The organism is Massilia sp. UYP32 (assembly GCF_050434365.1).
GTDB lineage: Bacteria > Pseudomonadota > Gammaproteobacteria > Burkholderiales > Burkholderiaceae_D > Telluria > Telluria timonae.
The window spans coordinates 1-57,414 of sequence record NZ_JBNDIK010000009.1 but is presented as its reverse complement, the minus strand read 5'-3'; the positions used below and the strand labels follow the sequence as shown (position 1 = coordinate 57,414).

Below are 57,414 nucleotides of genomic sequence, written 5' to 3'. Positions count from 1 at the left end.
AGATGCCTGAATGGAAGAAAACGTATCCGGGCGTGGAGGCGATGAACGTGGCCGTGATGGGCTGCATCGTCAACGGTCCGGGCGAATCGAAGCACGCGAACATCGGCATCAGCCTGCCGGGCACCGGCGAATCGCCGGCCGCCCCGGTGTTCGTCGACGGCCAGAAATTCGCGACCCTGCGCGGCGAGCGCATCGTCGATGAGTTCAAGACCATCGTGCTCGATTATGTGAAGAAGAATTACGGGCGAGCCGGGGTTTCGAGCGACATGTCGCTCGCCGGCGCAGCGACCCAGGCGTAAGCCTGGGGCTGGGAGAGCTGGCCGACCTGCGCCCACGAGCAGCGCCAAGAATTGAGAAAGAAAACCATGTCCAAACCAGAAAAAATCGTCGCCATCAAAGGCATGAACGACATCCTGCCGCAAGACGCGCCGCTGTGGGAGCTGTTCGAGAACACCACCGAAACGATCCTGAAGAGCTACGGCTACCAGAAGATCGTGACCCCGATCGTCGAGCAGACCGCTTTGTTCTCGCGCGCCATCGGCGCCGTCACCGACATCGTCGAGAAGGAGATGTATTCCTTCGAAGACTCGATGAACGGCGACCAGCTGACCCTGCGTCCGGAAGGCACGGCCAGCGTCGTGCGCGCCGTGCTCGAGCACAACCTGGTCTACGACGGCCCGCGCCGCCTGTGGTACAAGGGCCCGATGTTCCGCCACGAGCGCCCGCAGCGCGGCCGCTACCGCCAGTTCTTCCAGTTCGGCGCCGAAGCGATCGGCTTCTCGGGCCCGGACATCGACGCCGAGATGATCATGATGTCGCGCCGCCTGTGGGATGACCTGGGCCTGCAGAACGTGCGCCTCGAGCTGAACTCGATCGGCAACGCCGAAGAGCGCAACCGCCACCGCGCCGACCTGATCGCCTATCTCGAAAAACACGAAGACATCCTCGACGCCGAGGCCAAGCGCCGCCTGCACAGCAATCCGCTGCGCATCCTGGACACCAAGAACCCGGCGATGCAGGAGATGGTCAATGCCGCCCCGCGCCTGCTGGACTACCTGGGCGAAGAGTCGCTGGCCCACTTCAACGGCGTCAAGGCGCTGCTGGACAAGAACGCGGTGCAGTACACCGTCAACCCGCGCCTGGTGCGCGGCCTGGACTACTACAACCGCACCGTGTTCGAATGGGTCACCGACGAGCTGGGCGCCCAGGGCACGATCTGCGCCGGCGGCCGCTACGATCCGCTGATCGAAACCTTCGGCGGCAAGCCGACCCCGGCGGTCGGTTTCGCGATGGGCATGGAACGCATCATCGAGCTCATGAAAGGGTTGGGCGAACCGGCCGAGCCGAACGTGTGCGACGTGTACATGGTCCACCAGGGAGAAGAGGCCCAGCTGCAGTCCTTCATCCTGGCCGAGCGGATTCGGGATGCCGGCCTGGATGTTGTGTTACATTGCGCAACGCCAACAGGTGCTGGCAGCTTCAAGAGCCAGATGAAGAAGGCCGATGGCAGCGGCGCCGCCTTTGCCGTCATCATCGGCCAGGACGAGATCGCGAACAATGCCGCGCAAGTGAAGACCATGCGCGGCGAAGTGGGCGAGCAGCAGCAGGCCGCCGTGCCGTTCGAGGAAGTGGTCGACTACCTGGTCGACCAGATCGTCGGCAGTCACGACCACGACCACGGCCACGACCACGATCACGTGCACTACCACCCGTAACCGGCGTTCGGCACCACCAATCAACCATTTAATACAAGAATACGCACATGGCATACGATCACCAGGAACAGGAACAGCTTGATTCCTTCAAGGCGTTCTGGTCGCAGTACGGCAACATCATCATCTGGGTCCTGATTCTCGCGCTCGGCTCCTACGCCGGCTGGAATTACTGGAAAACCCACCAGCGCAACAAGTCGGTCGAGGCGTCGGCGCTGTATGACGAGCTGCAGACCTCGCTGCTGGCGAACGACAATGCCAAGGTGCAGCGCGTGGCGGGCGATATCCGCGCCAAGTACGAATCGTCGGCCTATGCCCCGATGGCGGCGCTGGCGGCGGCCAAGACCGCCTTCGAAGCGAACGACCTCAAGACCGCCAAGGAGCAGCTGCAGTGGGCGGCCGAGCACGGCAACGACGAATACAAGTCGATCGCCAACCTGCGCCTGGCCGGCGTGCTGCTCGACGAAAAGGCATTCGACGAAGCGCTGAAGGTCTTGAATGGCAAATTCCTGCCGCAGTTCACCTCGGAAGTGAACGACCGCAAGGGCGACGTGCTGGTCGCGCAGAACAAGCTGAACGAAGCGCGCGCGGCCTATGTCGCGGCGATCGCCGCGATGGATCCGAACGCGCCGGGCCGCCAGTTGGTGCAGATCAAGCTCGAAGCGATCGGCGGCACGGTGCCGGCCGACAAGAAATCGGAACAAGAAAAAGCTGCCGAGCAAAAGGCAGCCGCGTAATCCTCCCCCATGAGAGGGCCCGCGCACGCCTGACGGCGGCGCGGGCCTTGCGTCCTCTATAGTCCAGGAACAAGGTAGAACAAAATGCGTATTTGCAGCAAGCTTGTTGGTGTCGGCGTACTGGCCCTGATGACGGGTTGCTCGACCCTCAATTCGCTCAATCCATTCGCGTCGGATAAGAAGGGCGACCAGCCGGCCAAGCTGGTCGAGCTGAAAGGCAGCATGGCCGTGCGCACCGCATGGAAACTTGATATCGGCAAGGCGCGCGGCTACACCTTCTCGCCTGCGCTGACCGGCAACACGGTGGTCGTGGCCGGCGCCGACGGCGCCATCGCGCGCGTCGAAGCCGAGAGCGGCAAGCAACTGTGGCGCATCAAGGCCGACACCGAACTGTCGGCCGGCGTCGGCACCGACGGCAACCTGATCGTGGTCGGCGGCGACAAGGGCCAGCTGCTGGCCTTCGACATGGACGGCAAGGCGCTGTGGAAGACCCAGCTGTCGAGCGAGATCCTGTCGGCGCCGGTGGTGTCGCAAGGCATCGTGGTGGCGCGCTCGATCGACAACCGCATCGTCGGCATCGATGCCGCCAACGGCAACAAGAAGTGGACCGTGCAAAAAGTCGCGCCGCCGCTCACCCTGCGCAATGCGCCGGGCATGATCGTGGCCGGGACCGACGTCATCGTGGCCCAGCCGGGCGGCAAGCTGTCGTCGATGATCCTGGCCACCGGCGCGCCGCGCTGGGACGTCGAGGTCGGCGTCTCGCGCGGCGCCACCGAACTGGAACGCGTGACCGACATCGGCGGCGCGCCGGTGCTGTTCGAGAACGAGGTGTGCGCCGCGTCCTACCAGGGCCGCGTAGGCTGCTTCGACCTGGTCACCGGTTCGGCGAAGTGGACGCGCGACCTGTCGTCCGATGCCGGCGTCGCCGTCGACCAGCTGTACGTGTTCGCACCGGACGACAAGGGCGCCCTGCATGCCTTCACCCGCGACACGGGTTCTTCCAGCTGGAAGAACGACAAGCTGGCCTTCCGCCGCCTGTCGACCCCGCTGTCGTATGGCCGCGCCGTCGCGGTCGGCGACTTCGAAGGCTATGTGCACTTCCTGTCGCGCGAGGACGGATCTTTCCTGGCGCGCGCAGCGACCGATGGCAGCCCGATCATGGGCACGCCGCTGGTGGCCGGCACGAACCTGATTTTTCAAACACAAAATGGAACTGTGACCGCGATCGCGGTCGAATAGAATAAAACATGAAGCCGGTAATCGCACTCGTAGGTCGTCCCAACGTCGGGAAATCGACCTTATTTAACCGCCTGACCCGTTCGCGTGACGCGCTGGTGGCCGACCTCCCTGGCCTGACGCGCGACCGCCACTATGGCGAAGGCCGGATTGGCGAACGGCCATTCCTGGTCATCGACACGGGCGGTTTCGAGCCGGTCGCCAAAGAAGGCATCATGCATGAAATGGCGCTGCAGACGCGCCAGGCCGTGGCCGAGGCCGACGTGGTCGTGTTCATCGTGGACGGCCGCCAGGGCCTGACCCCGCACGACAAGACCATCACCGATTACCTGCGCAAGAGTGGCCGCAAGGTCATGCTGGTGGTGAACAAGTCGGAAGGCATGAAGTACACCTCCGTCACCGCCGACTTCTATGAACTCGGCATGGGCGACCCGTACGTGATCTCCGCCGCCCATGGCGACGGCGTGCACGACCTGGTCAACGAGGCGCTCGACATCGCCTTCGCCCAGCGCCCCGACGAACCGGAAGAGCTGGAACCGGCCGATCACGGCTTCAAGATCGCCATCGTCGGCCGCCCGAACGTCGGCAAGTCGACCCTGATCAATACCCTGGTCGGCGAGCAGCGCGTAATCGCCTTCGACATGCCGGGTACCACCCGCGATGCGATCGAAGTGCCGTTCGAGCGCGACGGCAAGAAGTACACGCTGATCGACACCGCCGGCATCCGCCGCCGCGGCAAGATTTTCGAGGCTATCGAGAAATTCTCCGTGGTCAAGACCATGCAGTCGATCTCGGATGCCAACGTCGTCATCCTGCTGCTCGACGCCCAGCAAGATATTTCCGAGCAAGATGCCCACATCGCCGGCTTCATCCTGGAATCGGGCAGGGCGCTGGTGGTGGCCGTCAACAAGTGGGACGGCCTGCAAACCGACCAGCGCGACCAGGTCAAGAACGACCTCGACCGTAAGCTGGACTTCCTGGGCTTCGCCAAGACCCACTTCGTCTCGGCGCTGCGCGGCACCGGCATCAGCCAGCTGCTCAAGTCGGTGGAGTCGGCGTATGCCGCCGCGACGGCCAACCTGTCGACGCCGCGCCTGACGCGCGCGCTGCAGGAGGCGGTCGAGAAGCAGGAGCCGAAGCGCAAGGGCACCTCGCGTCCGAAGATGCGCTATGCCCACCAGGGCGGTCAGAATCCGCCGATCATCGTCATCCACGGCAATGCGCTGGAGGGGATCACCGAGCCTTATAAGCGCTATCTGGAAAAGCATTTCCGTGACACGTTCAACCTGGTCGGCACCCCGCTCAGGATCGAGCTGCGCAGCGGGAAAAATCCGTTCGCAAAAGACTGAATTGTTTAGGCTGAAAGTCGTAGCAGTACGACAAAAAGCGGCAAAACAGGTTACAGTAGGCTTAGGGCTGCATTCGCTCACGCAGAATATGGCTCTAACTACTTGAAAACCGGCAAATCGCCTCAAACTTTTAACTACAACAACATTACGGAGCTGTTATGAGCAACAAAGGGCAACTGTTACAAGACCCATTCCTCAACGCCTTGCGCAAGGAACACGTCCCTGTCTCGATCTACCTCGTCAACGGTATCAAACTCCAGGGTCATATCGAATCCTTCGACCAATACGTCGTTTTGCTTCGTAATACCGTGACCCAGATGGTCTACAAGCATGCCATTTCCACTGTCGTGCCGGCCCGTGCCGTCAACCTTAACCTCGACTCCAACGAAGCCGAGTAAGGCCGATGGCTGACGCCCCCGGCACTCCAACCCTGCGCGCAGCGCTGGTCGGCATCGACTTCGGGACTGGCGACTTCGCCGCCAGTCTCGATGAGCTGTCGCTGCTTGCGCGCTCCGCCGGCGCCGATCCGATCACCACGATCACGGCGAAGCGCAGCAGCCCGGACCCCGCGCATTTCGTCGGCAGCGGCAAGGCCGACGAAATCGCCCTCGACGCCAAGGCCCTTGGCGCCGAGATCGTCATCTTCAACCACGCTCTCTCTCCCGCCCAGCAGCGCAACCTGGAGCGTCGCCTCCAGCTGCGCGTGATCGACCGCACCAGCCTGATCCTCGATATCTTCGCCCAGCGCGCCAAGAGCCACGAGGGTAAGCTCCAGGTCGAGCTCGCTCAACTGCAGCACCTGGCCACGCGCCTGATCCGCGGCTGGACCCACCTGGAACGTCAAAAGGGCGGTATCGGCCTGCGCGGTCCGGGTGAAACCCAGCTCGAGACCGACCGCCGCCTGATCGGCGAGCGGGTCAAGATGCTGCGCGCGCGCCTCGGCAAATTGCGCAAGCAGCACGAGACCCAGCGCCGCCAGCGCGGACGCAACAAGACCTTCTCGGTGTCGCTCGTCGGTTATACCAATGCCGGCAAGTCGACCCTGTTCAACACGCTGACGAAAGCCGGCGTGTATGTGGCGAACCAGCTGTTCGCGACCCTCGACACCACCAGCCGCCGCATGTACCTGGGCGACGAGGTGGGCAGCGTCGTGATCTCGGACACCGTCGGTTTCGTGCGCGAGCTGCCGCACCAGCTGGTGGCGGCGTTTCGCGCCACGCTGGAAGAAACCATCCATGCCGACCTCTTGCTGCATGTGGTCGACAGCGCCTCCCCGACGCGCATGGAGCAGGTCGAACAGGTCAATGAAGTCTTGCGCGAGATTGGCGCAGATCATGTTCCGCAAATTTTGGTGTGGAACAAGATCGATGCCGCCGGGCTGGAACCTGGGGTCGAGCGTGATGAGTATGATAAGATCAACCGGGTTTTCATCAGCGCCCACAGTGGCGCCGGCCTGGATCTGCTGCGTTCGGCAATCGCCGAGGCGGCCAAGTCCGCGCCGGGCCCAGGCGGGTACAGCAACCCAGAAAACGAAGAGCACGACGAAGCCTTCGGGCTCGCCGAGGAAGACGCGTCGGTGGACGCGCACCCCGGCGGTCTTGCCGACAATATGCCAACTTCCACCCATGTCAGGCCCAACTAGCCTATGCTTGTTTCTCTACTAAAAAGATTCGGCGTCAAATTGTCGCTGAACGACCCACGCTGGGGACGCAACCCCGAAGACGACCGCAAGGCCCAGGATGGTCGCCGCCCCGGTGACGGTCCTCCCGACCTCGACCAGATGTGGCGCGATTTCAATGCGCGCCTGAACCGCATGTTCGGCGGCCGCGGCAACAATAACGGCGGCGGCGACAACGGCGGCCCGCGCGGCGAAATGCGCGGCGCCGGCATCGGCGCCGGCGTGATCGCCATCATCGTCGGCTTCATCTGGCTTGCCAGCGGCGCCTTCATCGTGCAAGAGGGCCAGGTCGGCGTCGTGACCACCTTCGGCAAGTACAGCCACTCGACCACGCCGGGTTTCAACTGGCGCTGGCCGTATCCGTTCCAGGCCCACGAGACCGTCAACACCTCGCAGATCCGTACCGCCGAGATCGGCTACCGGGCGAACGTGCGCAACAAGCAGCCGCAAGAATCGCTGATGCTGACCGATGACGAAAACATCATCGACATCCAGTTCGCGGTGCAGTACACGCTGAAAGACCCGGTCGCCTGGCTGTTCAACAACCGCGACCAGGACGACAGCGTGCGCCAGATCGCCGAGACGGCGATCCGCGAAGTGGTCGGCCGCAACAAGATGGACTTCGTCCTGTACGAAGGCCGCGAGAAGGTCGCCGCCGACGTGCATTCGATGATGCAGGCGATCGGCGACCGCTACGCGCTCGGCGCCCTGATCACCAACGTGACGATGCAGGGCGTGCAGCCGCCGGAGCAGGTGCAGAGCGCCTTCGACGACGCCGTGCGCGCAGGCCAGGACCGCGCCCGCGCCCGCAACGAGGGCGAGGCGTATGCCAACCAGATCATCCCGCAGGCGCGCGGCCAGGCCTTCCGCCTGCAGCAGGACGCCGAAGCCTACCGTTCGATGGTGGTCGAGAACGCGACCGGTAACGCCGCCCGCTTCGACCAGGTGGTGGCCGCCTATTCGCGCGCCCCGGCCGTGACCCGCGACCGCATGTACATCGACACCATGCAGCAGATCTTCACCAGCACCACCAAGGTGATGGTCGACTCGCGCGCCAACAACAATATGCTGTACCTGCCGCTCGACAAGCTGATGCAGCAGCAGGCAGCCAACGATGCCCAGATCGGCAGCAAATCGGGTCCGGTGCAATTGCCGCAGTCCGGCCAACCTGCCGAAGTGAGCCAGGCCATGGAAGCGGTGCGCCAGCGAGACGAGCGCAGCCGCGATTCCTCACGTGACAGGGAGACCCGCTGATGAACCGCCTCGTAACTCTTTTCGTCGCGGGCTTCATCGCACTGATGCTGCTGTCGTCCACGATCTTCGTCGTCGACCAGCGTCGCTTCGCGATCGTGTTCGCGCTCGGCCAGGTCAAGGAAGTGATTTCGACGCCGGGCCTGCACTTCAAGCTGCCGCCGCCGTTCCAGAACGTGATCTACCTGGACAAGCGCATCCTGACGCTGGACACGCCCGACGCCGACCGCTTCATCACGGCCGAGAAGAAGAACATCCTGGTGGATGCCTTCATGAAATGGCGTATCGAAGATCCGCGCCTGTACTACGTCAGCTTCGGTGGTGACGAAAGCCGTGCGCGCGACCGCATGTCGCAGATCATCAAGGCGGCCCTGAACGATGAGATCACCAAGCGCACCGTGCGCGAAGTGATTTCCGGCGAGCGTGCCGCGGTGATGGCGGCGGTGCAGGCCAAGGTCGTGGCCGAGGCAAAGGAAATTGGCGTCGGCATCGTCGACGTGCGCCTCAAGCGCGTGGATTACATCGAGCAGATCAACAACTCGGTGTACGAACGCATGCGCGCCGAGCGCGTCCGCGTCGCCAACGAGCTGCGTTCGACCGGCGCCGCCGAGTCCGAGCAGATCCGCGCCGATGCTGACCGCCAGCGCACCGTGATCATCGCCGAAGCCTTCCGCGACGCCGAGAAGGTCAAGGGTGACGGCGACGCGAAGGCCTCGGCCATCTACGCCGAAGCTTTCGGCAAGAACCCGGAATTCGCCCGCTACTACCGTTCGCTCGAAGCCTACCGCGCCAGCTTCAAGGACCGCAGCGACGTGCTGGTGGTGGATCCGAACTCGGAGTTCTTCAAGTACTTCAAGCAGCCGGCGGCGTCGGGGCGTTAAGCAGTCTGGCAAGCGGCCTTGCTTGAGGGTAGGGCTGTTCTGCTGAAATTGGGTTCCCGCCTGCGCGGGAACGACGGTTTTGAGGCCGGGTGAGAAGCGTATAGCGCCTCTGTTCACCTGCTATCAAAGAACGTCGTTCCCGCGCAGGCGGGAACCCAAGTTTTTTTGCAAAGCACCACCCGGACAGCACCTCAATCCGTGGCAGATTGTCAACCTGCCACCATGTCTAGACAGCATTCCCTGCCTCTCCCTCTTCATTTTCGGGTAAAATCACCGATTCGGCGTTCGCGCCATGCGTTGGCACGTCTATCGTCGTCCCTGCCAGTCGCAGCTAATTATCCCAACTCCCATCTGTTGCCCATGCCGAACTGGCTATTGCCTGAGAATATTGCCGATGTCTTGCCGTCCGAAGCGCGCAAGATCGAGGAGCTGCGCCGCCTGATGCTCGATAACTTCCGGCTCTACGGCTACGAGCTCGTGATGCCGCCGCTGCTCGAATATACCGAGTCGCTGCTGGCAGGCGCCGGCGAAGATACCGACCTCAAGACCTTCAAGGTCATCGATCCGCTGTCGGGCCGCCTGCTCGGCCTGCGCGCCGACATGACCACGCAGGTGGCGCGCATCGACGCGCACCTGCTGAACCGTGAATCGATCACCCGCCTGTGCTACGCCGGCAGCGTGCTGCACACCCGTCCGTCGGGCCTGCACGCCACCCGCGAGCCGGTGCAGATCGGCGCCGAGATCTACGGCCATGCCGGCCTGGAAGCCGACGCCGAGATCCAGGAACTGGCCCTCGGCTCGCTGGCCCTGGCCGGCTTCGCCAACGTGCGCCTGGACCTGGCCCACGTCGGCGTGCTGCGCGCGCTGCTGAACGAAGACCCGGCCGCCAAGCGTGACGAAACCCAGATCTACTGCCTGCTGCGCGCCAAGGATGCGCCGGGTTTGGACGCCATCTCGACGAACTACTATCCGCAGACCCGCCAGGCGCTGCTGGCGCTGCCGCACCTGTACGGCGACGTCGAGGTGCTGGCCAAGGCGCGCGAACAGCTGCCGGCGCTGCCGGGCATACAGCGTGCGCTGGCCGAACTGGCCGCGCTGGCCGCCGGCGCCATCGGCCGCGCCGAGGTGGCGATCGACCTGGCCGACCTGCGCGGCTACCAGTACGAAAGCGGCGCCATGTTCGCACTGTACGTGCCGGGCCTGCCGAATGCGGTCGCCAGGGGCGGGCGCTACGATCACGTGGGCGAGGCCTTTGGACGCGCGCGTCCGGCGACCGGCTTCTCGCTCGACCTGCGCGAACTGGCCCGGCTGCTGCCGACGGCCGAGCGCAAGCATTCCATCCGCGCGCCGTGGGGCAATGCCCCCGAGCTGAAGGAAAAAATCGCTGACCTGCGCAAGGCAGGCGAAGTCGTGATCCAGAGCATGCCTGGTCACGACAATGTTCAGGACGAGTTCGAGTGCGACCGCGTGCTCGTCCTCGAAAACGGAAATTGGATTCTCAAAAACTTAGGTTAAGTGATGTCAAATACTAACGTGGCAAAGAACGTCGTTGTCATCGGCACCCAGTGGGGCGATGAAGGCAAAGGGAAGATCGTCGACTGGCTCACCGACCACGCCGCCGGCGTGGTGCGTTTCCAGGGCGGCCATAACGCTGGTCACACCCTGGTCATCAAGGGCCAGAAGACCGCGCTGCAACTGATCCCTTCGGGCATCATGCGCGAAGGCGTGGCCTGCTACATCGGCAACGGCGTCGTGGTCTCGGTGCCGGACGTGATGCGCGAGATCGACAAGCTGCAGGCCGCCGGCATCGAAGTGGTGTCGCGCCTGAAGATCTCCGAGGCGTGCCCGATCATCCTGCCTTACCACGTCGCCATCGACAAGGCGCGCGAAGCCAAGCGCGGCGAGAACAAGATCGGCACCACCTGCAAGGGCATCGGCCCGGCCTACGAAGACAAGGTCGCGCGCCGCGCGATCCGTATCGCCGACCTGCTCAACGCCGAGCGCTTCGCCGAGAAGCTCAAGGAAAACCTGGACTACCACAACCACGTGCTGGTCAACTACCTGGGCGGCGAAGCGATCGACTTCCAGACCACCTATGATGACGCGATGGCCCTGGTGCCGCGCCTGCGTCCGATGGTCGCCGACGTGTCGTCGCTGCTGTACGCGGCCCACAAGCAAGGCGGCAAGCTGCTGTTCGAAGGCGCGCAGGGTTCGCTGCTCGACGTCGACCACGGCACCTATCCGTTCGTCACCTCGTCGAACTGCGTGGCGGGCAATGCCGCCGCCGGCGCCGGCGTCGGCCCGAACATGCTGCACTACATCCTGGGCATCACCAAGGCCTACACCACCCGCGTCGGTTCGGGCCCGTTCCCGGCCGAGCTGCCGACCGAAGAAGGCGTGGGCGAGCACCTGTCGCGCGTCGGCCATGAATTCGGCACCGTGACCGGCCGCGCCCGCCGCTGCGGCTGGTTCGACGCCGCCCTGCTGCGCCGCTCGGTCCAGATTAACGGCGTGTCGGGCATGTGCCTGACCAAGCTGGACGTGCTGGATGGTATTGAATCCCTCAAACTCTGCACCGGCTACAGGATCGACGGCCGTGACGTCGACATCTTCCCGGTCGGCGCCGAAGAAGCCGCCCTGTGCGAGCCGGTGTACGAAGAAATGCCGGGCTGGACCGAATCAACCGTCGGCGCCAAGTCGATGGAAGAGCTGCCGGCCAATGCCCGCGCCTACATCAAGCGCATCGAAGAGCTGGTTGGCGTGCCGATCGACATGGTGTCGACTGGCCCGGACCGTGAAGAAACCATCGTCCTGCGTCACCCGTTCGCAGCGTAAACCAAGAAGAATCTGGAGTAGAAGATGAATACCCCCGTATCGACCGACAAGGACCTGTGGGTCTCCTGGGATGAATACCACCGCCTGATCGAGCGCCTGGCGCTGCAGGTCTATGAATCGGGCTGGAAGTTCGATCAAGTGCTGTGCCTGGCGCGCGGCGGCGTGCGTCCTGGCGACGTGTTCTCGCGCATCTTCGACGTGCCGCTGGCGATCCTGTCGACCAGCTCGTACCGCGAAGAAGCCGGCACCAAGCAGGGCGACCTGGACATCTCGAAGTACATGACCATGACCAAGGGCCCGCTGGCCGGCCGCGTGCTGCTGGTCGACGACCTGGCCGATTCGGGCGTCACCCTGCGCAAGGTCAGCGAGCACCTGACCGAGAACTACAAGGATGTCACCGAAGTGAAATCGGCCGTCATCTGGGTCAAGGGCACGTCTTCGATCCGTCCTGATTACTACCTGGACGACCTGCCGCACAATCCGTGGATCCACCAGCCGTTCGAAGAATATGACGGCCTGCGTCCGCATCAGCTGGCGGCGTGGTTGAAGAAGTTCGAGAAGTAATACCGGTCCGCGCGATCGAATCGAAGCAGGGAAGGGTACAAGCCTTTCCCTGTTTTTTTTCGTCGGCCGAGGTGGCGGCTGCTAATATTGCGCTGTTAACATTTCTGGCAACCCAACAATAACAAGCCATGACCCAAAGCTTCTTCCAGACCTTCATTCTCCTCATCCTCGTCACCGACCCTTTTGGTAACGTCCCCCTGTTTGCTGCCGCCCTGAAAGACACCCCGATCGAGCGTCGCAACAAGATCGTAATCCGCGAATGCGGCATCGCCTTCCTGCTGTTGCTGGTGTTCATGTTCTTCGGCAAGCACTTCCTCGAGGCGCTGCACCTGAGCCCGGTCGCGCTGCGCATCGGCGGCGCCGTCATCCTCCTGATGATCGCGATCCGCATGATCTTCCCGCACCCCGACGGCGTGCTGGGCAAGAGCGAAGGCGGCGAGCCCTTCATCGTGCCGCTGGCGATTCCCGCGCTGGCCGGGCCGTCGGCGCTGGCCACCGTGCTGCTGTTCTCGTCGACCAGCTTCACCGACACGATGGTGCACGTCGCCGCGCTGGCGGCGGTGGGCGTGGTCTGGCTGGCAGTGTTCCTGAGCGCCGAAAAGCTGCAGCAGAAACTCGGCCCGCAAGTCATGACCGCCTTCGAGCGCCTGATGGGCCTGATCCTGACGGCGATGTCCATCGAGATGCTGCTGGGTGGTATCCGGGAGTTCGTACAGAGCCTGTAAGCGGACGGCGGGCGGCAATGGATCCCCTGCCGCATTGACTCCCATCAGATCGTCCTTGCGGCAATCAATCATCGTTTACTCTGGTCTGCTCAGAGGAGGTCTCGATGAACGCTGTAATGCGCCTTGCCGCCGCAATCCTGCTTGCGGTGGCAGTCGCCGTGCCGGCAAGCGCCAATATTGTCCGCGACGGCGATTTTGAACTGAACGATGGCAGTTGGGAACTCACCGAAGGCTGGTTTCTGGGAGACGCCGGCCGCGGCGCGAGCAGCGGCGTCAACTCGCTCAGTACCGGCTGCTTCGGTCCCGAGTTTTCCTGCTTTGCTACCCAAGCCCTGCCGACGACGACCGGCCAGCGCTACGACCTGAGCTTCTGGCTGTATGCGGACGGCGTGATCGGCCCGGATGGCTTTCCGATATTTCAGTTTGACAATGGAATCAGGGTGATGTTCGGAGACGCGATCGCGACGACCATCTACAATTTCCCGACCACGAACACGTCCACCGATATCGGGACGGGCGGCCCGTCCACGCAAATCATCGTCCGCAACCTGCTGGCGACATCGGCATCGACCATCCTGCAATTGTCCGGCTACCACGACCCTTCGGGGATCTTCTTCGACGACATCTCGGTCGAGCTGGCGGTCAGCCAGATCCCCGAGCCCGGAACCTTGTCGCTGTTCGGCATGGCGCTCGGCTGTCTTGGCCTGAGCAGGTGGCGGCGCGCACGCGCTGCCTGAGCCGCAAGCAGCCTGTTCCGGGCATCCGTGCGGGAGTCGTTGCCCCAAATCTGGCACACTGCAGTCGCGCAGATTGCGCGCGACTCCCGGACCATGAATGAAACAGGAACCAGCGACACCCTCCGAATGGCTGCCTTTCCTCAGCGGTGGCGGCATGATGGGCGCCATGATGCGCGCCCACGACTGGAGTGCGTCGCCCCTGGGTTCACCGCGCCAGTGGCCGCAGGCGCTGCGCACCGTGGTCGGCCTGATGCTCAACTCGAAGTTCCCGATGTTCGTCGCCTGGGGCGGCGAACTCGGGTTTCTCTATAACGACTCGTATATCTCGATCCTGGGCGACAAGCATCCGACCTCGCTCGGCAAGCGCTTCCACGACGTCTGGGCCGAGATCTGGCACGACATCCACCCGCTGATCGTACGCGCGCTCAGGGGCGAGGCCAGTTATATGGACCGCCTGCCGCTGCGCATGCGCCGTCACGGCTACGATGAGGACACCTGGTTCCGCTTCTCGTATTCGCCGGTGCGCGACGAAGACGGCACCGTGGCCGGCATGTTCTGCGCCTGCGTCGAGATGACGGGCGAGGTGCTGGCCCAGCGCTACCGCGAGGAGGAGAACGAGCGCCTGGTGACCCTGTTCGAGCAGGCGCCCGGCATCATCGCCGTGCTGCGCGGCCCGGACCACGTATTCGAGATCACCAACCGCTCCTACCTGCAGCTGGTCGGCCACCGCGCGCTGGTCGGCAAGGCCGTGCGCGACGCGCTGCCCGAGGTGCAGGGGCAGGGCTTCTTCGAGCTGCTCGACCACGTGTACCAGAGCGGCCAGCCTTTCGTGGGCCACGCGGTGCCGCTGCGCGTGCAGCGCGACCCCAACGCGCCGCTGGAAGAGCGCTTCATCGACTTCGTCTACCAGCCGATCCACGACCAGCACGGCAAGGTCTCGGGCATCTTCGTGGAGGGCAGCGACGTCACGGCGCGCAAGCGCATCGAGGACGAGCTGCGCGCCGCCAACCGCCAGAAGGACCAGTTCCTGGCGATGCTGGCGCACGAGCTGCGCAATCCGCTGGCGCCGATCACCACGGCGGCCCAGCTGCTGCAGCGCGGCCAGATGGACGCACCCGGCATCCAGCGCGCCAGCGACATCATCGCGCGCCAGGCCCAGCACATGACGTCCCTGGTGAACGACCTGCTCGACGTCTCGCGCGTGACGCGCGGCCTGGTGACCATCTCGAAAGAGGCGCTGGAAATGCGCGAGATCGTGCACGAGGCGGTGGAGCAGGTGCGACCGTTGATCGATGCGCGCGGCCACGCACTGCAGTGCGAAATCGCAGCGAGCCCCTTGCGCGTGGAGGGCGACCGCACGCGCCTGATCCAGGTGGTGTCGAACATCCTGAACAACGCCGCCAAGTACACGGCGGCGGGTGGAAGCCTCGTGCTCAGCGCACGCATCGAGTCGGGCTTGGTGCGGGTCGCGGTGCGCGACAACGGGCAGGGCATCGATCCGCCGATCCTGCCCTACATTTTTGATTTGTTCATCCAGGCCGAGCGCACGCCCGACCGTTCGCAGGGCGGCCTGGGGCTCGGCCTGGCGCTGGTCAAGAGCCTGGCCGTGCTGCATGGCGGACGGGTGGAGGCGCACAGCGCGGGGTTGGGCAAGGGCAGTGAGTTCGTCGTTTACCTGCCATGCCTGGCCGAGGCGCCGGAAGTGAGCCCGCCGCCGCTTGACGTGCAGCCGCGCGGCGCGCGCGGGCTGAGGGTGCTGGTGGTCGACGACAACGTCGACGCGGCCCAGATGCTGGCGACGCTGCTCGAGATGAATGGATATGAGGTTAGCATCGCCTACGATGGCAAGGGCGCGCTGGCGAGCGCGGTGCAGGCGCCGCCGGACGTGGCTCTGCTCGACATCGGATTGCCCGACATCGATGGCCACGAACTGGCGCGCCGGCTGCGGGCGATGCCCGAGACCACGCAGGCGGTGCTGGTAGCCCTGACGGGATATGGGCAGGTCGAAGACCAGCGGCGGGCGTACAAGGCCGGGTTCGACCATCACATGGCCAAGCCGGCGGATTTGGCGAAATTGCTGGAATTGCTGGCGGGAGTAGCGTAGGGTTGGCAGCGGCGCTGCCGACGCGGTGATCGTTGGCGGCGAGGTCATCCGGCCAGGAAAGGAACCGGTAACCATCACCGCGTCGGCGGCGAAGCGCGGGGCCGCCGAGGCCAGCCCCACCCTGCACCCTGGTTACGCAGCCGCGTTACTTGCCCAACATCGACACCACGTTATCCGCCCCCGGCGCCCCGAACGCCTGCTGCTTGAGCACATGCAGCTGGTCGCGCACCTGCGCCGCCTTCTCGAACTCGAGGTTCTTGGCATGGTCGACCATGAGCTTCTCGAGGCGCTTGATCTCCTTGCTGATCTGCTTCTCGCTCATCGACTCGACCTTGGCCGTCGCCGCATCCTCGTGCACGCCTTCGACCATGGCCTTCTGCGCGGCGCTGCTGTACACGCCGTCGATCATTTCCTTGATCTTCTTCTGCACACCCTTCGGCGTGATGCCATTGGCCTCGTTGAAGGCGATCTGCTTGGCGCGGCGGCGCTCGGTCTCGTCGATCGCGCGCCGCATCGAATCGGTGATCTGGTCGCCGTACAGGATCGCCACGCCGTTGAGGTTACGCGCGGCGCGGCCGATGGTCTGGATCAGCGAACGCTCGGAACGCAGGAAGCCCTCTTTATCCGCATCGAGCACCGCCACCAGCGACACTTCAGGCAAGTCCAGGCCCTCGCGCAGCAGGTTGATCCCGACCAGCACGTCGAAGGTGCCCAGGCGCAGGTCGCGCAGGATTTCCACGCGCTCGACCGTGTCGATGTCGCTGTGCAGGTAACGCACCTTGATGCCGTGGTCGCCCAGGTATTCGGTGAGCTGCTCGGCCATGCGCTTGGTCAGCGTGGTGACCAGCACACGCTCGTCCTTGGCGATGCGGTCGTTGATTTCGCTCATCAGGTCGTCGACCTGCGACAGGGCGGGGCGCACGATGATCTGCGGGTCGACCAGGCCGGTGGGGCGCACCACCTGTTCGACCACGTTGTCGGCGCGCTGCTGTTCGTATTCGGCCGGCGTGGCCGAGACGAAAATCGTCTGGCGCGCCTTGCCCTCGAACTCCTGGAATTTCAAGGGCCGGTTGTCGAGCGCCGACGGCAGGCGGAAGCCATAGTCGACCAGGTTGGTCTTGCGCGAACGGTCGCCGTTGTACATCGCGTTGAGCTGGCCGATCATCACGTGCGACTCGTCCATGAACATCAGCGCGTCTTTCGGCAGATAGTCGATCAGCGTCGGCGGCGGCTCGCCCGGCATCGCGCCGGACAGGTGGCGCGAGTAGTTCTCGATACCCTTGGTAAAACCGATCTCGGCCAGCATCTCGAGATCGAAGCGGGTGCGCTGTTCCAGGCGCTGCTCTTCGATGAGTTTATTTTGCTGGCGGAATTCTTCGAGGCGGTCGCGCAGCTCGGCCTTGATCGACTCGACGGCGCGCAGCACGGTGGAGCGCGGCGTGACGTAGTGCGAGCCCGGATACACGGTAAAGCGCGGGATCTTCTGGCGCACGCGGCCCGTCAGCGGATCGAACAGCTGCAGCGATTCGATCTCGTCGTCGAACATCTCGACGCGGATCGCCAGCTCGGCGTGCTCGGCCGGGAAGATGTCGATGGTGTCGCCGCGCACGCGGAAACTGCCGCGCGAGAAATCCATCTCGTTGCGGGTGTACTGCATCTGGATCAGGCGCGCGATGATGTCGCGCTGCGCCACCTTGTCCTTGTGGCGCAGGGTCAGGATCATCTTGTGGTATTCGTTCGGATTACCGATACCGTAGATCGCCGACACGGTGGCCACGATGACCACGTCGCGCCGTTCCATCAGCGACTTGGTGCACGACAGGCGCATCTGCTCGATGTGCTCGTTGATCGACGAGTCCTTTTCGATGAACAGGTCGCGCTGCGGCACATAGGCTTCGGGCTGGTAGTAATCGTAGTAGGAGACGAAATACTCGACCGCGTTCTGCGGGAAGAATTCGCGGAACTCCGAATACAGCTGGGCCGCCAGCGTCTTGTTCGGCGCGAACACGATCGCCGGCCTGCCAGCGCGCGCGATCACGTTGGCCATCGTATAGGTCTTGCCCGAGCCCGTCACGCCGAGCAGCGTCTGGTAGGACAGGCCGTCGTTGATGCCTTCGACCAGGCCCTCGATCGCGGTCGGCTGGTCGCCGGCCGGCGGGAAGGGCTGGTGCAGCTTGAACGGCGAATCGGGGAAGGTGAGGACCGTCGGTTCGGGTGAAGTTGCGATGGATAAATCAGCCATACTTACAGACCTTTGTTAGAATGAGAATCCGCTCGCGGCCTTTCAATACAAGGGCCGCTGTCTATACAACCGCTGTCAACCCAGCCGAAACAACTGAGTTTATCACGATGACTTCCACTGCCTCCGCCAGCCTTTTTGGCGCCATTGAGATGGCCCCGCGCGACCCGATCCTGGGTATTACCGAAGCCTTCAATGCCGACACCAATCCCGCCAAGATCAATCTTGGAGTAGGCGTCTATTATGACAATAACGGCAAGGTGCCACTGTTGGAGTGCGTACAGAAAGCGGAAGCGAAACTGATGGAGCAGCCTGCGCCGCGCACCTACCTGCCGATCGACGGCCTGGCGGCTTACGACAAGGCCGTGCAAGAACTGGTATTTGGTGCCGACAGCGCGGTAATTCAAGAGAAGCGTGCGATCACCGTGCAAGCCCTGGGCGGCACCGGCGCGCTCAAGATCGGCGCCGACTTCCTCAAGCGCTTCCTGCCGCACGCCGACGTCTACATCAGCGATCCGAGCTGGGAAAACCACCGCGCGCTGTTCGAGAGCGCCGGCTTCACCGTCCACAACTACGCCTACTACGACCCTGCTACGCGTGGCGTGAACTTCGACGGCATGCTGGCCGCGCTGAAGGCGATGCCGGCCGGCTCGATCGTCGTGCTGCACGCCTGCTGCCACAACCCGACCGGCGCCGACCTGTCGCAAGCGCAGTGGGACGAGGTGATCGCCGCCGTACAGGCGGGCGGCCTGGTGCCGTTCCTGGACATGGCCTACCAGGGCTTCGCCAACGGCATCGACGAAGACGGCGCCGTCGTGCGCCGCTTCGCCGCGACCGGCATGCCGCTCTTGGTGTCGAACTCGTTCTCGAAGTCGTTCTCGCTGTACGGCGAGCGCGTCGGCGCGCTGTCGATCGTCGCCACCAGCGGTGAGGAGGCGGCCCGCGTGCTGTCGCAACTGAAGCGCGTGGTGCGCACCAACTACTCGAACCCGCCGACCCATGGCGGCAAGGTCGTCGCCACCGTCCTGTCGAACCCCGAGCTGCGCAAGCTGTGGGAAGAAGAGCTGGCCGGCATGCGCGTGCGCATCCGCGAAATGCGCGGCGCGATGGTCGAGAAGCTCAAGGCCAAGGCCCCGGGCCACGACTTCGAATTCGTGCGCCAGCAGGTCGGCATGTTCTCGTATTCGGGCCTGACCAAGGAACAAGTGGGCAAGCTGCGCGACGAGTCGATCTACGCCGTGGACACCGGCCGCATCTGCGTCGCCGCGCTGAACTCGACCAATATCGATCGCGTCGTTGACGCGGTTGCCAAAGTTCTCTAAAATCCCGGCTCTCCGCAAGCGTTACGGCGTGTGCGGAGAGCAGCAGGAGTGGCGCTTGCGATCTGGGCAAATTTGACAGAAACGTTTCAGCAGCCATATAATGCAAGCATCAATTCCCTGATAGCTCAGTCGGTAGAGCGACGGACTGTTAATCCGCAGGTCCCTGGTTCGAGTCCAGGTCGGGGAGCCAGAATACTGAAAAGGCCGCGTCGTGAGATGCGGCCTTTTTGCTTTGCGGCGCGTGCCAAGGCGTCGCTGGTCACAGGAGATTCTTGCGTGAAGCAATTGCCGAACAGCCATGCTACCCTGATCGAAGGGCAGATGTTCCGCTTGATGAAGTCGGGGCAGGGCAAGCCGTCGATCGTGCTGATCAATGGCGCGGGCGGCCCGCTCGACGGCTGGTACAAGCTGTATCCCGAGATCGAGCAATTGGGCACGGTGTTCGCCTACGACCGGCCCGGCGTCGGCGGCAGTCCCAAGCCGCGCGAGGCGCAGTATGGCGAGACCGTGGTCGCTCAGCTGCGCCTGCTGCTGCAGGCGGCCGGCGTCGAGCCGCCGTTCGTGCTGGTCGGCCATTCCTTCGGCGGCCTGCACGCCAACCTGTTCGCGCGCGCCTTCGCCGACGAAGTGGCCGGTGTATTGTTCCTGGAAGCCACCGCACCTAGCGACGTCACCACGCTCAAGCAATTCCAGTCGCCGCTGCAGCGCGGCTTCATCAAGCTGCTCGACCGCATCTCGCCGCGCGACCAGTTCGACGAGATCCGGAACGAACTCGAGACCGTGAAGGATATCCAGGAGGCGCCGGCGTTTCCTCCGGTGCCGGTGACGGTGTTGTCCGGCACGAAGCGCCTGCCGCGCTGGATGGTGCCGGCCGCCCTGGTGCGCGAGCGCGAGCGCACCCAGCTGGGACTGGCGGCGCTGTCGCCGCTGGGCGAGCGGATTGAGGCCAAGCGCAGCGCCCACTTCCCGCAACTGACCGAGCCGGACGTGGTGCTGGACGCCTTGAAGCGCCTGGTTGCGCGGGCGACAGTCTAGTTTCCCGTTTTTTCGTCGTGTGAACACTTGCGAAATCGAAATCAGCAGGTATAATGCGGCCTCCTTTCCCTGATAGCTCAGTCGGTAGAGCGACGGACTGTTAATCCGCAGGTCCCTGGTTCGAGTCCAGGTCGGGGAGCCAGAATTGAGAAGGGCCGCATGCGAATGCGGCCCTTTTTGTATTTGGCTAGCAGATTGATCCACGCATGCTCTTGCCCGTTCGCAGATTGATGCCGAAATGGCAGACGTAGGGCGAAGCTCGATCCCCCTTGTCATGGACGCAGTCAAGATCGCCTTTCTCGCGCACGCGTATGTCGGCCGACGCCCCGCATGCGTCTTTCAAGTCCGGTCCGATTGAGTCGAACAAGACTTTCGCCATGTCGCCCTGGATGGAAAGTGCGGCTTTGTGATCGCTCGATGTCGGCGCCGCTTCTTCGCCGAGGTCGCCAGAATAGATGAGGTAACTGCCCTTGAAATCGCTGTATGTGCCGTCCCATGGTTTTGCGGCAAAAGCGACCGAGCATAAGCCGGCGATGCAGAGGATGGCGGCTATTGGCATTCTCATTTCAGCCTCTCACCTCTACGTGAAAATGGTGGTCATGGCCGCCCAAGGGGCGCGCCAGATGACGGAGCGCTGGGTCATTGAAGTAGACCTTCGTCACGCCAGGAAAATGACGAAAGAGTTCGATTAGCCGTGCAGTGGCTGCCTGATCGTATTGATCAGTCCACTGCCAATATACGGCCTGTCGCTTGCCATCCTTTCGAATGGGCCGTACGTCGACTTCAAGCCCCGTCTTATGCGATCTGTGTTTGTCATAAGGTTTTCCACCCGCCAAGCTGATGTTTCCTATCCCGAATTTGCGGGAATCTAGCGTTGCCCAGACCCTCTCGACGTACAGGAGCAAGTTCATCATTGCCGGATGCGCATATTGGCCGGCACCTCGACCCGGCGTTCCATACACGTAATAGCCGGCGCCTTCCGGCCCTTGAGGCAACATGAAATAACCTCGGCTGTCCTGCGGTTGGGGATGCATCGATCACTCCTGCGATGGCTGCAATGCATCCCATCATGCCGGTCCAGCCCTCTGCAGTATTAGCGCGGCGCAAGCATGTTGCGTACGGAAGTGTACGCGGTAGCCCGCTGCGCCGATCAGCGCTTGCTCGACACCGGCTTGACCTTCGACGCCGCCTCGAGCGCACGCTGGCGCGCGGTTTCGACGTCGTCGGCGGTGGCCAGCGCCACGCCCATGCGGCGGCGCGCGAACGATTCAGGCTTGCCGAACAGGCGCAGGTCGGCGCCCGGCACGCCCAGCGCCTCGGCCACGCCCTCGAAGGCGATGCCGGCTTCGTCCAGCTGGCCATAGATCACGGCGGAAGCACCGGGCGCGCGCAATGCCGGGTTCACCGGCAGGCCGAGGATGGCTTTCGCGTGCAGCTCGAATTCGCTCTGCACCTGGCTCGCCATCGTCACCATGCCGGTATCGTGCGGGCGCGGGCTCACTTCCGAGAACCACACCATATCGCCCTTGACGAACAGCTCGACGCCGAACACGCCCAGGCCGCCCAGGTTGGCGGTGACCTTGGCCGCGATGTCGCGCGCGCGTTCGAGCGCCAGCGGCTGCATCGGATGCGGCTGCCACGATTCGACGTAGTCTCCCTGCACCTGCTTGTGTCCGATCGCCTCGCAGAAGCTCGTTTCGACCTGACCGTCCTGCCTGAGCGAGCGCACGGTCAGCAGGGTGATCTCGTAGTCGAAATCGATGAAGCCTTCGGCGATCACGCGGCCGGCGTCGACCCGGCCGCCCGCGGCGGCGTAGTCCCATGCATGCTGCACGTCGGCGGCCGAATCGAGCTTCGACTGGCCCTTGCCCGACGACGACATCACCGGCTTGACCACGCAGGGAAAGCCGACCGCCGCACAGGCTTCTTCCAGTTCCGCCAGGCTGCTGGCGAAGCGGTAGGGCGAGGTCGCCAGACCCAGTTCCTCGGCCGCCAGGCGGCGGATGCCTTCGCGGTTCATGGTCAGCTGGGCCGCGCGCGCGGTCGGGATGCAGGTGATGCGGCCCGCGGCTTCGAGTTCGGCCAGCTTGTCGGTGGCGATGGCCTCGATCTCGGGCACCACCAGGTCGGGGCGCTCCTGGTCGATCAGCGCTTCCAGCGCGGCGCCATCCGTCATGTCGATCACGTGCGCGCGGTGCGCCACCTGGTGGCCGGGCGCGTTCGGGTAGCGGTCGACGGCGATCACTTCGACGCCCAGGCGCTGCAGGGCGATGATCACTTCCTTGCCGAGCTCGCCGGAGCCGAGCAGCATGACTTTGGTTGCGGAAGGGGAGAGTGGGGTGCCGAGGGTGCGGGGAGTGGTCATGGTTTGTCTGTGAAAAGTAGCAGGCCGCAGCTGGCGGCGAAGCCGAAACTATAGCAAAGCGGGCGGCGCGGGATCGGTGGCGAAAGCGATTCGCATACGGGACTGGTCAAACTGCAAACGCCCGGCTATAATATTGCCTCAATTCCCTGATAGCTCAGTCGGTAGAGCGACGGACTGTTAATCCGCAGGTCCCTGGTTCGAGTCCAGGTCGGGGAGCCAGAATACGAAGGGGAGCTCATAGTGATATGAGCTCTTTTTTATTTCCGGAACGGCGAGTGCCTCATCCCGCTGTGCTGTAATCGTGACGTGCAGAAGGCCGCCTCTTGCTGCCACTTGGCTGCTGTCAGCAGCCAATGTATAACCCTGACATCGTCGAGGTTCCGCACCGGATCATCAATGCCCCGGTCACCTCTTGGAACCCTGGAGGAGCATTGCTGAATTATTTTCAGTCGAAACCGATAGCACGTAAGCACGATCGGGATGCATTGGAAGGGTCACAGTCAGGCATAGAGGTAGAATACGCGGGTCGAAGTACACCGTGGCCCTGATCACGTAATGGCGATCAGCTCGATCTTTAGCCCCGGTATTCCGTCCGGCACGTAGACCGCCAGCGCTCCAGCGTGCAATGCCTTTTCGTAGAGAGGGCTTTTGGTCGACAATGAAAAGTAATAGGTATTTGGCCGCACCGGGATTGCTGGCGGTACCTGAGGCATATGCGCCAGCGGCACGCCCGGCAACGCCGACTTGACTATACTTTCGATGGCATCGGGTGCGGCAACCTTGAGCCGGATGGGCACTGTCGCCACCAGTTCGAGTCCGGGCATATCGGCGGTGACTCCCAGGCATAGCTGCGTCTGTTGAGTGACTCTTGCCGGGTCCAGCACCGCCTGCGAATACGCACGCCGGCCCGGTTCGGCGACCAGCGGAATGATGAAATATTTTGTCCCAATCACCGTATCGACCAGGTCGCGCAACAATCCATCGAGCTCCGCAAACACCTCGCCCAGTGCTTCGTGGCGGTAGGCCGGCAAATCGGCTGTCTTGAAGCGGTCGGAAAACGTCATCAGGCCGCCTACGGCGGAGAGCATTTGCCGAAACATGGCTTCCGGATGCAAGCCCGGGGACCGGGAGCAGTGCATCAGTTGGGCGTTGGCCGTGCTCAGGATATTGAGCATCCACCATGACGAAATGTCGCCCGCGCCGACTTCGTACACTTCGCTACTCGCCTTGCGGTGCGTACGCTGGAGCGATTCGATCTTCGCCGTCATCACGCTAACCAGCTCATCCAGCAAACCCCGGAGGGCCGGAGCGGCGCCGATCGTAACACTCGGCGGGACGAATGAAGGGTCTATCTCGAAACCGCCTTCTGGCGCGCGCCGGATCCGGACCACGGAAACGCTGTCATGCAGGCCGCTCGTCTCGGCGTGGGTGATTAACCTCGGCTGCTTTTTGAGGAACGGCACTTCGATCGCCAGGGCCTCGCTGAACAGATCGCTTGTTTCGATTTCTCGGCACGCGTAGCGCCCATTCTCGTCGGCATTGCCGCCGTGCGGCTTGACGAGGGCAAGCGCGGCGTAAAACGTGAACGTATTAATGTCAGCCGGCAGGCGCGAGAGGTCGACCACCTCAGGCAACAGGTCGGCCTCCGGCGCCTCATAGATCTCGCCATCCGGAAAGATGATCGACATTGTGCTCGCACCAAGGCGGTTATTTTCCAGCCCGGCCAGATTCCACTGCACCGCGCACACGCCCCAGAAGTACGGGTTCAGGGCCGAGGCTATCCGCTTGAGCCGCGCTTCGTGGTAGAGATCCTGGCGCTGGAAGTGTTGCGGACCTAACGTCAGGCCTTCCGACCACATGATCTTGGATGCCGCGCTCATGAGCTCCTCCACGAAGTGTTTTTACCAGACAGATTCTTGGAAGCATGACTTCGCAACCCTTCGCAGTCGTTGATCTTGCTCATCCTGTTGTGCCATCGGCCTGCTCACGCCACTCCATTGTGAATGCGCAACGTTTTTCACATGCAAGGCTCGATAATGGCTGCCGTGGTCGCTTCGGGGCCCCTTGGAGGAGAACACCATGCAAGGTTTTACCCGCGGCTTGTTCGATCGCCTCGACGATGATGACGCCCTGCCTTCCGGCAACAAGCGCGAAACGCGCGCGCGGGCAATGGAAGAGGCCATACGCAGCGTCACGCGCGACCTGCAGGCGCTCCTCAATACCCGATCGGCCCTGTCGCTGGCGTCGCTGGAGTCCTATTCGGCAGTATCCGGATCGATCGTGAACTACGGCCTCATCGACTTCGCCAGCATGTGCATGGGCAGCGACAACGATCAGCAGGAAATCTGCAAGGCCGTCCAGCTGGCAATCGTACGCCACGAGCCGCGATTGCATCAGGTGGCGGTGACCCTGCGACCGAGGCAGGGTGCGATCAACCGCGTCGACTTCGTCATCACCGCCCGGCTCAAAGGCGCGCACCTGGGCGAACCGATGTCCTTCAACGCCGTGTTCCGGCCTTCCCTCCAGCAGTATTCGATCGAAGGCACGGACTAAAACGCGAAAAGCACCGATCCCATGGATGAACTGTTCACGAAGTACGAGCGCGAACTCGTCACCCTCAGGTCGCTGTGCCGGGAGTATGCGCAGCGCTACCCCAAGGTCGCGGCGAAACTGCAGCTGGGAGGAGACACGTGCGACGACCCCCACGTGGAACGCTTGATCCAGGGCGTCGCCTTGCTCAGCGCACGCGTCGCGAAGCGCGTGGACGATTCGTATCCGCAGTTCACCGAAGCGCTGCTCAATCTGCTGTTTCCTCACTACCTGCGACCGTTTCCCTCGTGCGCGATCGCGCGCGTGCTGGGCGAGCCAGGCGGAAAGAAAGAATCAGGAACGATTCCCGACATGCCGCGTGGCACCCTGCTCGCATCCGCGCCAGTAGCCGGCGTGGCTTGCACGTTCAAGACTGTCTACGACGTCAAGCCTTCGGGCGTCGTGCTTTCCGAAGCGAGCTTCGACACCGCCGTCTGCGCCCCTGTCGCGACGCGCCTGCCCGAGAGTGTCACCGCGACGCTGACGCTAAAGTTCGCATCAGCGCGGCCGGGCGAGCCGCTCTGCGCGGCAACCGCTACCGCCATGCGCCTGTACGCCGATGGCGATGCCTCGTTCTGCGCTGCGCTGCGCGACACCCTTTTCATGCACACCCGAGCCGCATACGTGCAACTGGACGACAAGGGGCCATGGGAACGATTGCCGCTCGTCCCGGTCACGCCAGCCGGATTCGCTGATGACGATGCGCTCATTCCCTTCGAAGCACGCGCCCACGCGGCGTACCGTCTCCTCGCCGAGTATTTCGCCTTTCCCGAGAAATTCAACTTCTTCGACATCGACATTCCAGTCCTGCTCCGCCGCATCCCTGCCGGGCGCACGCACTTCACGCTGCGCCTGGCGATCGCCGACATACGTCACGAGGGCGACAAGGCGCGAATGCTGGCAAGCCTGTCGAAACAGCATCTTCTGGCCGGCTGCACGCCGGTAGTGAACCTGTTCAGGCAACCGGGCGTGCCGATCACCTATGACCAGCTATCGGCCGACTACACCCTGCTAGCGCACGGCAATCATCCGCAAGCGTACGAGGTGTACTCGGTCGACCAGGTGCACCTGGTGCGCCAGCAAGGCTCGGGCGCGACCGTCACCGAATTTCGCCCCTTTTATTCGCTTCAGCATGGCGACGAAAGCCTGACGGGACGTGGACGCTACTGGCTGATGCACCATGACGAAACCCTTGCCATTTGCAGTCCCGGCCATGAAAAATCGATCACACTCGTCAACGCCGACTGCGAGCCGCTCGAAATAGAACGCAACGTCCTGTCCATCGATCTGAACTGCACCAACCGCGACCTGCCATGCTCGCTCAAGATCGGCGCGCCGGACGGAGACTTGTCCATTCCCGGCGCAACGGGTGGCAACGTGATCCGCCTGTTGCGCAGGCCGACCCGTCCGGTTCGGCTGGCGAACACACCTGGCATGCACTGGCGCCTGATCTCCCACCTCGCGCTCAACCACCATTCGCTGGTGCTGGAAGGGGCGCACGGCCTGCGGGAGATGCTGGCACTGTACGACTTCGCACCGTCGCCCGTCTCGCGCCGGCAGATCGGCGGCATTGTCTCCCTCGATCAGAGCGAGACCACGGCCTGGATGCGGCACAAGCGCGGTTCCTCCCTGGTGCATGGCACCGAGATCCGCCTCACGCTCGACGAAGAAGCCTACGCCGGCGCCGGCCTGCATTTGTTCGTGCAGGTTCTCGACCAGTTCTTCGCGCTGTACGTGCATATCAACAGCTTTGTCGAGCTCGTCATCCTGTCTCAGCAAAGCGGAAAGGAACTGTTCCGATGCAAGCCACGAAGCGGACGCATGAATCTAGTGTGATCGGCGTGCTGCTGGCCGAACCGCACCAGTTCGAATTCACACAGTTGCTCAACCTCCTGCTGCGCGAGCTGCGGCGCCAGGGTATTCCCTACGAGCGAGCCATGCGCGAGGTGCTCAGGTTCCAGAACAACCTGTCGCTCTCGTTCCCGGCCAGCGAAGTGCATTCGCTCGAGGTCGAGCCGGACGTGCCGGATTCTCTCGCTTCCCTGCGCATGGGGGAGCTGAAGCGCATCCGGATCACGCCGGCATTCATCGGGCTGCTGGGGGCTGGCGGCACCCTTCCCATGCACGACACCGAGCGGATCGCCGCCCAGAAGGCGCATGCCGGCGATGCCAGCCAGCGCGAACTGCTTGATGTGCTGTCGAACCGCCTGATCGGGATGTTCTACGAAGCCTGGGCCAAGTACCGGGTCGAGCATAGCCTCGACGTCCAGGGCCAGGACCGCCTGCTTCCAATGCTGACCGCCATGGCGGGCGTAAGATCGGCATCCGGACACATGTACCCGGCTGGCCAGGTGAAGCAGGAGACTGCAGCCTACTTTTCGGGGCTGCTCAGGACCCGGCCGGTCTCGGCAGGCACAGTCGAACAAGTGTTGAGCGCCTACTTCGGGCTACCGGTCCAGCTGGAGCAGTTCGTGGGCTGCTGGGCGCCGGTCCCCTTGAACCGGCGCAGTACGCTCGGCGTCACGGCGCCGACGCTTGGCGTCAGTGCGGCGCTCGGCGTGCGCCAGTGGCGCCACGACCTGCGCGCCAAGCTGCACATCGGCCCTCTCGACGATGCGCACGTAGCGGGATTTCTTCCCGGCGGAGACGCGCTGACCGCCCTGGCGGAGATGGCCAGCCTGTTTGCGACGCCAACCGTTCGTTACGAACTACGGCTGCTGCTCGCGCCTCCCTGCATCAAGCGCTTCACCTTGAGCACGAGGACAGCGCCACGCCGGCTTGGCTGGAACACGTTCCTGACCGGGACTGACGGCGTCGCCAGGCGTCCAGAAATCAGGTCGATGCTGCGCCTGCCGGCGCGCGTCGCTCTCCCGGCACAGGGAGGGGGAACGGGTCAAGCGGCGGTGACTGCGGCGGCACCGGCCCGGTAGGATTTGGGCGCGGGCACCTCGCCCTGCAGCTGTTCCGCATGAACCAGTACCGGCGCGGCAAAGATGAGTTTGCGCTGCAGGTTTCCGATGCCAAAGGGCTGCATCCGAAAATGCCCCCGGCGCCAATGAGGCGTCACGCTGCCTCCGGACGCACACGTCGGCGCGCTTAACGGCAAGGACTCGGGACCAACCATGATGCCGTCGTACAGGGAGGCCGATCTCTGCAAGAGTTTGGCGCGCTTGCGCTCGCCCAAGCCAGCGGCACGGCGCAGCGCCGCATCGTGGTCACGGTGCTCCGCGACGCGCGCCTGTTTCAATGCCATATACAAGAACACCCTCACAACGTAGCTGACCGCGGCGTGCATCGGCCGATGGAAATCCCCGTCCGCCTGTTCTTTGACAGCGCCAGGAACCCTGGTCAACCATTCGCCAACTGTGGTGTTTCCCCTGTCGGTCTCGCCGAGCAGCGATACATGGCCTCTGTAGAGATCCTGGCGCTTGCTGGCAAAGATGAGTTCCAGCGTCCAGCGAGACTCCCCGTCGGCGCAAAGCTCGGCGGGTGGGGTCAGGAAACAGAAAACGCCATCGAACAAATGGTCTTCGGCCTGCGAAACCGGCACCTTCAGGTAGCGCATCGCCGTGTCTCCAAAGCGTAAGTACTGGGCCGGATAAGGCAGCGCCACCATGCTCATCGGCAGGCTGAGGTCTACGTCCGAGTTCATCAGCAGCGTTTCCAGTGCCGGCGTGGCCTCGATTACCGTCCCCTTTTGCAAATGGTATTTCAGGTTCACGCTGATCTCGACCGCGAGCCTTTGCAGGTCCTCGGCGAGCATCTCGGCCATCGCTCCGGACAGCGGGTGCTCGGGCCGTGTGTGCTCGAACTGCCGGAGGATCTCCTTCCTGATCTGCCAGCACAGCGTGCTCTGATCTTGCCAGCGGCGCCAGACCTCGGTGTGCCCGAGCGCCCGCGTCCAGGCGTCGATTGCCCCTTGATTGCGAAACTCGACCGGGTAGGGCCGCCCGCGCAGAGTCGTCACCCGGCTGCAGTCCACCGCTGGACCGATGTCGATCAGTTGGTGCTCCAGCGACTGCCTTCCAGGCGCGATGACGCCATCGTTTCGGGCCAGTCCTCGTTGTGCCAGTTTTTTCAGCATGTCAATTTCGCCTAGAGAAGATCGATTCGCAGAAGACTCTCGGGAAACTGTAGACATGGCTTACGGAAACGCATTGACTCTGGTCAATTTCAGCCTAGCGGCGTCAAGGTAACGTAGCCGTTGGACTTTTTCTAATTCGCGGCGATCGGAGGCAATCAGTGGGGGAAATCCAGGCAATCGCGGCCGGCGCCGCGCGCTCGGCGTTTAGCGGCGCATCCCAGCACAACCGCATCATGCGGCTCGATTTTCCGTTCGAGGACGGCCCGCCCGCCATCCTGCTTCCAAACAAGCTGAAAGTTTCCGAGGCAGTGTCGCGCTGCTTCCGCATCGTGGTCGAGGCGCTGTCGGACGACCCGCAAATCCCCCTCAAGATAGTGATGGGCAAAATGGTGACGATCTCCCTGGTGCGGGAAGACGGGTCGCTGCGCTATTTCAACGGCTACGTCACCGAGTTCCGTTTTGTCCGCAGCGACGGCGGCTTCGCCTTCTACCAGATGGTGCTCGAACCCTGGCTCGCGTTCACGCGGCTGCGCAAGAACAGCATGTCGTTCCACAACAAGAGCGTGCGCGAGATCACCGAGGACACCCTGAAGCACTACCGCCCGGCCGACTGGCACATGTACCCGGTCGACGAGTCGAAGCTGACCGTCGCCAACCAGTACAACGAGACCGACTACAACCACCTGCACCGGCGCTGGGAAGCGCTCGGCCTGCACTACTGGTACGAGCATGAATTTGGCCGCCATAAGCTCATGATCTCGGACAACAGCTTCCTGGCCGAGCCGATCGACGAGGAAGCCTACCTGATCCCGTTCCACGACAAGGGCGGCTCGCGCGAGGACGACGGCATCCACGAGTGGACGGCGATCCGGCGCCTCGGTCCGGGCCAGGTCACGCTGGCGAGCACGGATTACAAGAATCCGGGGGCGCAGCGTGCCAGCGTCGATTCGGGCAACCAGCAAGGCGACGTCTTCCCCTACGAGATCTACGAGGACACCGGGGCGTACGGCTTTCGCATGCGCAGCGACGGTGAACAACTGGCAGCGCGACGCATGGAAGAGCAGGACAAGAACAGGCAGTATTTCGAGGCGGCGGGCAACGACAGGAGCGTGCTGCCGGGCCGCACCTTCAAGCTCGGCGACCATTTCAGCGCAGAGCCGCGTTCGCCCGAATACGATCCCGAGCCGCGCCGCAGTATCGGCGACCGCCGCTACCTGATCCTGGACGTCGAACACGAAGCGACCAACAACTACCAGGCCGGGGTCGGCGCGCCCTCGCAATACGAGAACCGCTTCACCTGCATCCGCAAGGACATCCGCTGGCGCCCAGGCCCCGGCTTCAACAGCGCGCCCGGCACCAACATGGGGCTGCACACCGCGGCCGTGGTCGGCCCCGCCGGCGCCGATATCCATACGGACGGCTATGGAAGAGTCAAGCTGCAGTTTCCCTGGGACCGGCTGGGAAAATACGACGAGAACAGCTCGCCCTGGATCCGGGTGATGACCCCCGCCGCCGGCAATGAATTCGGGCAGGTCCGATTGCCGCGCGTGGGTGAGGAAGTGGGCGTCGTCTATTCCAATGGGAATATCGACCACCCCTTGATCCTTGGCGCAGTTTACAACGGCAAACACATGCCGCCCTGGAAGCTCCCGGAGCAAAGTGCCCTGGCCGGCCTGCGCAGCCGGGAACTCGGCGGCGGCTCGCGCGGCAATCACCTGATCCTGGATGACACGAAGGAGCAGATCCAGGCGCAGCTGAAAAGCGATCATCAATGCAGCCAGCTCTCGTTGGGACATATTACACGCATCGAAGACACGAGCGGGCGCAAGGACGCGCGCGGGGAAGGCTGGGAACTCACGACCAATGCCTGGGGTGTCGCCCGCGCCGCCCAGGGGATGCTCATTACCACCGAAGCGCGGCTGAACGCGGCGTCCCATGCGAAGGACCTGGGCGAGACCGCACAGCGGCTGGCATCGGCGGCGCAGATTCAGGAACAGCTGGCCGCGATGGCGCTCGATCACGAAGCGCAGGAAAGCGGCCAACAGGATGAGGCTGCGGAGGACGTCAAAGCCCAGAACTCGGCTATCCGCGGGGCAGCCAAGGGGTCGTCCCCCGAGCTCTCTGAGCCGCATCTTGTCATGGCGAGCCCTGCCGGCATCGAGCTCACGAGCGCCCAGTCGACCCACATCGCCAGCGAACGCCACACCGCGATCACAAGCGGCAAGAGTCTTTCGCTCGCAAGCGTCGACAGCCTGTTCGCCAGCGTGGGCAAGACCTTCAGGCTGTTCGTGCACAAGGCGGGAATGAAGCTGATTGCGGCCGCCGGCAAGGTGTCGGTGCAGGCGCAGACCGACGACGTGGAAATCATCGCCAATAAGGTGCTCGAGATGATCAGCGACACGGAGTGGGTGAACATCCGCGGCAAGAAAGGGATCCGCATGTACGGCGGCGGCAAGAACATGGTCGAGATCGGCGAGCAAGTCCAGTTTTTCACCGCGGCGCCAGTGCTATTCCACGGCAATCTCGAGACGCTGCCGCCAAAAAGCGTGTCGCAGGCGTTCAACGAACGCTCCCGGGATTACCAGTTCGACCAGGAGGTCAACTTCGTCGACGCGAACCTGAAGCCCGAGAAGGCCGTCGCCTACGAACTCGTGCGCGGAGATGGAACGGTCATGGACGGGAAAACGGCGGCCAGCGGCAGCACCGAGGTACAGAAATCCGGCGGTTTCGACTCCTATACCATCCGCTACAAGGGCGAACTACCATGAGCGATCAATCCGAACTGAACGAGCGCGGCAATTATCAGGGCGAATTCACGCAGGGTGTCGGCGGGTGGGCGGAATACACGGTCCACATGACGAAGACGTCCGACACGATCCGCCACGACGTCAAGCTCCCGCCCAAAAAAGTGATTCCCGTGATCTTCCTGCCCGGTGTGATGGGCAGCAATCTTCGGCTGAGCAAAAAACGACAAGAAGAACTTGATCGGCCCGATAACCGTTCGTGGCGACCGGACGACATGGTCGGCATCAATAGCGGGGCCGCCCTTGTTGGTGCCGGGCTGGTCGGCTGGTACAAGAATGCCTCGCCGGAACAGCGGCAACTCATGCTCGACCCGAACGAGACGGAGGTCGAGTACTACAACTATACGGAAAGCGAAGATCGCTTCGATCCCGAAGGCGCCGAAACGCTGGCTTCGGACAAATTGCATCAAAACGTCCCCGACAGCCTCGAACCCATTCCACCCCTGATAGGAATGCGTGCGGTAACAGGACGGAACTTCAGGCGCGGTCCTCTGGTGAAGAAACGCGAAACACCAGCACAGATCGCAAGGTGGCGCGGCTGGAGCGAGGTCCTGTTCGCCGGAGCTTACGGGAAGATGTTGAAAACGGCTGAAAGCCACCTCAACAATATGGTGGTAGGAGATGCGGCCAACCCAATGTGGAAACCCTTCTTCGCCGATCCACGCACTTTTGGCGGCGTAAATGCAGGCTCGGCACTGACGGAGCAGGACCTGAAGAAAATCGCCGCGTGCTGGTATCCCGTCCATGCCATGGGATACAACTTTTTGAAGAGCAACGGAAAAACCGCGACGACGATCGCGGAGCGGATCCGCGGGCTTGCCAAGGGCTACCAGAAGCGGGGCTTCAAGTGCGACGAGGTAATTATCGTCACGCACAGCATGGGTGGCCTGCTGGCGCGGGCGCTCATCCATCCAAAGTATGGGAACCTGCTGAACGACCCCGCTGTCAAGATGCTCGGCATCTACCATAACGTGATGCCGACCATGGGCGCCGCCGCATCCTATAAACGCATGCGTTTTGGGTTCCTGGAAAAGGCGTTGCTGTTTCCCGAAACCAAGGCCAGCATTTTCGGCCTCAATGGGAAACATGCCACCGCCATCCTCGCCAACGCGCCTGCCGCACTGGAACTGTTTCCCGGTTCCGCTTACGGCAAATCGTCGCTGAAGGTCGTGGACGGGTCCGGGCGCGAGATGTGGAGCTGGCCGGGCGACAAAGCGAGCGCCTTGAAGAGCATTTACCTGCAACCCGCCGATCGATGGTGGCGACTCATCAATCCGAATTGGGTCAACCCCGGGCGCGTAATAGAAGAGGATGGCGGGGGTATCTCTGCCGTTATGGAGCGCCTGAAAAAAGCCAGTGAATTTATTGAAGACATCAAGACCACCTTCCATCCGACCAGTTGCTACGGCAGCTTCTGTTCGTCGCAGGAACGCCTCAGCTATGGCGAGATCGTGTTCAAGGCGACCGACCCCGACTTATGGGACAGCCGGCACATCAGGCTGTCCCCAGTAGAGACCTGGAAGCTGCTGAGCGATGACGCCCAGGGTACATTGAAAGTCCAGACCGCCAGCCGCGTGCTGACGCTCGTCCTGCAACCGCCAGCCGCCCCCGGCGACGAAACCGTCCCCGCCGCCCGCTCCGCCAAACAGATTGCGGGCAAGCTGTTCGTGCATGGAGAGACCAAAGGCAAGAGCTACGAACACCAGAACAGCTATGCAGACCAGGATGTGCTGGCCTCGCTGCTGTATTCGGTCGTACAAATCGCCAAGACGGCGAAATGGGAGGCAGCTTGAAGATCACTTCGACCCTGCAGCGTGGTGCCATATTCGCTGCCTTGCTGATTGCTTTGGTGTCATTAGCTGGAAATTCTCGTACTTATGCCTACAAGGAGACCGCCGTGCCCGAACCAGTCAAGCTCAGTCCGCGCCTGCGGACGCTGTTCGAGAAAACAAAAATCCTTTGTTTCGGCCGCTATGCGATCGAAGTACCCCAAGAAGCCCAGCTCATTATGGGAGAAGTCTCGTTTCCATCAACCGTCAGGGTGTTTCTCGGTGGAATCGAGAAAGCAAAACACAGGGCCGAAGAAAAAATTGCAAAAATGAAGTGGGAAGACGCTACTGCCGAAATCACTTACAACGATGTAGGGCCGATCGAGGACAGCTGGCAGACGCGCTATTTCGAAGACAAATACAAAAAAGAGCGCAACGCGCTGTTCTTCGACACGTATATCAGCAAAGCCGAGATGACATTCGTGCTGCGCGATTCCATCAAGCAGGGCGAGACCGAAAGCACAGTAATTGCCAGACAGCGCGCGCGCGCCGGGAGCTTGCGGCTGCGCGCTGCGGACGAAGTGCCGACTGAACCAGGCGTCTGCATCGAACACGCCTTCATGGCCAGTGATCGGTACGATCATCAGGAGATGGCGAATGCAGGAGTCTACTTGCCCAGCTTCCCGGACATTACGTTCTCGATCCGCTCGAACAAGGACGCCTATGCCGATTACGACAAGGCTGAGTTCGAGCAAATGAAGCGCGACGAGTTGTCCCTGCTTGGCCGTATCAAGGGTGCCCAAGATATGCAGGGCGCTCTTTACCCCAAGCGGGACGTTCTGCGCGAAGGCAAACGAGACGTACAACATTGGAAGGGCGAAGAATCGCTCATTCGCAGGCCCGACGGCACCCACGATTTCGAATGGGCCTTTGTCGGTACGCCGACAGATGTGGCTAATCCGTCTTCGTTTGGCGCTGCCATGTTCACCAAGGTCAAGCACAATCTGGTCGGGGCCGCTAATAAGGCATCAGTCACCGACGACGAGGCAGTCGCGCTGTGGGACAAGCTCCTGTCCGGCCTGAAATTCCGGGTCAAAGTGCCCGGCGCACCCGAGGGTTCCTACTATTTACCTAAGGACAAACCCGAGGCGACTTCCGCCAAGTGACAATGCGGCGAAACTGTAATCAGGAGCGACGATGCAGTATTTGGTCGTGCAAATCGCCAAGTCCGCAAAGTGGGAGGCTGCATGAAGATCACCTCGACCCTGCAGCGTGGCGCAGTGTTCGCTGCTTTGCTGATTGTTTTGGTGTCGTTGGCTGGAAACTCCAGTACCTATGCCTATAAGGAGACCACCGTGCCCGAACCAGTCAAGCTCAGTCCGCGCCTGCGGACGCTGTTCGAGAAAACAAAAATCCTTTGTTTCGGCCGCTATGCGATCGAGGTGCCGCAGGAAGCTCAGCTTGTTTGGGGGAGCGCCTCGTTTCCTTCAGATATAGATATTATTTCGGGAGGTATCGAGAAAGCGAAACGCAGGGCGGAAGAAAAAATTGTGAAATTGAAACGCGAGAAGCGTACTTCCGAAATTACTTACAACGACGTAGGGCCGATCGAGGATAGCTGGCAGACACGCTATTTCGAGAACGAATTCGCAAAGGAGGACAATTCTCTTTTTTTCGACACGTATATCAGCAAGGGCGAGATCACCTTCGTCCTGGGCGATGCCATCGAGACAGGCGAGACCGAAAGCACGGTAATCGCCAGACAGCTCGCGCAAGCCAAGAGCTTGCGGCTCCGCGCAGCGGAGGAGGTGCCGACCGAACCGGGCTTCTGTATCGAACACGGGTTCATGAAAGGTGATCGGTACGGTGATTCAGAGAAGGTAAATGCAGGAGTCTATTTGCCCAGCTTCCCGGACATTACGTTCTCGATCCGCTCGAACAAGGATGCCTATGCCGATTACGACAAGGCTGAGTTCGAGCAAATGAAGCGCGACGAGTTGTCCCTGCTTGGCCGTATCAAGGGTGCCCAAGATATGCAGGGCGCTCTTTACCCCAAGCGGGACGTTCTGCGCGAAGGAAAACGGGACGTACAACATTGGAAGGGCGAAGAATCTCTCATTCGCAGGCCCGACGGCACCCACGATTTCGAGTGGGCCTTTGTCGGTACGCCGACAGAAGTGGCTAACCCGTCTTCGTTTAGCGCCGCCATGTTCACCAAGGTTAAGCACAATTTGGTGGGCGCCGCTGAGAAGGCGTCGGTAAGCGATGACGAGGCAGTCGCGGTATGGGACAAAATTCTCTCTAGCCTGAAGTTCAGGGTCAAAGTACCCGGCGCACCCGAGGGTTCCTACATTTACCCAAAAGGCAAACCGGATACGTCTGCCGCCAAGTGACAATGCGGTGAAACTATAATCGGGAGCGGTGATGAAACGTCAGGGCCGAGGCGTGATTCGCCTGGATGACAAGCCTCCAACGGCCCCGGGCGACGAAACCGTTCCGGCCGCCCGTTCCGACAAACAGGTCACTGGGAAATTGTTTGTGCACGGCGAGACGAAAGGAAAAAGCTATGAGCACCAAAATAGCTACGCCAACCAAGACGTCCTGGCGTCCCTGCTGTATTCCGTTGTTCAAATCGCCAAGACAGCGAAATGGAAGTAATCGTGAAAACTATGACTTACCTGAAGCGCGGTACGATCCTGGCCCTCTTGCTGCTTGCCTTGGTGTCGTTGTGTGTAAATTCCCGCAATTACACTTACAAGGAGACCGTCATGCCCGAACAAGTCAAGCTCAGCCCGCGCCTGCAGGCACTGTTTGAAAGGACAAAAATCCTTTGTTTCGGCCGCTATGCGATCGAAGTGCCTCAGGAGGCGCAGCTCATACCGGGGAGTGCCGTTCTCGACTCTGGCATTGAGGTTGTTTCCGGCGGATTAGAAAAGGCAAAGCGCCGCGCCGACGCGAAAATAAGGAAAGTGAAGTGGGAAGACGACACTGCTGAGATTACCTATAGCGGCCCGGGGCCGATCGCGGATAGCTGGCAAGTTCGCTATTTCGAAGATAAGTACAATAAAGAACGCAATGCGCTTTTTTTTTACACGTACATAAGCAAGGGCGAAATCACATTCGTGTTAGATGATTCGATCTCAAAAGGAGAGAACGAAAGCACGGTAATCGCCCGACAGCTGGCTCGGGCCGAACGCTTGAGATTGCGCGCTGCAGAGGCACTACCGACTGAGCCGGGTTTTTGCGTCGAACACGGCTTCATGCCGAGCGATCGCTATGTGGCTCAGGAAACGATCAGTGCGGGAATTTATTTGCCCAGTCTTCCGGATGTTACCTTCTCCGTCAGTTCCAACAAAGACGCTTACGCCGATTATGACAAAGCTGAATTCGAGCAGATGAAGCGTGATGAACTGTCCCTGCTTGCCCGCATTAAGGGCGCCCAAGAAACCCAAGGCGCGTCGTACCCCAAGCGTGACGTTCTGCGCGAGGGCAAACGGGACGTACAACATTGGAAGGGCGAAGAATCGCTCATTCGCAGGCCCGACGGCACTCACGATTTCGAGTGGGCCTTTGTCGGCACGCCGACAGACGTGGCCAATCCATCCGAGTTTCATGCCGCCATGTTTACCAAGGTTAAGGACAATATGGTCGGGGCCGCTAAGAAGGCATCGGTCACCGACGACGAGGCGGTCGCGGTATGGGACAAACTTCTTTCCAGCCTGAAGTTCCGAGTCAAAGTGCCCGGCGCACCCGAAGGTTCCTACATTTACCCAAAAGGCCAACCGGATACGTCTGCCGCCAAGTGACAATGCGGCGAAACTATAATTGGGAGCGGTGATGAAACATCAGGGCCGAGGCGTGATTCGCCTGGATGACAAGACTGATCATGGCGGCCAGGTCATCAGTGCCTCGTCGGAGACGATTGCTATAGGCAAAGCAGCGGCAATCCAGGACGACATGACCTTTTGTCCGGCATGCAAAGGGAAATTTGCGATTAAACCGGATGGTGCCGGTGCAAAGCACAAAGGCAAGCCATACGCCTACGATGGAGATGTTACCGAGTGCGGAGCCCGCCTAATCAGTTCTATTGACTGATCCTGTTGCAGCGACAACGATGTCCCACCTTCACAGCGCTGCATCTACTTCCACGTGGATGTAGGCGGACGATGAACCGACAGAGGGGCACGAGCGGCTCGCCCAAATAGATCGCCCGCACTGTTCGTACATGTGAGCAGTGCAAGGGCCTTGGTTGCCCATTTTATGCGTGCTTCAGAAAGGCACAGGCCCGTTAATGCCGCCGTCACATAAAAACATTTTCTACCTTGCCCCTGCGACTATCAATCCGCAGGTCCCTGGTTCGAGTCAGGGCAGGGGGCCAGAATAGGAAGGGCCGCATGCGAATGCGGCCCTTTTTGCTTTTGCAGTATGCTCACGCCGCCGCGCGCTGTTTCTCATCGCGTTTTCCGCGCCGTCCCAGCAGTTCGAACACACCCATCCCCGCCACCATCGCCAGGAAGAACAGCAGCGGTTTGCCCCCGCCCACCAGAATCGACGCCACCGCCGGCCCGGGACAATACCCGGCCAGTCCCCAACCGGCGCCGAATACCAGGCTGCCCGCCAGCAGCCGGCGGTCGATCCGCGTTGCGGTCGGCAACTGCAGCGGCTCTCCCAGCAAGGAGCGCCGCCGGCGCCGCGCGAACGCATAGGCCGGCATCGCGGCCAGCAGCGCGCCGCCCATCACGATGCCGAGCGACGGATCCCATGCGCCGGCCAGGTCGAGAAAGGCCAGCACCTTGGCCGGATTGGTCATTTCGGAGAGAATCAGCCCGGTCCCGAACAGCAGGCCGGCCCATAAGGCGAACAGGATTTTCATGCGACGCTCCCGAACACATGGCGCAGCAAGTAGACGATGGCGAAGCCGGCGCCCATGAAGGCCACGGTCGCCGCCAGCGAGCGCGGTGAGCCGCGCGCCATGCCGCACACGCCGTGGCCGCTGGTGCAGCCGCCGCCGTAGCGGGTGCCGATGCCGACCAGCAGGCCGGATGCGATCAGGGCCGGCCAGCCCGCATCGACCTCGACATGCGGGAGCGCCGCCACCAGGCTGTAGAGCAGCGGTGCGCCGGCCAGGCCGGCGAGAAACGCCAGGCGCCAGCCGGTCTCGCCGGGCGCTGGACGCAGCAGGCCGCCCAGGATGCCGCTGACGCCGGCGATGCGCCCGTTGAACAGCAGCAGGCCGCCTGCCGCGAGGCCGATCAGCAGTCCGCCGGCCAGCGCCGGCCACGGCGTAAAATTGACCCAGTCGATGTCCATCGCGTCCTCCACTCCACCTTGGACCGCGAACGCGCGCCGAAGTTGTTGGCAGCCTATCGCTCAGCGGCTCTTTTTCTTATTGGATGTGTAAGTACGCGTATAGAAATCTGGCGGCTTTTTCGCCACCCAGGCGATGAAGGCTGCGATCTCTTCGTGCCCGCGCAGCGCGTCCCAGGTATGGTAGCTCTGCAGCAGCTCGCGCTCGGTGAGCGCCGAGTGAATCTTGCGGTGGCAGATCTTGTGGATCGCGAACTGTTCCTTGCCCTTGAAGGTCTTCGGGATCAGGTGATGGCGGTCGATATTGACCGTTCCCAGGATGCGCCCGCACAGCGGGCAGAGGTTATCGACCACGTATCACTCCGGGTTGTTTTTGCTTGCTCTATGAGATATGGTGCGTAATCAATAGCTGCGCAAGACTTGTCCCGCTAATTTCAATAAGGAAAACAGGGATAACTCCCTCTTGTTAAATGGCATTGAGGTAAAATTAACCCTTACAAGTTTGCAATAACGTTCCACCAGCCCTGAAAGCGACGCCGTTGCATGATCGAGGACGACTCCACCCGCTGTTCCGTGCTGTTGATCGACGATGAATCGTTTGCCCAGGACATCATCGCCCACGGCCTCAAGGGTTGTGCCAATCACCAGCTGATGTACGAATCCAGCCCGGAGCGCGCCGTCGAGGTGGCGCGGCAGATCGACGCGACCGTGGTGCTGGTCGACCTGCGCATGCCCGGCGGCCTCGACGGCTTTGCCGTGATCGCCCGCCTGCGCGCCCATCCCGACACCGAAGACATCCCGGTCATCCTGCTCTCGTCCGAGGACGATCCCGACATCAAGGCCAAGGCCTTCGCCGTCGGCGCCAGCGACTACATGGTCAAGTGGCCCGATCCGCGCGAGCTGGTGGCGCGCGTGCGCCACCACAGCGGCGCCTGTATCGCGCGGCGCGAGCGCGACCAGGCGTTCGCTTCGCTGCGCCGCAGCCAGGAAGAGCTGGCCGCCAGCCAGTCGGCCCTGCAGCAGGCGCAGAAGATGGAAGCGATCGGCCAGCTCACCGGCGGCGTGGCCCACGATTTCAACAACGTGCTGCAGATCATCGGCGGCAACCTGCAGCTGCTCAAGCTGGTCGGCAACCTGAACGACGCAGCGCGGGCGCGGGTCGAGACGGCGCTGTCGGGCGTCGAGCGCGGCGCCAAGCTGGCCGCGCACCTGCTGGCCTTCGCGCGCCGCCAGCCGCTGCAATCGGTGGTGATCGATCCCGGTCACCTGCTGCGCGAGATGGACGATATGGCGCGCCGCGTGCTCGGCGCCAGCACCCTGGTGCGCACCGAGATCGCGCATGGCCTCGGCAGCACCATGATCGACCCCAACCAGCTCAATAACGTGCTGCTGAACCTGGTCATCAATGCGCGTGACGCCATGCCCGATGGCGGCACGCTCACCATCCGCGGGGACAACGTCGGCGCCGACGACGAGCTGCCGGCCGAGGTGCCGGAGGGCGACTACGTGATGCTCGAGATCGCCGATACCGGCAAGGGCATGCCGCCCGATGTGCTGCGGCGCGCCTTCGAGCCCTTCTTCACCACCAAGCCGACCGGGCAGGGGACGGGGCTGGGCCTGTCGATGGCCTACGGTTTCGTGAAGCAGTCGGGCGGCGAGATCGTGCTGCACAGCGAGGAGGGCAAGGGCAGCAGCGTACGCATCTACCTGCCGCGCAGCAGTTCTGCGCCGGCGGCAAGCGAGGAGCACGCGTCGCACCTGCCGCTGGCCGGCGGGCTGGAGACCATCCTCGTGGTCGAGGACGAAGAAGAGGTGCGCTCGTCGACCTGCGGCATCCTGTCGGCGCTGGGCTACGAGGTGCTGGAAGCCGGCGATGCGGCCGAGGCGGCCGCCATCGTCGAGAGTGGCCGCCATGTCGACCTGGTGTTCACCGACGTGATCATGCCGGGGCCGGTCAGCAGCCTGCAGCTGGGCGAGATCGTGCGCCGCCACCTGCCGGAATGCCAGGTGCTGTACACCTCGGGCTATGCCGAGGGCGTGCTGGCGCATGAAGGCAAGCTGGACTCGTCGGTCCACCTGCTGCAGAAACCCTACCACCCGGACGCGCTCAGCGCGCGCATCCGCCACCTGCTGCGGCGCGCCAGGCGCGCCGCGAACCGGCCGTCAGCGCCGACTCACTTCGGCTTGATGTAGCGGCGCGAGCCTGGCGGCGGTTCGTTCAGCACCGCCCAGAAGATGCCGAGGTCGCCGATCGCGCGCACGAACTCGTTGAAGTCCACCGGCTTGACCACGTAGGCGTTCACGCCCAGCTGGTAGCTGCGCACCACGTCCTGTTCTTCCTTGGACGAGGTCAGCATCACCACCGGAACCGACTTGAGGCCGTCGGAGTTGCGGATTTCCTTCAGCACCTCGAGCCCGTCGACCTTGGGCAGCTTGAGGTCGAGCAGGATCACGGCCGGACTGCCGAGCTGGCGCTCGGCGAACTCGCCGCGCCGGTGCAGGTAGTCGAGCGCTTCGGCGCCGTCGCGCACCACCACGACTTCGTTGGCGAGCTGGCTTTTCGACAGCGCGATGAGCGTCAGCTCCAGGTCATGGGGATTGTCTTCCACCAGGAGGATGGGCTTGAGCATGGGAAATCGCCTTATTTAGATGGGTCTTGTTTTGGAAGGCTGAAGGAGAACGTTGCCCCTTCGCCGGGTGTCGAGTTGGCCCAGACGCGGCCGTTATGGCGCTCGACGATGCGCCGCACGTTGGCCAGGCCGATGCCGGTGCCCTGGAAGTCTTCCATGCGGTGCAGGCGCTGGAACACGCCGAACAGCTTATGCACGTAGTCCATATTGAAGCCGGCGCCGTTGTCTGCCACGTGGAACACGAAGTCGTCGCCGGCGTCCTCGTGCCAGACGCGGATCACGGCCTGTTCGCGCGCGCCGGTGAACTTCACCGCGTTCGACAGCAGGTTGAGCATCGCCAGGTGCAGGAAGCTCGGGTCGGCGCACACGGTCGGCAGGCGGTCGATGTGCCAGTCGATCTTGCGCTGGCCGATTTCCAGGTCCAGCTTGTCGATGCAGCCCGAGACCAGCTCGGTCATGTCGACCTGGGTCGGGCGCAGCGCCGCGCGGCCCATCTGCGAGAACGACAGCAGGTCGTCGACCAGCTTGCCGGCCAGGCGCGCCGACTGCTTGATGTTCTTCAAAAAACGCTCGCGCATGGCGGCATCCTCGCTGCCGGCCGCTTCGATCAGCAGGTCGGAGAAGCCGACGATGTGGCGCAGCGGCGCGCGCAGGTCGTGCGAGACCGAATACGAGAACGCTTCGAGTTCCTTGTTGGCGCGCGTCAGTTCCTCGGCCAGTTCGGCCATCTGCTCGGCGCGCTCGAGCGCAATGCCGAGCAAGGCGCTGCGGAACTCGACCGCCAGTTCGATCTCGGCCGCGTGCCAGGGCAGGCTGTGGCCGTGGATGGTCTCGCGCCAGGCGGCGAAGCTCTGGCGCGGTGAAAGCTGGGTCGGCGCGCCCTGCGGCGCCTGCTTTTCATGGGGATTGCCGGCCCATTCGACGGTCTGCACGAGTTCCGGGCGGAACCACAGCAGGTAGTGCTGGTGGATGCGCGAGATCGGCAGCGCCAGCAGGCCGCTGGCGACGCCCGTCAGCGCGCTCGCCGGCGGGTATGCCCCGGCCAGGTGGTTCGTGTGGAACAGCTCGGTATGGCCGTGCACGGCGAGCCAGGTCGACAGTGCGCGGATCGCTTTTTCGTCCGGCGTGTCGCCATAGGTCAAAATGCGGTCGTCGACCACCACCGCCACGCCGCCGGCGCGCGCGAAGCGCAGCAGCTCGGGGAACACGCCGCTCAGGTTGTCGAGGAAGTCGGCGCCCTTGGTCAGGTGGCCCAGCATCTCGACCATGATGCGGCGCACGTCGAGGCGGAACTGCAGCTCGGCGCCATCCTCGCGCGTCTCGATGCACAGCGACAGGATCTGGCCCAGCTGCTCGCAGGCGGTGCGCTTCTCGACCGACACCGGGCAGGGTTCGGCGTTATGGCAGGAGATCAGGCCCCACAGCTTGCCCTTGACGATCAGCGACACCGACATCGAGGCCAGCGTGCCCATATTGCGCATGTACTGCAGGTGCACCGGCGAGACGCTGCGCAGGGCGGCGAACGACAGGTCGTTGCGGCTGCCCGTGACCGGATTGGCGCCCGGGACCAGCGGTGCAGCTTCGTAGTTCGCATCCTGGATCAGGCGGATCGGCGACAAGGTGTACAGCTCGCGCGCCTGGGCCGGGATGTCGCTGGCCGGAAACGACTGCCCCAGGTAGGAATCGTAATCGGGCGCCTTCGACTCGGCCACCACGCGGCCATGGCCGCTGGGGTCGAACTGGTAGACCATCACGCGGCCGTAGCCGGTCACCGAGCGCACATGGCGCGCCGCCAGGTCGGACAGGGCGGGAATCGAGGCGTGCTCGTTGACCCGCGCCAGGAAATCGGTGATCAATGGATACAAGTGGCGGAACTCGGCCGGCTGGGCGCGCTCGACGGCTTCGAATTCGGCGATGATCAACCCGTCCCAGGCATGCCCCAGCACGTCGAAATGGCGGCCGTTGGCCAGCGTGACGGTGCCGAGGTAGCCAGGACGCTGGCCCAGGGTGCCGCTGCCCAGCTCCAGCGCCAGACGTTCGCTGGCCGCCTCGCCGATTGCCTCGGCCAGCGGCCGGCCGAGCACTGCCTGCACGTCGACGCCGCTCCAGTGGGCGAGGTTGGCGCTGGCCTGCAACACCTCGAGCGCAGGCGACAGGGTCAGCATGAAGCCATGCGGCTGGATGCTCCCGGGCGTGCGGATGGGTTCCTTGTCGCAGCCGGCGATGTCGAGATGGTCGGGGAGTGGCTGGGTCATGATGCGGTGTGCTGACGAGCGGGAGAAACGAGTCTCTATTGTAGCGTGAAAGCTTGCTGCAATTTCTATACTGCTTGTCACATTTCGCGATTTACTGGGCTTTGTATTATCGCAGGTGTTACATCTCGATACCCAATATTGTTGCAGATGCACATGCAGTCGCGTGGCAAATTGTGGCAAAGCAGATGTATGATAGGCCACTTTACCGGACTCAGCAGACAGGAAGTCGCACTGCCCCCATGGACACCTCACTACCCGTCAAGCAGCCGCTGACCGACGAGCAGCGTTTTCAGTACCTGATCGCCGGCATCAGCGATTACGCGATCTACATGCTCGACCCGCAGGGATACGTCAACAGCTGGAATGCGGGCGCCCAGCGCTTCAAGGGCTATCTCGAGCACGAGATCCTGCAACAGCATTTCTCCCGTTTCTACACGCCCGAGGACCGCGCGTCCGGCCTGCCGGCCCAGGCCCTTGCCCATGCCCTGGCCCATGGCCGCTACGAATCCGAGGGCTGGCGCGTGCGCAAGGACGGCGGCCGCTTCTGGGCGCACGTGGTGATCGACCCGATCCGCGACGACCGCGGCGAGCTGATCGGCTTTGCCAAGATCACGCGCGACGTCACCGAGAAGAAGCAGGCCGAGGACCTGCTGCGCGAGAGCGAGCAGCGCTTCCGCCTGCTGGTGCAGGGCGTGACCGACTATGCGATCTACATGCTCACGCCCGAGGGCGTGGTGTCGAACTGGAACCTGGGCGCCCAGCGCATCAAGGGCTACAGCCAGGACGACATCGTCGGCCACCACTTCTCGCTGTTCTACACCGACGAAGACCGCCTGCGCGGCCTGCCGGCGCGCGCGCTGACGGCGGCCGGCGACGTCGGCCGCTACGAGGCCGAGGGCTGGCGTGTGCAGGACGGCACCCGGTTCTGGGCCAACGTCGTGATCGACGCCATCCGCGGCGACGACGGACGCCTGCTGGGCTATGCCAAGATCACGCGCGACCTGACCGAGAAGAAGGCGGCGGCCGAGGCGCTGGACAAAGCCCAGGCGGCGCTGTTCCAGGCCCAGAAGATGGAGTCGATCGGCCAGCTCACCGGCGGCATCGCGCACGACTTCAACAACCTGCTGTCGGTGATCTCGAGCGGCCTCGAGGTGCTGAGCATGCAGCGCAGCCCGGGCGGCGACGCCAAGACGCTCGACAGCATGCGGCGCGCGATCGACCGCGGCGCCACGCTCACCCAGCAACTGCTGGCCTTCGCGCGCCAGCAGCCGCTGGAACCCGAAACGCGCAACGTCAACCGCATCATCAGCGGCTTCGAATCGGTGCTGCGGCGCGCCACCAATTCGTCGATCGATTTCGTGCTCAAGCTCGACCCCAGGGCGCCGAACGCCGTGATCGACGCCGCGCGGCTGGAGTCGGCGGTGCTGAACCTGGTGGTCAATGCGCGCGACGCCATGCCGGGCGGCGGGCGCATCGTGGTCGAGACCGCGGGCGTGGTGCTGGCCGGGGGCGAACACGCGGCGCTGGCGGCCGGCCCCTGGCTGCGCCTGAGCGTGAGCGACACCGGCACCGGCATGACGCCGGAAACCATCGCGCGCGCCTTCGAACCCTTCTTCACCACCAAGGAAGTCGGCAAGGGCACGGGCCTGGGCCTGTCACAGGTGTACGGCTTCATCAAGCAGTCGGGCGGCGAGGTGACCATCGAGAGCACGGTGGGCGAGGGCACCAGCATCGTCATCTGGCTGCCGGCCGTGACCTCGCACGCGCACGACCTGGCGCAGATCGAGACCGAGACCGTGCTGATCGTCGAGGACGAGCCCGACCTGCTGGACGTCGCGTCCTCGCTGTTCCTGAGCATGGGCTACGACGTGATGACCGCCGCCAGCGGCAGCGACGCCCTGAACCTGCTGGCCAGCCGCGACGTCGACATCCTGTTTACCGACGTGGTGATGCCGAACGGGATGAACGGCATCGAACTGGCCGCCTACACGCGCAACAACTATCCGAACGTGAAGGTGATGCTCGCGTCTGGCTATCCGCAGCCGGCATTGAAGCTCGACCGCTCGCGGCTGGGCGAATTCGCCTTCGTCAGCAAGCCGTACCGGCTGTCGGACCTGGCCAGGAGCCTGCGCAGCGCGCACTAGGCGCCTGATGAAGAGTTCGCATTGAAATGAGAATCATTATCATTTAATATGGTGCCCACGGCGCGCGGTGCGCCGTGGTTCTTCACAGGGGGTGCCGATGCTGGCCGAACGGGACGTCGATCGACTGCTATGCGAGCACGGGGCGCTGTTGCGCGCCCATGCCCAACTCCAGGCGCGCTGCACGGCCCTGTTGCACGAGCAGGCCGAGCGCATCCGTCGGCTCGATGCCGAGCTGATGCGCACGCGCGCGGCGGCGATCCGCAGCTTCAGCGCGCTGGCCTGGGAACGCGAAGACCGCGCCGCGCTCGAGCAAGCGGCGCCGGGCCTGAAGCGGCGCGCAGCCATGGGCCGCCAGGTCGAGGCCTTGCAGGCGCGCGTGCACGAGCTGACGCGCCGGCTGCATGCACGTGACCTGGCCGGCCATGCTGCGCGGGCCGACGACGCCTTGCCGCGCGCACTCGACGCCAGCCTCGAAGCCAGCCTGGAAGCGGCCGACCTGGTGATCTGCCAGACCGGTTGCCTGAGCCATGGCGACTACTGGCGGGTGCAGGATCACTGCAAGCGCAGCGGCAAGCTGTGCATGCTGGTCGACCAGCCCGACCGGGTGCACATCGTGCGCATCGAGAGCCTCGCCTGAGGCTTACAAGGCGAAGATGATGTCGCTGATCTGCTCATAGAGCTTGTCGGCCGACGGCCCCTGGTTGGGCCAGTTCAGGATGTCGAAGTGGTCGTAGCCCTTGTAGTTGCCGAGGAAATTCCAGGCCCCGCGCACGGCCGTGCCGTCGTAGTCGCGCGCCGGGTGGCCGTTGGGCGAGCGCATGCTGATCGTGTTGACCACGCCATCGTTCGAGAACCAGTCGCTGTCGATCTTCACGCGGTTGGGCAGGTCGAGGGTATAGCTGCCCATGCCGCGCTGCGCCACCGAGGGCACGATCCACTCGCCGGCGAAGGATTTGAAATAGGGGATCATGTCGGCGCGCGCATACTGGAACAGCGTGGTCTGGACCGGGGCGATCACGCGGTCGGTGCCGTTGCAGCACCAGGCGCCGCCCTCGGTGGCTACCGTGCCGACCGAAAAATAATAGATGTGCGGCGAGGTGCGCGCCCACAGATTGAATTCGCGCGCGCCGTCCGGCGCCAGTTCCCAGCCCGCCACCCGGTGCCCGAGCACGTCGCGCAGCGGCAGGCGGATGCCCGGCAGGATGTTGAACACGGCATCGGTGAGGGTGGTGCCGTTGTGCGGCGCCGAGATCGTGGTCACGCTGCGGATCCAGCCGACCTTGCCGCCCTTAAACAGTTCGCCGTCGCCTTCGTCTTGCGGCGAGCCGTGTTCGAGCAGTTCGATCAGCGCCCGGATCGTGGTGCCGCCCTGGCTGTGCCCGATCATGTGGATCGGATGGTCCTGGTCCCAGGCCGGATACAGGGCCAGCGGATAGTCTTGCGGGTTGTTGCGCGGGTCGGCGGCCCAGCATTTGCCGGGCGGCTTTTGCACCTGGCCCGGCAGGCCGTGGTCGCGCACATGGGCCTTGCCATAGTCGACGCAGCCGCCCTTGATCTGGGCATACAGGTCGGCCGCGCGGTCCCAGTTGGACGAGATCGGGCCGACCGCCGCGGCGAACACGGCGCGTGGCCCGCGGTAGATCTGCATCTGCGAGGCGATGTCGCCATAGCCGCCCCAGTAATTGAAGCCGCTGTGCTGGAATTCCTCGGGTCCGAAGCCGAGGAAGCCGTGGACGAGGATGACGGGATAGTTATTCGCCGCGCTGCAGGCGGGAGCGGCGAACATGCCCAGCGCAACCAGCAGGGCGGCGCAGGCGCGAGCGAATCGAACCATCTGGCTTCTCCGATAAATGCGTCAAGCACATTGTCGGAGGTAGGACGACGGTCGGGTTTGCGCTGTGTCGACCCGCGGCGAAGGAATTAAAATTCACGCAAGGAAACATGCGCATGCCGCTTGACAATGCCGTGTCAAATTCCCTGTGTTTATTACTCACATGGTCAGCGCACCGTGGTGCTGCCGACCGACGTGGTCGGCTCCGAGACCGCCGTCGCCGGCGTGGCGCCCGGCGCCGGCGCGGTCGATGCGGTGGCGGCAGCCTTCTCGGCCTGCTCCAGGCGGCCGTCGGTCCACACCACGTAGTCGTCGACCGAGTACAGGCGGCACGGGTCCTTGCTCTTGGCCGAGCAGGTCGCCAGCGCGCGGCCTTCCGGGTCTTCGCCTTCCTCGGCCCAGGTCCAGCCGCCGCTCGGCGACACGGCGAAGGCGCGCGGCGTCATCTTGGTCAGGTAGTCGCGGTAGGCGCGGCGGCCGTGCTCGGAGAGGAAGGGCACGGCGTCGACGTCATCGACCCCGGCGTAATCGGTGCGCGGCTGGCTGGGAGGAGGCGGGACGTCGACCACGACCGCGGTCGGCATGCCGATCTCTTTCAGGAACCGTTCCGTATCTTCCAGCCACACCTTCTCGCCGTCGCGGCTGGCCAGCATGCCGTGGGCATCGCGCTTGAACGACGGGAATTCCACCAGGCGCCCGCGGCCGCCGGCCTGGACGTAGGAGGCGTGCATGCGTCCCGCCAGTTCCGGGCCGAACAGCGAGTCGTTCTGGCCATACATCCACAGGCTCGGCACCTTGGCCCTGGCGCCGTATTCGGCGAAGGCCGACACCAGCTGCGAGCGCCAGGCGCAGCGGTCGCTGTCGTCGCGCAGGCCGCCGGCGAAATTGATCAGGCCGCGCACGCCCGGCAGGTCTTCGACGCCGAGGGCGATCGTGGCCAGGCCGCCATACGACTGGCCGGCCACCACCATGCGCTCAGCGTCGACCCAGGGCTGGCGGCGCGCATAGTCGAGGGTCGAGCGGATGTCTTCGGCTTGCGTATAGCCATTGGCCGTCATGTCGCAGCCATGGTCGCGGTAGCGGCCGCCCGACTTCGAGAAGCCCTGGCGCATCGGCACCATCACCGCATAGCCGCGCTTCACGAAGGCGCTGGCCATGTAATAGAAGCGGTCACGCGGCTGCAGGCTGGGGCGGCCGGGATCCTTGCCATGGTTGATGACGATCAGCGGGAAGGGGCCGGGACCGTTCGGCTGGAACATGGTGGTCTCGAGCGTGACGCCGCCATCGCCGGCCGGGACCTGGACGACGTGCTCGTTCATGCGGTAATCGAGCTGGGCAGGGGCGGCAGCCGGCAGTTCCTGCAGGTGCGCCACGGCTGGCAGCATGGCCAGCACGGCAATCGAAGTGGAGATCAGGGTGCGGATGGACGGTGTTCTCGACATGGATGACTCTGGTAATGCTGCCATACGGAACAATTTCCTTACGGCATAAACCCGAGTCTAGGACGAGTAAATCTTGAGAGCAATATCCGGTTGACCAGATCGACAGGTATATTTTTGTGTGTGGCGAAAGTGACATCCGACGCGTTTTTTTACAAAGGAGTATCATCGCCTCCCTATGAGTGGTAAGGGAAATTACGCATGAGCAAGTATGCGCCGCGCGAGTGGGCACCCGACGAAAGGCCGATGATGCCCGGCTCGCCGTCCACGCCGGCACATCCGACCCCACTGCGCTTCGCCTACCTGTTCGTCGGTGTCCTGATCACGATTACGGGCGGTCTCGGCAATGCGCTGGTGACCGTCAACCTGGTTCACCTGCAGGGCGTGCTGGGCGCGTATTCCACCGAAACCACCTGGTTGCCGGCCGCCTACGTGATGGCCAATGCCTCGATGAACCTGTTGCTGGTGAAATTCCGGCAACAATTCGGCCTGCGCCTGTTCACCGAGATCTTCCTGGTGCTGTATGCGCTGGTGACCTTCGCCCACCTGTTCGTCAACGACCTCGCTTCGGCGATCGCGGTGCGCGCGGCCCACGGCATGCTGGCGGCGGCGGTGTCGCCGCTCGGCCTGTACTACATCCTGCAAGGGTTCAAGAAGGAATGGCGCCTGCGCGGGGTGGCGCTGGCGATGGGCGCGGCCCAGCTGGCGCTGCCGCTGGCCTATATCTTTTCCAACGACCTGCTGCAGATCGCCGAATGGCGCGGCCTGTATCTGTTCGAGCTGGGCCTGGCCCTGGTGTCGCTCGGCGCCGTGCTGCTGCTCAAGCTGCCTCCGGGCGACTACATCAAGGCCTTCCGACCGACCGACTTCGTCACCTTCGCCCTGTTCGCGCCGGGCATGGCGCTGCTGTGCGCGGCGATCAGCTTCGGCCGGGTGGAGTGGTGGTTCGAGCGCGCCTGGATCGGAATGGCGCTGGCCGGCGCGATCCTGCTGCTGGCGGCCGCGCTATGCGTCGAGCATAACCGCGCCAATCCGCTGCTGAACCTGCGCTGGCTGGCCAGCGGCAATATCGCGCGCCTGGCGCTGTCGATGCTGCTGGTGCGCATCGTGCTTTCGGAGCAGAGCGTGGGCGCGGTCGGCTTCCTGCGCGCGGTGGGCCTGGACAACGACCAGCTGCAAACCCTGTACGCGATCGTGCTGGCCGCCACGGTGGCCGGGATCGTGGTGTCGGCGCTCACCATCAACGTCAAGCACCTGGTGGCGCCGCAGGTGATCGCGCTGTTGTGCATGGCGCTGGGCGCCTGGATCGATGCCCATGCCAGCAACCAGACCCGGCCCGAGCAGATGTACCTGAGCCAGAGCCTGCTCGCCTTCGGCGGTACATTGTTCCTCGGCCCCCTGGTGGTGTCGCTGCTCGGCGCCGTGATCCCCAATCCGCAGAACCTGATCAGCTTTTCGGTGCTGTTCGGCCTCACGCAGAACCTGGGCAGCCTGCTCGGTTCGAGCCTGGTGGGCACCTTCCAGGTGATCCGCGAAAAATACCATTCCTCGCTGATCGTCGAGGGCCTCTCGAGCCTGGATCCGCTGGTGGCCAGCCGCATCCAGTCGGGCGCCGCCGCGGCCGGGCGCCTGCTGGCCGACCCCGCCGCCGCGACGCGCCAGAGCCTGCAATCGCTGTCGGCGACCGCGACGCGCGAAGCCAATATCCTCGCCTACAACGACGTGTTCCTGGTGCTGGCCGCCCTGGCCGCCGCGAGCGCGGCCTGGATCTTCCTGCATGCCGTGTGGCTGCACTGCTTCCCGGCCGTGCAAGCCGTGCCGACCCCCGCGCCCAAGCCGGGAACCCCACCCCCACCCGACCCCGTGACCGACTGATATGCCAGAACCATCGACCGTACCAAACCGTTCCAGACGCATCCTGCTGAGCGCACTCGCATTCGGCGCCATCGCCATCGCCGGCGTGTTGATCGTGCTGTATGCCTGGAACCTGCCGCCGTTTCGCAGCACCCTGCAGAGCACCGAGAATGCGCTGGTGCGCGGCCAGGTGACGATCATCAGTCCGCAGCTGAGCGGCTACGTGGTCGAGGTGCGGGTGCAGGATTTCCAGCACGTGAAGAAGGGCGAGCTGCTGATGCGCATCGACGAGCGCATTCCGACCCAGCGCCTGGCGCAGGCGCGCGCCGAGCTGGCCAACCGCCAGGCGGCGCTCGCCAACTTCGCCCAGAGCCAGTCGAGCGCGCGCGCCACCATCGCCCAGAACCAGGCGCTGCTGGCGTCGAACGAGGCGCAGGCCCGGCGTGCCCAGGCCGACCTGCGCCGCGTGGAACAGCTGGCCGCCGACGGTTCGCTGTCGGCGCGCGAACTCGACGCCGCGCGCGCGACGCAGGCCCAGGCCAGCGCCAGCCGCGACCAGTCGCGCGCCGCGATCGAGATCGCGCGCCAGAACTTGCGCTCGGTCGACGTCAACCGCGCCGCGCTCGAGGCGGCGGTCGCCAATGCCGAAGCCGCGGTGAAGCTGGCCGAGATCGACCTGGCCAACACCCGCATCACCGCGCCGCGCGACGGCCAGCTGGGCCAGGTGACGGTGCGCCTGGGGGCGTTCGTCAATGCCGGCGCCCAGCTCACGGCCCTGGTGCCGGACACGATGTGGGTCATCGCCAACATGAAGGAAACGCAGATGGCCAACGTGGCCGTCGGCCAGCCGGTGACCTTCAGCGTCGACGCGCTGGGCAATGCGCGGCTGCGCGGCCACGTCGAACGCATCTCGCCGGCGACCGGCTCGGAGTTCTCGGTGATCGCGCCGGACAACGCCACCGGCAACTTCGTCAAGATCGCCCAACGGATTCCGGTGCGGATCAGCATCGATCCGAACCAGCCGCTGGCCGCGCGCCTGCGGCCGGGCATGTCGGTGGTGACCACGATCGATACGGCGCAAGTCGGAGCCGCGCGGTGAGCCGGCGCGGTCTCGTCCTGGCGGCGCTGCCGTGGCTGCTGTCGGCCTGCGCGATGGCGCCGCAGCCGGCGCCGGAACCGTCGCTCACCGTGCCGCCGGCCTGGCGCACCGCGAGCGATGGCGCCAACGCGGCCATCGAGCGCGACTGGTGGCGCGCCTTCGGCGATCCGGTGCTCGATGGTCTGGTGCGGCGCGCGCTCGACAATAACGGCGACCTGAAGATCGCCAGGTCGCGCTTGCAGGAATACCAGGCGCGCGTCCGCGTGGCCGACAGCGCGCGGCTGCCGGCATTGAACCTGTCGCTGGGACCGACGCGCGCGCGCACGATCGGCCCGTTCGGCGACCCGGTCGAGACCACCTCGGTGGTCGGCGCGGTGCAGGCCAGTTATGAGCTGGACCTGTTCGGCCGCATCGCCGGCAGCGTGGAGGCGGCGCGCTTCGAGTCGCTGTCGCAGGAAGCGGCATTGGAAGCCGCGGCGCTGGCGGTGGCCGCGAACACGGCGTCCGGCTACCTGAACCTGCTCGGCCTGGACGCCCAGCTGGCGCTGGCCAGGGCGACCCTGGAATCGCGCGAGCGCTCGTTCGAACTGGCGCGCCACCAGTTCGAGGTCGGCTACAGCTCGCGCCTGGAAATGTCGCAGGCCGAGGCCGAGCTGCACTCGACCGCCGCCACCGTGCCGCAGCTGGAGCGCCAGATCGCGCTGCAGGAACAGGCGCTGAACGTGCTGCTCGGCGCCAGCCCCGGTCCGGTGGCGCGCGGCGCCGAACTCAAGGCATTGCACGAACCGCGGCCGGCGCCGGGGCTGCCGTCGGAACTGCTGCGCCGGCGTCCCGACATCGCCCAGGCCGAGCGCCTGGTGGCCGCCAGCGACGCCAGCCTGGCGGTGGCGCGCGATGCGCTGCTGCCGTCGATCCGCCTAACGGCTTCGCTGGGCGCGCAGGGACACAGCCTGTCGCAGCTGCTGCGCTCTCCGACCGAGTTGTGGAGCATCGGCGGCAGCGTGCTGGCGCCGCTGTTCGACGCCGGCCGGCTGCGCGCCCAGGCCGAGATCGCGGGCACGGTGCGCGACCGCGCGGTGTATACCTACGAGACCGTGGTGCGCACCGCATTCGCCGAAACGGACAATGCGCTGGCGTCGATCGACGGCTTGCAGCGGCAGCTGGTGGAGGCCGAGGCGCGGCGCCGGGCGGCGGGCGAGGTGCTGCGGGTGGCGGGCAACCGCTATCGCAACGGTTACGCTTCTTATCTGGAGGAGCTCGACGCCCAGCGCACGGCCTTCAACGCCGACCTGAATGCGCTGCAATTGCGCACCAGCCTGCTGGCGGCCCACGTCGACCTGTACCGGGCGCTGGGCGGTGGATGGACGCCGGCGCCGTGAATGTTTCGCCAGTAAAACGTCCGGTCTGCGCCGTGTGCCTGCGCGCGCAGTCGGCCTGCATCTGCCGCTGGATCGCGCCGGTCGCGCCCCAGGCTGCGCTGCTGGTCCTGCTGCATCCGCTCGAAGTCGGCAACGCCAAGAACAGCGGGCGGCTGCTGCACCTGAGCGTGGCCGGCAGTGAGCTAATCGTCGGTGAAGCGTTCGATGCGGACGTGCTGGACGGCCTGCTGCATGCCGGCGGACGCACGCCGGTGCTGCTGTATCCGCACACGCCGGACGACCCGAGCCTGCCACTGCCGTTTCCTGCGTTGCCCGCGTCCTCGCTGCGCCTGGTCGTGCTCGACGCCACCTGGCGCAAGAGCCGCAAGATGCTGTACCTGAATCCGGCGCTGCAGAAGCTGCCGCGGCTGGCGCTGACGGACGTGGCGCCGTCCAACTACCGCATCCGCAAGGCGCATGCGCCGCACCAGCTGTCGAGCCTGGAAGCGGCGGCGCAGGCGCTGGGCCAGCTCGAAGGCGATGGCGCGCGCTACGGGGCGCTGCTGGATGCCTTCGATGGGTTTGTTTCGCAACAGGCCGCGTACGCGCGCGCTTGAATTCGGCACCCGGGCGGCGTAATATACTGTACAAATATACAGTATCGGAGCGCCAGCCATGGGCACCATCGATTTTCCACTCCAGCGCCAACCATTCGACGACGGACATGTCGCCCTTGCGCCGTCCCCGCCGCCGCTGGCGCGCAAGGGGCGCGGTGCGGTGTCGAACCTGCAAGGCCGCTACGAGGTCAACGGCCGCGAGCGCTTTGACGATGGCTGGGCGATCGACGACGATGAAGCGCCCGCCTTCAAGACCGTGGTCACCGACGAGATCGCCAAGAGCATCCTCTCGCGCAATACGTCACCGGACATCCCGTTCAGCGTCTCCCTGAATCCCTACCGTGGCTGCGAGCACGGCTGCATCTATTGCTTCGCGCGGCCGACGCACAGCTACCTCGGCCTGTCGCCGGGGCTCGATTTCGAGAGCCGCCTGTTCGCCAAGGTCAACGCGCCCGAACTGCTGCGGCGCGAGCTGGCGAAGCCCGGCTACGTGCCCGAACACATCGCCATCGGCGTCAACACCGACGCCTACCAGCCGTGCGAACGCGAGCGCAAGCTCACGCGCGCGGTGCTCGAAGTGCTGGCCGAGTGCCGCCATCCGGCCGGCCTGATCACCAAATCGTCGCTGATCGAGCGCGATATCGACATCCTGGCGCCGATGGCCGCCAAAGGCCTGGCGTGCGCGGCCATCACGCTCACGACGCTCGACGCCGAGATTTCGCGCACGCTGGAGCCACGCGCTGCGGCGCCGATGCGGCGCCTGCGCACCATCCGCACGCTCACCGAAGCCGGGATCCCGGTGAGCGTCAGCGTGGCGCCGATCATCCCGTTCGTGACCGAGCCCGAGATCGAGCGCATCCTCGAGGCGGCGCGCGACGCCGGCGCGGTCGGCGCGCACTATACGGTGCTGCGCCTGCCGCACGAGGTGAATCCGCTGTTTCAAGAGTGGCTGCAGGCGCACTTCCCGGACCGTGCGCAGCGGGTGATGAACCGCATCCGCGAGATGCGCGGAGGCAAGGACTACGACAGCGACTTCGCGACCCGCATGAAAGGCGAGGGCGTGTGGGCCGACCTGATCCGGCAGCGTTTCGAGAAGGCGTCCGCGCGGCTCGGGTTCTCGGACCTGCGCGGGCGCTTCGGGCGGCTCGATGGGTCGCAGTTCAGGCGGCCGCTGGTGGTGCCGCAGATGCAGAAGCGGGACGCCAAGGGAGCAGGGCAGCTGGATTTGTTCTAGGATGCGGGGTTGACGGCACGCCGGCACGTGCGCTTGCGGACTCCAGCGTACAATGCCGTCTGTTGCTCTTTTCTACATCCTATGGCCACCTCAGTTCCTGCAACGCAGAGCGGACATCCCGCGAATCCCGCCGGGCAGGGCGCAGTCGCAGCGTCGGTGGAGCATGGCCTGCAAGCCGCCGGCGTCGGCCGCTTCCAGTACCGCATCTTCATGATCTTCGGCCTGGTCTGGCTGGCCGACGCCATGCAGGTACTGTCGATCGGCTTTTCCGCGCCATCGATCGCCAAGACCTTCGGCTTGACCATGCCGCAAGCCCTGCAGACGGGAACGCTGTTCTTCGTCGGCATGCTGATCGGCGCTTTTGTCTTCGGCCGGCTGGCGGACCGGATCGGCCGGCGTCCGGTGCTGATGATGGCGGTGGTGATCGACGCCTGCTTCGGCGTCGCGTCCGCATTCGCGCCCGATTTCACCTGGCTCTTGGCACTGCGCTTCCTGACCGGCATTGGCGTCGGCGCGACGCTGCCGGTCGACTACACGATGATGGCCGAATTCCTGCCCAGCGACCGGCGCGGGCGCTGGCTGGTGCTGCTCGAGTCGTTCTGGGCGCTGGGGACGATCTGCTTGGCGGTGCTGGCGCTGTGGGCGGTGCAGTGGGGCGACGACGCCTGGCGCGTCATCTTCTTCGTCACCGGCTTGCCGGCCCTGGTCGGCGTGGTTCTGCGGTTCTATATTCCCGAGTCGCCGATGTACCTGCACCGCAGCGGCAAGCTCGAGGAGGCGCGCGCAGTGCTGGGGCGGGTGGCCAGGACCAATGGCCGCGCGGTCGACATCCCGGCGCTGCAGCCCGAGCGCCGCCAGAAGTCGTCACTGCTTTCGCTGTTCAGGGACGGCCTGCGCCGCCGCAGCGTTTCGCTGTTTCTCGCATGGGCGCTGATCTCGATCGCCTATTATGGCGTGTTCGTCTACCTGCCGATCAAGCTGGGCGCCGAAGGCTTCGGCTTCATGCGTGGCCAGGAATTCCTGATCGTGCTGGCGCTGGTCCAGTTGCCCGGCTTCGCGCTGGCCGCCTATGGCGTCGAGCGCTGGGGGCGCAAGCCGACGCTGGTCGGTTTCCTGCTGCTGAGCAGCATCGGCTGCCTCGGTTATAGCCTTGGCAGTTCCACCGCGCTGGTGGTGGGATCGACGCTCCTGATGAGTTTCGCGCTGCTGGGCACCTGGGGCGCCCTGTATGCGTTCACGCCCGAGGTCTATCCGACCAGGCTGCGCGCCAGCGGCATGGGCGTGGCCGGTGCCGTCGCCCGCTTCGGCGGCCTGTTCGCGCCGGCGATCGTGGCACCGGTCATGACCACGCATTTCACGCTGGCACTGGTGATGTTGTCGAGCTTCCTGCTGGTGGGGGCGGTCGCGGTTTTGTGCGTCGACACCGAGTCGCGCCAGCGGGCGCTCGATTGATGGAGCAGTCAAGCTCGACGCATGAATTCGAAGAAGTTATCGCCATATCCGACGCTTGCATCGCAGCCGAAAGGCTCGTTAATTGTCAAGTCCCGCCTGTTCATAAACCCGCTTAACGAATAATTCCGGCCGTTTTTGCTGCCATTCTTTGAGCGCGAGGATGGGCGTCTTTGCATCG

Annotated in this window: 49 protein-coding genes and 3 tRNA genes (1 of these 52 only partly in view); 39 read left to right on the top strand and 13 right to left on the bottom strand. The window is 63.9% G+C overall.

All coding sequences use genetic code 11. From position 1 onward, the window contains the following. From ispG to ABIB42_RS08740, 15 genes are all read left to right on the top strand, one after another. Window positions 1–299: the end of a flavodoxin-dependent (E)-4-hydroxy-3-methylbut-2-enyl-diphosphate synthase gene (gene ispG / locus ABIB42_RS08810; RefSeq protein ID WP_005666247.1), read on the top strand. Its footprint begins 1,021 nt before the window's first position; 299 of the gene's 1,320 nt are visible here — the last part of the coding sequence; its start codon lies beyond the left edge, outside the window; it ends in the stop codon at window positions 297–299. A gap of 66 nt (window positions 300–365) precedes the next feature. After that, window positions 366–1,715: a histidine--tRNA ligase gene (hisS, locus tag ABIB42_RS08805; protein ID WP_219864683.1), complete on the top strand. Its 1,350-nt coding sequence runs from the start codon at window positions 366–368 to the stop codon at window positions 1,713–1,715. A 47-nt stretch (window positions 1,716–1,762) separates the two neighbouring features. Continuing rightward, on the top strand, window positions 1,763–2,449 hold the full coding sequence (locus ABIB42_RS08800; protein ID WP_184239707.1) for a YfgM family protein: 687 nt from the start codon (window positions 1,763–1,765) through the stop codon (window positions 2,447–2,449). A gap of 84 nt (window positions 2,450–2,533) precedes the next feature. After that, window positions 2,534–3,688: an outer membrane protein assembly factor BamB gene (gene bamB / locus ABIB42_RS08795; protein ID WP_184239706.1), complete on the top strand. Its 1,155-nt coding sequence runs from the start codon at window positions 2,534–2,536 to the stop codon at window positions 3,686–3,688. An 8-nt stretch (window positions 3,689–3,696) separates the two neighbouring features. Continuing rightward, a complete protein-coding gene (der, locus tag ABIB42_RS08790; RefSeq protein WP_005666254.1) occupies window positions 3,697–5,034 on the top strand; it encodes a ribosome biogenesis GTPase Der in 1,338 nt (445 codons plus the stop codon). A 158-nt stretch (window positions 5,035–5,192) separates the two neighbouring features. Then, on the top strand, window positions 5,193–5,432 hold the full coding sequence (gene hfq / locus ABIB42_RS08785) for an RNA chaperone Hfq (RefSeq protein WP_005666255.1): 240 nt from the start codon (window positions 5,193–5,195) through the stop codon (window positions 5,430–5,432). Window positions 5,433–5,464: 32 nt separating this feature from the next. Beyond that, entirely contained in the window at window positions 5,465–6,676 is a 1,212-nt protein-coding gene (hflX, locus tag ABIB42_RS08780; RefSeq protein WP_081589930.1) for a GTPase HflX, read from the top strand. 3 nt (window positions 6,677–6,679) lie between these two features. Continuing rightward, window positions 6,680–7,966 (top strand): FtsH protease activity modulator HflK, encoded by a 1,287-nt coding sequence (hflK, locus tag ABIB42_RS08775; protein ID WP_005666258.1) that lies wholly within the window; start codon window positions 6,680–6,682, stop codon window positions 7,964–7,966. Next, complete coding sequence (hflC, locus tag ABIB42_RS08770) at window positions 7,966–8,844, top strand: protease modulator HflC (RefSeq protein ID WP_005666260.1); 879 nt, start codon at window positions 7,966–7,968, stop codon at window positions 8,842–8,844. Before hflK ends, hflC begins: the two co-directional genes overlap by 1 nt. Before the next feature lie 360 nt (window positions 8,845–9,204). Continuing rightward, window positions 9,205–10,359, top strand: coding sequence for an ATP phosphoribosyltransferase regulatory subunit (locus ABIB42_RS08765; RefSeq protein WP_005666261.1), 1,155 nt, complete (start codon window positions 9,205–9,207; stop codon window positions 10,357–10,359). Between the two features lie 3 nt (window positions 10,360–10,362). Next, window positions 10,363–11,679, top strand: coding sequence for an adenylosuccinate synthase (locus tag ABIB42_RS08760; RefSeq protein WP_273029172.1), 1,317 nt, complete (start codon window positions 10,363–10,365; stop codon window positions 11,677–11,679). Window positions 11,680–11,703: 24 nt separating this feature from the next. Then, the gene (locus tag ABIB42_RS08755) at window positions 11,704–12,243 is read left to right on the top strand and encodes a phosphoribosyltransferase (protein WP_005666264.1); all 540 of its coding nucleotides are present in this window, start codon (window positions 11,704–11,706) and stop codon (window positions 12,241–12,243) included. A gap of 128 nt (window positions 12,244–12,371) precedes the next feature. Further along, the gene (locus ABIB42_RS08750; protein WP_005666267.1) at window positions 12,372–12,968 is read left to right on the top strand and encodes a MarC family protein; all 597 of its coding nucleotides are present in this window, start codon (window positions 12,372–12,374) and stop codon (window positions 12,966–12,968) included. Window positions 12,969–13,072: 104 nt separating this feature from the next. After that, on the top strand, window positions 13,073–13,705 hold the full coding sequence (locus ABIB42_RS08745) for a PEP-CTERM sorting domain-containing protein (RefSeq protein WP_005666268.1): 633 nt from the start codon (window positions 13,073–13,075) through the stop codon (window positions 13,703–13,705). A 97-nt stretch (window positions 13,706–13,802) separates the two neighbouring features. Next, complete coding sequence (locus ABIB42_RS08740; RefSeq protein ID WP_184239700.1) at window positions 13,803–15,809, top strand: ATP-binding protein; 2,007 nt, start codon at window positions 13,803–13,805, stop codon at window positions 15,807–15,809. A 145-nt stretch (window positions 15,810–15,954) separates the two neighbouring features. Here ABIB42_RS08740 and uvrB read toward each other — a convergent pair whose 3' ends face one another. Continuing rightward, window positions 15,955–18,051: an excinuclease ABC subunit UvrB gene (gene uvrB, locus ABIB42_RS08735; RefSeq protein ID WP_005666271.1), complete on the bottom strand. Its 2,097-nt coding sequence runs from the start codon at window positions 18,049–18,051 to the stop codon at window positions 15,955–15,957. 107 nt (window positions 18,052–18,158) lie between these two features. On the opposite strand from uvrB, the gene ABIB42_RS08730 reads away from it, so the two are divergent. From ABIB42_RS08730 to ABIB42_RS08715, 4 genes are all read left to right on the top strand, one after another. Further along, window positions 18,159–19,370: an aromatic amino acid transaminase gene (locus ABIB42_RS08730; protein ID WP_005666272.1), complete on the top strand. Its 1,212-nt coding sequence runs from the start codon at window positions 18,159–18,161 to the stop codon at window positions 19,368–19,370. 114 nt (window positions 19,371–19,484) lie between these two features. Further along, window positions 19,485–19,560, top strand: a tRNA-Asn gene (locus ABIB42_RS08725). Between the two features lie 86 nt (window positions 19,561–19,646). Beyond that, window positions 19,647–20,405 (top strand): alpha/beta fold hydrolase, encoded by a 759-nt coding sequence (locus ABIB42_RS08720; protein WP_005666273.1) that lies wholly within the window; start codon window positions 19,647–19,649, stop codon window positions 20,403–20,405. A gap of 66 nt (window positions 20,406–20,471) precedes the next feature. Continuing rightward, a tRNA-Asn gene (locus ABIB42_RS08715) sits at window positions 20,472–20,547 on the top strand. Between the two features lie 45 nt (window positions 20,548–20,592). On the opposite strand, the gene ABIB42_RS08710 is transcribed toward ABIB42_RS08715, so the two are convergent. The 3 genes from ABIB42_RS08710 to purT form a co-directional block, all read right to left on the bottom strand. Beyond that, window positions 20,593–20,964 carry a hypothetical protein gene (locus ABIB42_RS08710; protein ID WP_157225550.1) on the bottom strand — a complete coding sequence of 124 codons (372 nt, stop codon included), beginning with the start codon at window positions 20,962–20,964 and terminating at the stop codon, window positions 20,593–20,595. A gap of 7 nt (window positions 20,965–20,971) precedes the next feature. Beyond that, a complete protein-coding gene (locus ABIB42_RS08705) occupies window positions 20,972–21,439 on the bottom strand; it encodes a penicillin-insensitive murein endopeptidase (RefSeq protein WP_081589892.1) in 468 nt (155 codons plus the stop codon). A gap of 116 nt (window positions 21,440–21,555) precedes the next feature. Next, complete coding sequence (gene purT, locus ABIB42_RS08700) at window positions 21,556–22,770, bottom strand: formate-dependent phosphoribosylglycinamide formyltransferase (RefSeq protein WP_005666275.1); 1,215 nt, start codon at window positions 22,768–22,770, stop codon at window positions 21,556–21,558. A gap of 143 nt (window positions 22,771–22,913) precedes the next feature. Here purT and ABIB42_RS08695 point away from each other — a divergent pair. Further along, a tRNA-Asn gene (locus ABIB42_RS08695) sits at window positions 22,914–22,989 on the top strand. Window positions 22,990–23,318: 329 nt separating this feature from the next. On the opposite strand, the gene tssK is transcribed toward ABIB42_RS08695, so the two are convergent. Next, a complete protein-coding gene (tssK, locus tag ABIB42_RS08690) occupies window positions 23,319–24,650 on the bottom strand; it encodes a type VI secretion system baseplate subunit TssK (RefSeq protein WP_005666277.1) in 1,332 nt (443 codons plus the stop codon). Between the two features lie 199 nt (window positions 24,651–24,849). Here tssK and tssE point away from each other — a divergent pair, with 199 nt between their 5' ends. From tssE to tssG, 3 genes are read left to right on the top strand one after another with little or no spacing between them, the layout of a single operon-like run. Continuing rightward, window positions 24,850–25,323 carry a type VI secretion system baseplate subunit TssE gene (gene tssE, locus ABIB42_RS08685; protein WP_005666278.1) on the top strand — a complete coding sequence of 158 codons (474 nt, stop codon included), beginning with the start codon at window positions 24,850–24,852 and terminating at the stop codon, window positions 25,321–25,323. Window positions 25,324–25,344: 21 nt separating this feature from the next. Further along, window positions 25,345–27,195, top strand: coding sequence for a type VI secretion system baseplate subunit TssF (tssF, locus tag ABIB42_RS08680; RefSeq protein ID WP_005666279.1), 1,851 nt, complete (start codon window positions 25,345–25,347; stop codon window positions 27,193–27,195). Then, window positions 27,159–28,289, top strand: a complete 1,131-nt coding sequence (tssG, locus tag ABIB42_RS08675; protein WP_005666281.1) for a type VI secretion system baseplate subunit TssG — start codon at window positions 27,159–27,161, stop codon at window positions 28,287–28,289. Before tssF ends, tssG begins: the two co-directional genes overlap by 37 nt. On the opposite strand, the gene ABIB42_RS08670 is transcribed toward tssG, so the two are convergent. Further along, on the bottom strand, window positions 28,253–29,443 hold the full coding sequence (locus ABIB42_RS08670) for a hypothetical protein (protein WP_005666282.1): 1,191 nt from the start codon (window positions 29,441–29,443) through the stop codon (window positions 28,253–28,255). The genes tssG and ABIB42_RS08670 overlap by 37 nt on opposite strands. A 158-nt stretch (window positions 29,444–29,601) precedes the next feature. Here ABIB42_RS08670 and ABIB42_RS08665 point away from each other — a divergent pair, with 158 nt between their 5' ends. From ABIB42_RS08665 to ABIB42_RS08635, 7 genes are all read left to right on the top strand, one after another. After that, complete coding sequence (locus ABIB42_RS08665; RefSeq protein ID WP_005666283.1) at window positions 29,602–32,211, top strand: type VI secretion system Vgr family protein; 2,610 nt, start codon at window positions 29,602–29,604, stop codon at window positions 32,209–32,211. Continuing rightward, complete coding sequence (locus ABIB42_RS08660; RefSeq protein ID WP_005666284.1) at window positions 32,208–34,040, top strand: hypothetical protein; 1,833 nt, start codon at window positions 32,208–32,210, stop codon at window positions 34,038–34,040. The genes ABIB42_RS08665 and ABIB42_RS08660 overlap by 4 nt, the downstream gene beginning before the upstream one ends. Next, complete coding sequence (locus ABIB42_RS08655; RefSeq protein ID WP_081589931.1) at window positions 34,037–35,182, top strand: T6SS immunity protein Tli4 family protein; 1,146 nt, start codon at window positions 34,037–34,039, stop codon at window positions 35,180–35,182. Before ABIB42_RS08660 ends, ABIB42_RS08655 begins: the two co-directional genes overlap by 4 nt. An 81-nt stretch (window positions 35,183–35,263) precedes the next feature. Then, window positions 35,264–36,409, top strand: a complete 1,146-nt coding sequence (locus ABIB42_RS08650; RefSeq protein WP_005666286.1) for a T6SS immunity protein Tli4 family protein — start codon at window positions 35,264–35,266, stop codon at window positions 36,407–36,409. Between the two features lie 31 nt (window positions 36,410–36,440). Further along, window positions 36,441–36,674, top strand: a complete 234-nt coding sequence (locus tag ABIB42_RS08645; protein WP_005666287.1) for a hypothetical protein — start codon at window positions 36,441–36,443, stop codon at window positions 36,672–36,674. Between the two features lie 11 nt (window positions 36,675–36,685). Further along, window positions 36,686–37,822 (top strand): T6SS immunity protein Tli4 family protein, encoded by a 1,137-nt coding sequence (locus ABIB42_RS08640; protein ID WP_429248248.1) that lies wholly within the window; start codon window positions 36,686–36,688, stop codon window positions 37,820–37,822. 31 nt (window positions 37,823–37,853) lie between these two features. Continuing rightward, window positions 37,854–38,111 carry a PAAR domain-containing protein gene (locus tag ABIB42_RS08635; protein WP_219864670.1) on the top strand — a complete coding sequence of 86 codons (258 nt, stop codon included), beginning with the start codon at window positions 37,854–37,856 and terminating at the stop codon, window positions 38,109–38,111. 334 nt (window positions 38,112–38,445) lie between these two features. On the opposite strand, the gene ABIB42_RS08630 is transcribed toward ABIB42_RS08635, so the two are convergent. Genes ABIB42_RS08630 through ABIB42_RS08620 form a run of 3 tightly spaced genes read right to left on the bottom strand, consistent with a single transcriptional unit; the run spans window position 38,446 to window position 39,677 of the window. Continuing rightward, the gene (locus ABIB42_RS08630) at window positions 38,446–38,889 is read right to left on the bottom strand and encodes a DUF6691 family protein (RefSeq protein WP_429248228.1); all 444 of its coding nucleotides are present in this window, start codon (window positions 38,887–38,889) and stop codon (window positions 38,446–38,448) included. Beyond that, window positions 38,886–39,326, bottom strand: coding sequence for a YeeE/YedE family protein (locus tag ABIB42_RS08625; protein WP_429248227.1), 441 nt, complete (start codon window positions 39,324–39,326; stop codon window positions 38,886–38,888). The genes ABIB42_RS08630 and ABIB42_RS08625 overlap by 4 nt, the downstream gene beginning before the upstream one ends. 60 nt (window positions 39,327–39,386) lie before the next feature. Next, window positions 39,387–39,677 (bottom strand): hypothetical protein, encoded by a 291-nt coding sequence (locus tag ABIB42_RS08620; RefSeq protein ID WP_005666294.1) that lies wholly within the window; start codon window positions 39,675–39,677, stop codon window positions 39,387–39,389. Window positions 39,678–39,866: 189 nt separating this feature from the next. On the opposite strand from ABIB42_RS08620, the gene ABIB42_RS08615 reads away from it, so the two are divergent. Then, window positions 39,867–41,516, top strand: a complete 1,650-nt coding sequence (locus tag ABIB42_RS08615) for a response regulator (protein ID WP_429248226.1) — start codon at window positions 39,867–39,869, stop codon at window positions 41,514–41,516. Here the strand turns inward: ABIB42_RS08615 and ABIB42_RS08610 are convergent. Together ABIB42_RS08610 and ABIB42_RS08605 are read right to left on the bottom strand one after the other, a co-directional pair. After that, a complete protein-coding gene (locus ABIB42_RS08610; protein WP_005666296.1) occupies window positions 41,498–41,953 on the bottom strand; it encodes a response regulator in 456 nt (151 codons plus the stop codon). The two genes, ABIB42_RS08615 and ABIB42_RS08610, sit on opposite strands and share 19 nt — an antisense overlap. An 11-nt stretch (window positions 41,954–41,964) precedes the next feature. Next, window positions 41,965–44,208 carry an ATP-binding protein gene (locus ABIB42_RS08605; protein ID WP_429248225.1) on the bottom strand — a complete coding sequence of 748 codons (2,244 nt, stop codon included), beginning with the start codon at window positions 44,206–44,208 and terminating at the stop codon, window positions 41,965–41,967. A 239-nt stretch (window positions 44,209–44,447) separates the two neighbouring features. Between ABIB42_RS08605 and ABIB42_RS08600 the strand changes: the two genes are divergently transcribed. Continuing rightward, complete coding sequence (locus tag ABIB42_RS08600; protein ID WP_429248224.1) at window positions 44,448–46,352, top strand: PAS domain S-box protein; 1,905 nt, start codon at window positions 44,448–44,450, stop codon at window positions 46,350–46,352. Between the two features lie 97 nt (window positions 46,353–46,449). Continuing rightward, entirely contained in the window at window positions 46,450–46,989 is a 540-nt protein-coding gene (locus tag ABIB42_RS08595) for a DUF2325 domain-containing protein (protein WP_429248223.1), read from the top strand. A gap of 3 nt (window positions 46,990–46,992) precedes the next feature. Here the strand turns inward: ABIB42_RS08595 and ABIB42_RS08590 are convergent, their stop codons facing one another. Together ABIB42_RS08590 and ABIB42_RS08585 are read right to left on the bottom strand one after the other, a co-directional pair. Next, window positions 46,993–48,186, bottom strand: a complete 1,194-nt coding sequence (locus tag ABIB42_RS08590) for an esterase/lipase family protein (protein WP_273029188.1) — start codon at window positions 48,184–48,186, stop codon at window positions 46,993–46,995. A gap of 164 nt (window positions 48,187–48,350) precedes the next feature. Continuing rightward, a complete protein-coding gene (locus ABIB42_RS08585) occupies window positions 48,351–49,625 on the bottom strand; it encodes a dienelactone hydrolase family protein (RefSeq protein WP_429248222.1) in 1,275 nt (424 codons plus the stop codon). 198 nt (window positions 49,626–49,823) lie between these two features. Between ABIB42_RS08585 and ABIB42_RS08580 the strand changes: the two genes are divergently transcribed. The 6 genes from ABIB42_RS08580 (at window position 49,824) to ABIB42_RS08555 (ending at window position 57,236) form a co-directional block, all read left to right on the top strand. Then, complete coding sequence (locus ABIB42_RS08580) at window positions 49,824–51,497, top strand: MFS transporter (RefSeq protein WP_273029190.1); 1,674 nt, start codon at window positions 49,824–49,826, stop codon at window positions 51,495–51,497. Between the two features lies 1 nt (window position 51,498). Next, on the top strand, window positions 51,499–52,575 hold the full coding sequence (locus tag ABIB42_RS08575; protein WP_429248221.1) for an HlyD family secretion protein: 1,077 nt from the start codon (window positions 51,499–51,501) through the stop codon (window positions 52,573–52,575). After that, a complete protein-coding gene (locus ABIB42_RS08570; protein ID WP_005666304.1) occupies window positions 52,572–53,954 on the top strand; it encodes an efflux transporter outer membrane subunit in 1,383 nt (460 codons plus the stop codon). Before ABIB42_RS08575 ends, ABIB42_RS08570 begins: the two co-directional genes overlap by 4 nt. After that, window positions 53,936–54,550: a tRNA-uridine aminocarboxypropyltransferase gene (locus ABIB42_RS08565; protein WP_184239466.1), complete on the top strand. Its 615-nt coding sequence runs from the start codon at window positions 53,936–53,938 to the stop codon at window positions 54,548–54,550. Before ABIB42_RS08570 ends, ABIB42_RS08565 begins: the two co-directional genes overlap by 19 nt. A 58-nt stretch (window positions 54,551–54,608) precedes the next feature. Next, window positions 54,609–55,784: a PA0069 family radical SAM protein gene (locus tag ABIB42_RS08560; RefSeq protein ID WP_313633830.1), complete on the top strand. Its 1,176-nt coding sequence runs from the start codon at window positions 54,609–54,611 to the stop codon at window positions 55,782–55,784. A 210-nt stretch (window positions 55,785–55,994) separates the two neighbouring features. After that, window positions 55,995–57,236: an MFS transporter gene (locus ABIB42_RS08555; protein WP_307160570.1), complete on the top strand. Its 1,242-nt coding sequence runs from the start codon at window positions 55,995–55,997 to the stop codon at window positions 57,234–57,236. Window positions 57,237–57,414 lie beyond the last annotated feature (178 nt).

Excerpts from the sequence above, each read along its gene's own strand:
- hisS (WP_219864683.1), top strand. The coding sequence starts at position 366 with ATGTCCAAACCAGAAAAAATCGTCGCCATCAAAGGCATGAACGACATC.
- ABIB42_RS08800 (WP_184239707.1), top strand. The coding sequence starts at position 1,763 with ATGGCATACGATCACCAGGAACAGGAACAGCTTGATTCCTTCAAGGCG.
- bamB (WP_184239706.1), top strand. The coding sequence starts at position 2,534 with ATGCGTATTTGCAGCAAGCTTGTTGGTGTCGGCGTACTGGCCCTGATG.
- der (WP_005666254.1), top strand. The coding sequence starts at position 3,697 with ATGAAGCCGGTAATCGCACTCGTAGGTCGTCCCAACGTCGGGAAATCG.
- hfq (WP_005666255.1), top strand. The coding sequence starts at position 5,193 with ATGAGCAACAAAGGGCAACTGTTACAAGACCCATTCCTCAACGCCTTG.
- hflK (WP_005666258.1), top strand. The coding sequence starts at position 6,680 with ATGCTTGTTTCTCTACTAAAAAGATTCGGCGTCAAATTGTCGCTGAAC.
- hflC (WP_005666260.1), top strand. The coding sequence starts at position 7,966 with ATGAACCGCCTCGTAACTCTTTTCGTCGCGGGCTTCATCGCACTGATG.
- ABIB42_RS08765 (WP_005666261.1), top strand. The coding sequence starts at position 9,205 with ATGCCGAACTGGCTATTGCCTGAGAATATTGCCGATGTCTTGCCGTCC.
- ABIB42_RS08760 (WP_273029172.1), top strand. The coding sequence starts at position 10,363 with ATGTCAAATACTAACGTGGCAAAGAACGTCGTTGTCATCGGCACCCAG.
- ABIB42_RS08755 (WP_005666264.1), top strand. The coding sequence starts at position 11,704 with ATGAATACCCCCGTATCGACCGACAAGGACCTGTGGGTCTCCTGGGAT.
- ABIB42_RS08750 (WP_005666267.1), top strand. The coding sequence starts at position 12,372 with ATGACCCAAAGCTTCTTCCAGACCTTCATTCTCCTCATCCTCGTCACC.
- ABIB42_RS08745 (WP_005666268.1), top strand. The coding sequence starts at position 13,073 with ATGAACGCTGTAATGCGCCTTGCCGCCGCAATCCTGCTTGCGGTGGCA.
- ABIB42_RS08740 (WP_184239700.1), top strand. The coding sequence starts at position 13,803 with ATGAAACAGGAACCAGCGACACCCTCCGAATGGCTGCCTTTCCTCAGC.
- uvrB (WP_005666271.1), bottom strand. The coding sequence starts at position 18,051 with ATGGCTGATTTATCCATCGCAACTTCACCCGAACCGACGGTCCTCACC.
- ABIB42_RS08730 (WP_005666272.1), top strand. The coding sequence starts at position 18,159 with ATGACTTCCACTGCCTCCGCCAGCCTTTTTGGCGCCATTGAGATGGCC.
- ABIB42_RS08710 (WP_157225550.1), bottom strand. The coding sequence starts at position 20,964 with ATGCCAATAGCCGCCATCCTCTGCATCGCCGGCTTATGCTCGGTCGCT.
- ABIB42_RS08705 (WP_081589892.1), bottom strand. The coding sequence starts at position 21,439 with ATGCATCCCCAACCGCAGGACAGCCGAGGTTATTTCATGTTGCCTCAA.
- purT (WP_005666275.1), bottom strand. The coding sequence starts at position 22,770 with ATGACCACTCCCCGCACCCTCGGCACCCCACTCTCCCCTTCCGCAACC.
- tssK (WP_005666277.1), bottom strand. The coding sequence starts at position 24,650 with ATGAGCGCGGCATCCAAGATCATGTGGTCGGAAGGCCTGACGTTAGGT.
- tssE (WP_005666278.1), top strand. The coding sequence starts at position 24,850 with ATGCAAGGTTTTACCCGCGGCTTGTTCGATCGCCTCGACGATGATGAC.
- tssF (WP_005666279.1), top strand. The coding sequence starts at position 25,345 with ATGGATGAACTGTTCACGAAGTACGAGCGCGAACTCGTCACCCTCAGG.
- tssG (WP_005666281.1), top strand. The coding sequence starts at position 27,159 with ATGCAAGCCACGAAGCGGACGCATGAATCTAGTGTGATCGGCGTGCTG.
- ABIB42_RS08670 (WP_005666282.1), bottom strand. The coding sequence starts at position 29,443 with ATGCTGAAAAAACTGGCACAACGAGGACTGGCCCGAAACGATGGCGTC.
- ABIB42_RS08660 (WP_005666284.1), top strand. The coding sequence starts at position 32,208 with ATGAGCGATCAATCCGAACTGAACGAGCGCGGCAATTATCAGGGCGAA.
- ABIB42_RS08650 (WP_005666286.1), top strand. The coding sequence starts at position 35,264 with ATGAAGATCACCTCGACCCTGCAGCGTGGCGCAGTGTTCGCTGCTTTG.
- ABIB42_RS08645 (WP_005666287.1), top strand. The coding sequence starts at position 36,441 with ATGAAACGTCAGGGCCGAGGCGTGATTCGCCTGGATGACAAGCCTCCA.
- ABIB42_RS08640 (WP_429248248.1), top strand. The coding sequence starts at position 36,686 with ATGACTTACCTGAAGCGCGGTACGATCCTGGCCCTCTTGCTGCTTGCC.
- ABIB42_RS08635 (WP_219864670.1), top strand. The coding sequence starts at position 37,854 with ATGAAACATCAGGGCCGAGGCGTGATTCGCCTGGATGACAAGACTGAT.
- ABIB42_RS08630 (WP_429248228.1), bottom strand. The coding sequence starts at position 38,889 with ATGAAAATCCTGTTCGCCTTATGGGCCGGCCTGCTGTTCGGGACCGGG.
- ABIB42_RS08625 (WP_429248227.1), bottom strand. The coding sequence starts at position 39,326 with ATGGACATCGACTGGGTCAATTTTACGCCGTGGCCGGCGCTGGCCGGC.
- ABIB42_RS08615 (WP_429248226.1), top strand. The coding sequence starts at position 39,867 with ATGATCGAGGACGACTCCACCCGCTGTTCCGTGCTGTTGATCGACGAT.
- ABIB42_RS08610 (WP_005666296.1), bottom strand. The coding sequence starts at position 41,953 with ATGCTCAAGCCCATCCTCCTGGTGGAAGACAATCCCCATGACCTGGAG.
- ABIB42_RS08605 (WP_429248225.1), bottom strand. The coding sequence starts at position 44,208 with ATGACCCAGCCACTCCCCGACCATCTCGACATCGCCGGCTGCGACAAG.
- ABIB42_RS08600 (WP_429248224.1), top strand. The coding sequence starts at position 44,448 with ATGGACACCTCACTACCCGTCAAGCAGCCGCTGACCGACGAGCAGCGT.
- ABIB42_RS08595 (WP_429248223.1), top strand. The coding sequence starts at position 46,450 with ATGCTGGCCGAACGGGACGTCGATCGACTGCTATGCGAGCACGGGGCG.
- ABIB42_RS08590 (WP_273029188.1), bottom strand. The coding sequence starts at position 48,186 with ATGGTTCGATTCGCTCGCGCCTGCGCCGCCCTGCTGGTTGCGCTGGGC.
- ABIB42_RS08585 (WP_429248222.1), bottom strand. The coding sequence starts at position 49,625 with ATGTCGAGAACACCGTCCATCCGCACCCTGATCTCCACTTCGATTGCC.
- ABIB42_RS08580 (WP_273029190.1), top strand. The coding sequence starts at position 49,824 with ATGAGCAAGTATGCGCCGCGCGAGTGGGCACCCGACGAAAGGCCGATG.
- ABIB42_RS08575 (WP_429248221.1), top strand. The coding sequence starts at position 51,499 with ATGCCAGAACCATCGACCGTACCAAACCGTTCCAGACGCATCCTGCTG.
- ABIB42_RS08565 (WP_184239466.1), top strand. The coding sequence starts at position 53,936 with ATGGACGCCGGCGCCGTGAATGTTTCGCCAGTAAAACGTCCGGTCTGC.
- ABIB42_RS08560 (WP_313633830.1), top strand. The coding sequence starts at position 54,609 with ATGGGCACCATCGATTTTCCACTCCAGCGCCAACCATTCGACGACGGA.
- ABIB42_RS08555 (WP_307160570.1), top strand. The coding sequence starts at position 55,995 with ATGATCTTCGGCCTGGTCTGGCTGGCCGACGCCATGCAGGTACTGTCG.